This is a genomic window from Haloarcula nitratireducens, from assembly GCF_019599505.1.
The window spans coordinates 1-40,660 of sequence record NZ_RKLT01000026.1; the positions used below are offsets into that span (position 1 = coordinate 1).

36 protein-coding genes and 1 pseudogene are annotated in these 40,660 nt (G+C 63.1%); 19 read left to right on the top strand and 18 right to left on the bottom strand.

Annotated elements, in window-relative coordinates; genetic code table 11:
- The first annotated feature begins 271 nt into the window (after nucleotides 1–271).
- A complete protein-coding gene (locus EGH23_RS22865; protein WP_220582303.1) occupies nucleotides 272–535 on the top strand; it encodes a hypothetical protein in 264 nt (87 codons plus the stop codon).
- 339 nt (nucleotides 536–874) lie between these two features.
- Here EGH23_RS22865 and EGH23_RS22870 read toward each other — a convergent pair.
- Nucleotides 875–1,743 (bottom strand): annotated as a pseudogene (locus EGH23_RS22870) (IS1/IS1595 family N-terminal zinc-binding domain-containing protein).
- A gap of 906 nt (nucleotides 1,744–2,649) precedes the next feature.
- Between EGH23_RS22870 and EGH23_RS22875 the strand changes: the two are divergent.
- The 4 genes from EGH23_RS22875 (at nucleotide 2,650) to EGH23_RS22890 (ending at nucleotide 4,636) form a co-directional block, all read left to right on the top strand.
- On the top strand, nucleotides 2,650–3,060 hold the full coding sequence (locus EGH23_RS22875; protein ID WP_220582304.1) for an LbetaH domain-containing protein: 411 nt from the start codon (nucleotides 2,650–2,652) through the stop codon (nucleotides 3,058–3,060).
- 448 nt (nucleotides 3,061–3,508) lie between these two features.
- On the top strand, nucleotides 3,509–3,898 hold the full coding sequence (locus EGH23_RS22880; protein WP_220582305.1) for a CBS domain-containing protein: 390 nt from the start codon (nucleotides 3,509–3,511) through the stop codon (nucleotides 3,896–3,898).
- A gap of 236 nt (nucleotides 3,899–4,134) precedes the next feature.
- Nucleotides 4,135–4,296 (top strand): DUF1641 domain-containing protein, encoded by a 162-nt coding sequence (locus tag EGH23_RS27340; protein ID WP_425433269.1) that lies wholly within the window; start codon nucleotides 4,135–4,137, stop codon nucleotides 4,294–4,296.
- Between the two features lie 124 nt (nucleotides 4,297–4,420).
- A complete protein-coding gene (locus tag EGH23_RS22890) occupies nucleotides 4,421–4,636 on the top strand; it encodes a hypothetical protein (protein WP_220582307.1) in 216 nt (71 codons plus the stop codon).
- Between the two features lie 75 nt (nucleotides 4,637–4,711).
- Here the strand turns inward: EGH23_RS22890 and EGH23_RS22895 are convergent, their stop codons facing one another.
- On the bottom strand, nucleotides 4,712–5,605 hold the full coding sequence (locus EGH23_RS22895; RefSeq protein ID WP_220582308.1) for a bifunctional methylenetetrahydrofolate dehydrogenase/methenyltetrahydrofolate cyclohydrolase: 894 nt from the start codon (nucleotides 5,603–5,605) through the stop codon (nucleotides 4,712–4,714).
- Between the two features lie 301 nt (nucleotides 5,606–5,906).
- Here EGH23_RS22895 and EGH23_RS22900 point away from each other — a divergent pair, with 301 nt between their 5' ends.
- The 5 genes from EGH23_RS22900 (at nucleotide 5,907) to folE (ending at nucleotide 9,803) form a co-directional block, all read left to right on the top strand.
- Nucleotides 5,907–7,415 carry an anthranilate synthase component I family protein gene (locus EGH23_RS22900; protein WP_220582309.1) on the top strand — a complete coding sequence of 503 codons (1,509 nt, stop codon included), beginning with the start codon at nucleotides 5,907–5,909 and terminating at the stop codon, nucleotides 7,413–7,415.
- The gene (locus EGH23_RS22905; protein WP_220582310.1) at nucleotides 7,412–7,984 is read left to right on the top strand and encodes an anthranilate synthase component II; all 573 of its coding nucleotides are present in this window, start codon (nucleotides 7,412–7,414) and stop codon (nucleotides 7,982–7,984) included. Before EGH23_RS22900 ends, EGH23_RS22905 begins: the two co-directional genes overlap by 4 nt.
- Nucleotides 7,985–8,214: 230 nt before the next feature.
- Nucleotides 8,215–8,628, top strand: a complete 414-nt coding sequence (locus EGH23_RS22910) for an EamA family transporter (RefSeq protein WP_220582311.1) — start codon at nucleotides 8,215–8,217, stop codon at nucleotides 8,626–8,628.
- A 91-nt stretch (nucleotides 8,629–8,719) separates the two neighbouring features.
- A complete protein-coding gene (locus tag EGH23_RS22915; protein ID WP_220582312.1) occupies nucleotides 8,720–9,100 on the top strand; it encodes a Rid family detoxifying hydrolase in 381 nt (126 codons plus the stop codon).
- Nucleotides 9,101–9,161: 61 nt separating this feature from the next.
- Entirely contained in the window at nucleotides 9,162–9,803 is a 642-nt protein-coding gene (folE, locus tag EGH23_RS22920; RefSeq protein ID WP_220582313.1) for a GTP cyclohydrolase I, read from the top strand.
- Between the two features lie 96 nt (nucleotides 9,804–9,899).
- Here the strand turns inward: folE and EGH23_RS22925 are convergent, their stop codons facing one another.
- Together EGH23_RS22925 and EGH23_RS22930 are read right to left on the bottom strand one after the other, a co-directional pair.
- Nucleotides 9,900–11,627 (bottom strand): formate--tetrahydrofolate ligase, encoded by a 1,728-nt coding sequence (locus tag EGH23_RS22925; RefSeq protein WP_220582314.1) that lies wholly within the window; start codon nucleotides 11,625–11,627, stop codon nucleotides 9,900–9,902.
- 144 nt (nucleotides 11,628–11,771) lie between these two features.
- Nucleotides 11,772–12,974, bottom strand: coding sequence for an alanyl-tRNA editing protein (locus tag EGH23_RS22930; RefSeq protein WP_220582315.1), 1,203 nt, complete (start codon nucleotides 12,972–12,974; stop codon nucleotides 11,772–11,774).
- Between the two features lie 78 nt (nucleotides 12,975–13,052).
- On the opposite strand from EGH23_RS22930, the gene folP reads away from it, so the two are divergent.
- Nucleotides 13,053–15,440, top strand: a complete 2,388-nt coding sequence (gene folP / locus EGH23_RS22935; protein WP_220582316.1) for a dihydropteroate synthase — start codon at nucleotides 13,053–13,055, stop codon at nucleotides 15,438–15,440.
- Between the two features lie 49 nt (nucleotides 15,441–15,489).
- Here the strand turns inward: folP and EGH23_RS22940 are convergent, their stop codons facing one another.
- Together EGH23_RS22940 and EGH23_RS22945 are read right to left on the bottom strand one after the other, a co-directional pair.
- Nucleotides 15,490–16,083 (bottom strand): cyclodeaminase/cyclohydrolase family protein, encoded by a 594-nt coding sequence (locus EGH23_RS22940; RefSeq protein ID WP_220582317.1) that lies wholly within the window; start codon nucleotides 16,081–16,083, stop codon nucleotides 15,490–15,492.
- A gap of 57 nt (nucleotides 16,084–16,140) precedes the next feature.
- On the bottom strand, nucleotides 16,141–16,311 hold the full coding sequence (locus EGH23_RS22945; protein WP_162319288.1) for a hypothetical protein: 171 nt from the start codon (nucleotides 16,309–16,311) through the stop codon (nucleotides 16,141–16,143).
- A gap of 253 nt (nucleotides 16,312–16,564) precedes the next feature.
- Here EGH23_RS22945 and EGH23_RS22950 point away from each other — a divergent pair, with 253 nt between their 5' ends.
- Complete coding sequence (locus EGH23_RS22950; protein WP_220582318.1) at nucleotides 16,565–17,164, top strand: hypothetical protein; 600 nt, start codon at nucleotides 16,565–16,567, stop codon at nucleotides 17,162–17,164.
- A gap of 44 nt (nucleotides 17,165–17,208) precedes the next feature.
- Here the strand turns inward: EGH23_RS22950 and EGH23_RS22955 are convergent, their stop codons facing one another.
- The 5 genes from EGH23_RS22955 to EGH23_RS22975 all read right to left on the bottom strand — a co-directional run bounded on the left by EGH23_RS22955 (nucleotide 17,209) and on the right by EGH23_RS22975 (nucleotide 26,488).
- Nucleotides 17,209–18,987 carry a BCCT family transporter gene (locus EGH23_RS22955; RefSeq protein ID WP_220582319.1) on the bottom strand — a complete coding sequence of 593 codons (1,779 nt, stop codon included), beginning with the start codon at nucleotides 18,985–18,987 and terminating at the stop codon, nucleotides 17,209–17,211.
- Between the two features lie 357 nt (nucleotides 18,988–19,344).
- Nucleotides 19,345–19,788 (bottom strand): universal stress protein, encoded by a 444-nt coding sequence (locus tag EGH23_RS22960; RefSeq protein ID WP_220582320.1) that lies wholly within the window; start codon nucleotides 19,786–19,788, stop codon nucleotides 19,345–19,347.
- Between the two features lie 91 nt (nucleotides 19,789–19,879).
- Complete coding sequence (gene ilvA, locus EGH23_RS22965) at nucleotides 19,880–21,127, bottom strand: threonine ammonia-lyase (protein WP_220582321.1); 1,248 nt, start codon at nucleotides 21,125–21,127, stop codon at nucleotides 19,880–19,882.
- A 40-nt stretch (nucleotides 21,128–21,167) separates the two neighbouring features.
- Complete coding sequence (locus EGH23_RS22970) at nucleotides 21,168–23,720, bottom strand: GcvT family protein (protein WP_220582322.1); 2,553 nt, start codon at nucleotides 23,718–23,720, stop codon at nucleotides 21,168–21,170.
- 191 nt (nucleotides 23,721–23,911) lie between these two features.
- Nucleotides 23,912–26,488, bottom strand: coding sequence for a GcvT family protein (locus tag EGH23_RS22975; RefSeq protein WP_220582323.1), 2,577 nt, complete (start codon nucleotides 26,486–26,488; stop codon nucleotides 23,912–23,914).
- A gap of 222 nt (nucleotides 26,489–26,710) precedes the next feature.
- On the opposite strand from EGH23_RS22975, the gene EGH23_RS22980 reads away from it, so the two are divergent.
- On the top strand, nucleotides 26,711–27,130 hold the full coding sequence (locus EGH23_RS22980) for a GlcG/HbpS family heme-binding protein (RefSeq protein WP_220582324.1): 420 nt from the start codon (nucleotides 26,711–26,713) through the stop codon (nucleotides 27,128–27,130).
- Here the strand turns inward: EGH23_RS22980 and EGH23_RS22985 are convergent, their stop codons facing one another.
- On the bottom strand, nucleotides 27,131–27,865 hold the full coding sequence (locus EGH23_RS22985) for a creatininase family protein (RefSeq protein ID WP_220582325.1): 735 nt from the start codon (nucleotides 27,863–27,865) through the stop codon (nucleotides 27,131–27,133).
- A 76-nt stretch (nucleotides 27,866–27,941) separates the two neighbouring features.
- On the opposite strand from EGH23_RS22985, the gene EGH23_RS22990 reads away from it, so the two are divergent.
- The 4 genes from EGH23_RS22990 to glyA all read left to right on the top strand — a co-directional run bounded on the left by EGH23_RS22990 (nucleotide 27,942) and on the right by glyA (nucleotide 32,298).
- Nucleotides 27,942–28,898: a succinylglutamate desuccinylase/aspartoacylase family protein gene (locus tag EGH23_RS22990; protein WP_220582326.1), complete on the top strand. Its 957-nt coding sequence runs from the start codon at nucleotides 27,942–27,944 to the stop codon at nucleotides 28,896–28,898.
- A gap of 111 nt (nucleotides 28,899–29,009) precedes the next feature.
- A complete protein-coding gene (locus tag EGH23_RS22995; protein ID WP_220582327.1) occupies nucleotides 29,010–30,032 on the top strand; it encodes a DUF8073 domain-containing protein in 1,023 nt (340 codons plus the stop codon).
- A gap of 59 nt (nucleotides 30,033–30,091) precedes the next feature.
- Nucleotides 30,092–30,952, top strand: a complete 861-nt coding sequence (locus tag EGH23_RS23000) for a methylenetetrahydrofolate reductase (protein ID WP_220582328.1) — start codon at nucleotides 30,092–30,094, stop codon at nucleotides 30,950–30,952.
- A gap of 83 nt (nucleotides 30,953–31,035) precedes the next feature.
- Nucleotides 31,036–32,298: a serine hydroxymethyltransferase gene (gene glyA, locus EGH23_RS23005; RefSeq protein ID WP_220582329.1), complete on the top strand. Its 1,263-nt coding sequence runs from the start codon at nucleotides 31,036–31,038 to the stop codon at nucleotides 32,296–32,298.
- Between the two features lie 319 nt (nucleotides 32,299–32,617).
- Here glyA and EGH23_RS23010 read toward each other — a convergent pair whose 3' ends face one another.
- The 3 genes from EGH23_RS23010 to EGH23_RS23020 all read right to left on the bottom strand — a co-directional run bounded on the left by EGH23_RS23010 (nucleotide 32,618) and on the right by EGH23_RS23020 (nucleotide 35,084).
- A complete protein-coding gene (locus EGH23_RS23010; protein ID WP_220582330.1) occupies nucleotides 32,618–32,998 on the bottom strand; it encodes a cupin domain-containing protein in 381 nt (126 codons plus the stop codon).
- 107 nt (nucleotides 32,999–33,105) lie between these two features.
- Complete coding sequence (locus EGH23_RS23015; RefSeq protein ID WP_220582331.1) at nucleotides 33,106–34,485, bottom strand: aminomethyltransferase family protein; 1,380 nt, start codon at nucleotides 34,483–34,485, stop codon at nucleotides 33,106–33,108.
- Between the two features lie 110 nt (nucleotides 34,486–34,595).
- A complete protein-coding gene (locus EGH23_RS23020; RefSeq protein ID WP_220582332.1) occupies nucleotides 34,596–35,084 on the bottom strand; it encodes a dihydrofolate reductase in 489 nt (162 codons plus the stop codon).
- Nucleotides 35,085–35,243: 159 nt separating this feature from the next.
- Between EGH23_RS23020 and EGH23_RS23025 the strand changes: the two genes are divergently transcribed.
- Nucleotides 35,244–35,498, top strand: a complete 255-nt coding sequence (locus EGH23_RS23025) for a hypothetical protein (RefSeq protein ID WP_220582333.1) — start codon at nucleotides 35,244–35,246, stop codon at nucleotides 35,496–35,498.
- Nucleotides 35,499–35,500: 2 nt separating this feature from the next.
- Here EGH23_RS23025 and EGH23_RS23030 read toward each other — a convergent pair whose 3' ends face one another.
- Nucleotides 35,501–36,157: a helix-turn-helix domain-containing protein gene (locus EGH23_RS23030; RefSeq protein ID WP_220582334.1), complete on the bottom strand. Its 657-nt coding sequence runs from the start codon at nucleotides 36,155–36,157 to the stop codon at nucleotides 35,501–35,503.
- 579 nt (nucleotides 36,158–36,736) lie between these two features.
- Between EGH23_RS23030 and EGH23_RS23035 the strand changes: the two genes are divergently transcribed.
- Nucleotides 36,737–36,904: a hypothetical protein gene (locus tag EGH23_RS23035; protein WP_220582335.1), complete on the top strand. Its 168-nt coding sequence runs from the start codon at nucleotides 36,737–36,739 to the stop codon at nucleotides 36,902–36,904.
- Nucleotides 36,905–37,805: 901 nt separating this feature from the next.
- Here the strand turns inward: EGH23_RS23035 and EGH23_RS23040 are convergent.
- On the bottom strand, nucleotides 37,806–39,554 hold the full coding sequence (locus tag EGH23_RS23040) for a BCCT family transporter (RefSeq protein WP_220582336.1): 1,749 nt from the start codon (nucleotides 39,552–39,554) through the stop codon (nucleotides 37,806–37,808).
- Nucleotides 39,555–40,328: 774 nt separating this feature from the next.
- Nucleotides 40,329–40,660, bottom strand: a 332-nt coding sequence (locus EGH23_RS23045; protein ID WP_425433268.1) for a toxin-antitoxin system TumE family protein, incomplete at its 5' end; no start/stop codon positions are given.

Here is a 40,660-nt window from a genome sequence, read left to right on the forward strand (position 1 = left end):
AGGGCGGGAGAAACCACGCGCGCCGATGCGGTTCTGTCGGTACTGCGGTGTCGAACTGCCGCCACGCGAGGAGCGGTGAACCGCCTTGGGCACGTGGTTCGAGAGAGCGACACTCTCTCGGAATCACAATATGCCGGGCAGTCTCGGACGACCTCGGCATAAGCATCTGAGCCTGCCTCCTGCTGGTCGAGATACAGAAATCGACGAGATGTGGTACACCTATGAGCCCGCGATGAACAGTCGGCAACTGTTAGGGGAGGAGGTGCGTGACATGGGTTCCCAACAACAGGCGTATCACAACGAGGAGACCTTCGAGTCAGTATCGCAGGGAGATGCTGCTTCAACTATGGAAGTCGTTTGCAGTGATATGTATACAGTATACAGATACAAGATATGCTTCTACCTCGCAAGAATTAGTCTGAAGCCGGTGGCAACGAACCCGCTAGAATCAGTTGCAGATGATGACGCTGTCAGTCGATGGCAAATTCCCACCCTGGCCCACAGCGAACTTTGGATTGTGTGTATACCTTTCTAATTCGTCACGACCTGCAAAAGCACTTCTAGTGCCTATTGGGGTGTTACCCGTAGCTATCACTTGCCGTCAGAACCGTTTCCGAAGTGAATCGAACTCTCGGATATCTTTATTAATACTTAGTACTATAACTATATAATCTGAATTTTTAGTATTATCTAATATGATAAGATATTAAATATTCCTCCTTCTCTCAATTTCCGCTAACTAGACAGTACCAAATTATACCTATATATTAGGCTCAGATAGAGACATAGTTGTAGATTATACGCGCAAATTTTGCAATTAGTAGCATATATTCGGGTTCAATAGAACGCTCTTAGGGATAGAATTCGTTAACTTTCAGAGGACAGCGTCGAGAGTATATTTGTACGCTTCATCGCCTGGTTTTCTGTAGAGTCCGCAGCGGAGCGAAACGTGCTGAGATCCGGCGTTAACTGGTCTTTTGAGACTCCGCCGTGAGGCGGGAGCCACCGTCGCGTCAGCGACGCGTAGTTCTCGTAGGTGTTCACGCGTACATCGCCGCCAGTGTATCCACCATCACCGTGACACATATTTGCGGTTGAACTCGTCGTCGTCCTCTAGCGGCTCATAGGGCCGAAATTCGTCCGTGTAGGCGGTCAGTGACTCTCGATCGTGGTCGCCACTAGGAGTCGAAAGGTCGCTTCGTCTGCGCATTTCGCTGGGATGATGTCTCGATTGCCCAAACTACGCTCGACTAAGGTGAACACCAGTTGTTTATCGCCGTCGTATGAACCCCCGTTCGCGTGTAGACCGCCCAACCGAGTCCGATCAGGAGTCGCGCTCGTGGCCTTTGGGACCGGCAGATACGTACACTTCGCCAATTTCGACCGGCCGGACAGCGTGATCGAAGGCGTGTCAAGCGCTTGACGCGCCGTCTCTCCGTCCTGTAGGAAACGTTGAGTCCCCCCTCAATCTGACAAATACTCGTGTTGAACCGTAAGAAGACGTAGATCGGGGAAGTACCACTCTGTCAGTGTGAACCTCGAGTGGGCGAAAATCGTGCCAGTTTTGTCGCTGAATGTCCAACCACAATTCTTACACAAATACCGCTGGGGCACCTGATAGCTGCCGTTTCTGACTATCAGGGTAGAACGGCTACGGGAGAATGAGACACTACCACACCAGCGAACCTGTTCCAGTAGGTCCGCTACAGCCGATTCCGACACGAACCGACTCATTGGGAACACATCGGGCACTGCACCAGCGGTGCCCTCACCTCTTCGACTTTCAGCCGCTGTTCCCGCTACCAAGAAGCTCCTTTAGAAGAGCCTCATCGAGAGTCGCCGCTGGCTCGTCGCTTTCCTACTTATGATTACTCCGAGAATAGTTAACAGCGCTCTTGACAGTAGCTGGTTGTGACCGGTGCAGTCTCTGAGAGCTCCCGCAATTTTGCGAATTTTATCTACCAAAAGTACATATGTTATTCAATTCTAGTGACAATCTATCTGAGTAATCATATGGTATCTGCCAGTTGTATCTTCGCTAATAAGATTCGACGCCTACCTGCCGACAAACGCACTCGTATAGCGGAGAGAACTAAGAACCGTCAGCAGTGCGCTGGCAGTTGCACTCGGCGATGACCCTCCGTCGGACAAACTGCTAAGCATCGTCAATTTCGTGTAGTCTGTGTTCAAGAACGTTGAGTTCTCACAGAGAAAAACGCGTGCGCTGTTCAAGTCTGGGGCTCGCTGAACCTCGAAAATCGCTTCCTGCCGTCATTCGGTCGATATCCGACTTGATACGAAAAATCGCTGTCATAACGAGTTCGCAATCGGCGACCTGTACGGCCTGTTCATCGATCGAGACAGTCACACCGTTGGTCATTGAGTTGGACAGAGATTCGGTACTGAGAACATCACCGCGAAGTTCGAAATTCTTCCCGGCGTGCTGGAACGCCGTCAACCTGCTCCGGGACGAACTGGCTGTTCTCGACGTGATCGGTGACCTTGGTAGCCTGTTTTATGCTGGTATCCGACCGTACGTTAACGAAAGTCCATCAGACATTGTCGCTGGCATCTTGGAACTGACGGAATACGCCAGGACCGAGACCGCCATCGAATCTATTCGGGCTCTGAATTGGTGAATATTTCATCATGGACTACGACACTGGTGTCGTTATCGGCGAAACCACGGCCATCGACGGCTGGGTCCATATCTATCAAGACGTGACACCCAGCGCCCTCCGCTTTGAAGAGGATGAAAACGACGAGTACATATTGAAAAAGGGTACAGACGCTATCCCATATCGGCGACCACTCAGCATCGGTGCCGACTCGTGGGTTACCGAGGACGTTCCGGACGACACACAGGTGTACGTCAGCGACCACCCGACACAGGAGCGAAGGATCACCGATCGACTCCGGCCGCCGTCCGAGTCAAGTCAGTCCGCGGGGAACTGTTGTACCCAGTTGCAGGAACCGCAGATGCCGGTTCCCGCCCGCTGTTTCAGTTCTGTGCCGCACTTCGGACAACTCGTCGACTGTGCGACGCTCGGTGCTGCTTGACCGGTAGCCGGACGCGTGGAACGCTCCATCGTATCGACGACTCTAGTCCCTTCGCGGTTAAATTCTCACACCGATTTGTACGCGGTATTAAATGGCGGTGAAGCGGCGGTGAACGACGCGTCGACGGGGTGTTACAACCGGCCGAGGCGCGATTCGCTCGACCGATATAAACCCGTTCAGTTCTCCCGACTTGGTTTTATATGGCCTTCGCTCCTCCGTCCATCCGGACCCGCGGCCAGTGAGTGTCGTAGTCCATAACGAATCTAACGGGTCCCATCTGGCATACTATGGTGCCGTGTCTCACTAGGCACCATTCCGGGTCTGTTACAGTAGTACACGCCTCGATACGTGGATGGTGAGCGAAGGTTCTGGGTGTTTCACGCCGTCAGTACCTTGTCACTGCCCCTCGGGAGAAGTTTCAACACAGTTGCGACCGCAAGCCGGGAGTATGGAGACGCACGAACGAACCGTCGTCGCGGACGTCATGACGACACCTCTGGAGACAATCGAACCGGACACCGACCTCGTCGACGCCGCGAAAGCGATGCGAGCGAAGGAAATCGGTGCGCTGCTCGTGACGACCGCACCGCCGTCGATCGTTACGAGCACGGACGTCCTCGACGCCGTCGCTCGGGAGAGAGATACCTCTCGGCTTAACGTCGCTGACGTCATGACCGAATCCATCGAGACGGTGCCGCCCAGCCTCAGTCTGAACGAGACGGCGGCGATGATGGAGACATTTCGCATCGATCACCTCCCAGTCGTCGAGGACGACTACGTGGGTATGATTTCCTCGACAGACGTCACTGCTCACCTCTCCGGAGAGCGCTCGCTGTAACACGACGCGGGGTAACCGCAAGTGCGGACGGCGACTGCCGCGGTTCCGGTCGAGTCACCGCCTCGCGGGGTGCACCGGAGAGCGGAGGCGACCGAACGCCGTCTCCGCACGACGACTGACGATCCGCGGTCGACTACCGTTGCGCTTGAAACACGAGATATCGAACAGCTGATACGATGTGTTCGGGCCTCGATCCCCCCTCGACAGTCGCTGTCGACGAGAACGCCGTCGAGGGGATGAACGGGTCCGTCGGAGCCTTCAGCGCAGCCCAGCGTGACGCAGAATCGATGGGGTTTCTCAGTACTGTTCCCGCGCTCCGAACGAGAGACGTCCGGGCCGGACTGGGTTACCTCGTTACGTTGCTCGAGGCTCTAGGCCGCCGAGTCGGGAATCGATAGCGACGCGGTAGCGAGCGACACCACCGCCCGCGACGATCTGGCCGCTCTGTGCGGTCGGCTCCGCCGCTCGTGCCCAGGTCCGCCCCGGCGTACTTATTTTATCGTGGGTCACGATACCGCGTGTATGGACGGAGAATGCTACTTCTGCCACGGGCTCGTGTTCAGCGGCGAATCGGGCGACCTACTGCTCGACGAGCACGCGGACCACGAAGTGTACATGCACCGTCAGTGTGCTGTGGGACACAACGTCGTGGAGGAATCGAGCGAGACGGCCGGTGAGGTCGAGGTACTGTGCCCCGAGTGCGGGGCGGTCGAAGTGTACCGAACGGGACTGTCGTAGGCCATTTGGTAGTTCGCCGAGACGGTCTCGGCGAATATCGGGAAACCGCTACGAGAGCCCCGACGAGCGGAGCGCCTACGGCAGATCGACGGGCACGTCCGATTGGAGGCTCGCTGCCTCGACCGTGTTGTACATGAGCATCGCGATGGTGAGCGGTCCGACGCCGCCGGGAACCGGCGTGATAGCGCCCGCTCGCTCCTTCGCGCTCTCGAACTCCACGTCACCGACCAACTCGTAGCCCTTGTCGTTGTCGGCGTCCACGCGGTTGATACCCACGTCGACGACCGTCGCGCCCTCCTTTATCATGTCGCCGTCGATCATCTCGGGGACGCCCGCTGCGGCCACGAGAAGGTCTGCCTGTCGGGTCTTCTCGGTGAGGTCCTTCGTTCGGGAGTGACACACCGTCGCCGTCGCGTTCCCGCCCTCGCCGTACTGGATGAGGAGGTTCGCCATCGGCTTGCCGACGATGTCCGAGCGGCCGACGACCACCGCGTCTTTCCCGCTGGTCTCGATGCCTTCGGCGGCCAGGATCTTCTGGACGCCGTGGGGGGTGCAGGGTTTGTACCGGGCGTTCCCCGCGACGAGTCGGCCGACGTTCTCCGGGTGGAAGCCGTCAACGTCTTTCACCGGGTCGATGCGCTCCAGCACCGCTCGCTTCTCGACATGGTCGGGCACGGGCATCTGCACGAGGATGCCGTGGACCGACGGGTCCGCGTTCAGATCGTCGATGCGATCGAACAGCACGTCCGCCGACGCGTCGGGACTGATCTCGTGGTGAGACCCTTCGATGCCAAGCTCCTCACAGGCCCGTTGCTTCATCGAGACGTACGTCTCGCTCGCGCCGTCCTCGCTCATCAGCACGGTCGCCAGTCCCGGCTGGACGCCCGCGTCGGTCAGCGTCTCGACGGACGCCCGCACGTCCGTCTGTATCGAGTCCGCTATCTCGTTACCGTCGATTATCGTGGTCATTGTTTTGTAGTCGACATCTCGGTATCGCACTCCGTTGCGTCGCTCCCGTTGAGTGCTGACGCCAGCGCGATACCGAGCGCTCTGGTGTCCGCCACCGGGCGGGGGAGCATAGGCTCCGACGTGGAATAGTCCACCCGTTGAAACCCCGGTGGGTTTTCGACTCCGATATTCGTGGAATCGTGCCGGAACCGTCGTCATCCGTGAGCGTATGCGACACTCACGCAAGGTTTTTGTCGGCGTCCGTAGTGTATTCACGTAATCGACGCTGGGACCGACAGGTTCCCGCGGAGGAACGCATCCAATGACTGATATCGCGATCGTCACCGACGAGGCATCGTTTACGGAAACGGCGCGGTCAGCCCCGCCCGGGGCGCGCGTCCCCGTCGAAGTCAGAGTCACCGTCGCTGACCCGTTCGAGGCGTACCGCCGCGCCCGCGAACACCGCGCCGACGGCTTTTACTTCGAGACGACCGGCGGGCAGTCCGGCTGGGGGTACTTCGGCATCGACCCGGTCGAACGAGTGCAGGTCGGGCCGCGGGCGTCGCCGCGTGGCGACACGGGTCCCAGCATCGCTGCCATCGACGCCCTGCTCGACCGCGAGCGTCTCGCTCGAGGCGACTGCGAGGTGCCCTACCCCTGCGGTGCATTCGGCTGGCTCTCTTACGACATCGCGCGGGAGCTGGAAGACCTGCCCGACACGACGACTTCGGACGGGCTCCCGCGGCTCCAGTTGGGTGTCTTCGACTGCGTCGCCGCGTGGGAGGAACCCCGAGGGGACGAGACCGAACTCCGCGTCACGGCCTGTCCCATCGTTGAGGAATCGCCGGCCGCGGCGTACGAGGCGGGCGTCGAGCGGGCCGAAACGCTCGCGGCGTCGGCACTTGGCGGCGAGCGCGGCGTCCGGGCGCGGCCGTCGTCCACGCGACAGGCCACATTCGAGAGCGAATGCGGCGAGGCGGCCTACGCCGACCGGGTCGAGCAGATACAGCGGTACGTCCGCGACGGCGATACGTTCCAGACGAACGTCTCCCACCGGCTGGTAGCGCCCGGGTTGGTCCATCCCGTCGAGACGTTCGCCGCGCTCCGTCGGGTCAATCCGGCACCGTACTCGGCGCTGTTGGAGTTCCCGGGCGTCGACCTCGTCAGCGCCAGCCCGGAGCTCCTGTTGGACGTCGACGGCGACCGCCTGCTCACCGAACCCATCGCTGGGACCCGTCCCCGCGGCGATACCTCGGCCGAAGACGCCGACCTCGAACGCGATCTCACTACCGACGAGAAGGAGCGGGCCGAACACGCGATGCTGGTCGACCTCGAACGCAACGACCTCGGGAAGGTCAGCGAGTACGGCACTGTCGACGTGGCCGAGTACCGCCGCGTCGACCGCTACTCGGAGGTGATGCACCTCGTCTCGCTCGTGGAGGGACAGTTACGAGACGACGCGAGCATCGCCGACGCCGTGGCGGCGGTCTTCCCCGGCGGCACCGTCACCGGTGCCCCGAAGCCCCGAACGATGGAGATCATCGACGAGGTCGAGCGGACCCGGCGGGGGCCTTACACCGGGAGCATCGGGGTCTTCGGCTTCGACGGTCGGGCGACGCTGAACATGACTATTCGGACGCTGGTCCGCCACGAGGGGGAGTATCGGCTCCGGGTCGGCGGCGGCGTTGTCCACGATTCTGTGCCCGAACGAGAGTATCAGGAGACGCTGGACAAGGCCCGGGCGCTGGTGACGGCCGTCGACGAGGCGCTCGGCGAGCAGGGCTCGTTCGCCGTCGAGCGCGCCGCCGACCCGATGGGGGAAGTGCGATGATACTCATCGTCGACAACTACGACTCCTTCGCGTACAACCTCGTCCAGTACGTCGGGACCTTCGACGAGGTGGCCGTCCGGCGCAACGACGCCGTCGACGTGTCGGACATCCGCGAACTCGACCCGGACGGCATCGTTGTCTCGCCCGGCCCGGGGACGCCAGCCGACGCCGGCATTTCTATCGACATCTTCGCCGAGACGGAGTATCCGACGCTCGGCGTCTGTCTCGGCCACCAGGCGCTCTGTGCGGCCCACGGGGCGGCCGTCGGTCACGCCCCCGAAATCGTCCACGGCAAACCCTCAGCGGTACGCCACGACGGTACCGCGCTGTACGACGGCGTCGACGATCCGTTCGAAGTGGGCCGGTACCACTCGCTCGCGGTCGAACGCGCGGACCTGCCCGAGGTGTTGACCGAGACCGCCCACACGAACGACGATCAGGGTATCGTGATGGGGGTCCGTCACCTTAACCGACCCCACTTCGGCGTGCAGTTCCATCCGGAGAGCATCCTCACGGACGCCGGGAAGCGCATCGTCGAGAACTTCTGCCGTGACATCGCCGGCGCGTGAACCGCCTCGGGGTCAAGTGGTTCGAGAGAGCGCCGCTCTCTCGTCATCACGAGACGGCAAAGCCGTCTCGAACGACCCCGAGGCACTCGGCCTGCTCCGCCTGTAGAGCCGTGGCGTGACACTCGACACGGATACCGTCGTACTGCCGGACACGCGGCTCGGCTGCGAGCGCGATAGCGGCGACAGGACGTACCAACGGGAATAAGAACGACGGCTGCGATGAGTCGACGATGAACACTTCAGCCGTCCTATTCGGTCTCGGAACGATGATCGCGTGGGGATTCTGGATAATTTCCGGCGACGTGGCCTCGAATAGTATAGACCCGGAGACGGCGGCGTTCATCTCTTACGCCACGGCCGCCGTCGCCACCGGCCTGTTCGTCCTTGTCTCCGACGCCTCGCTGGCGGTCACTAACCGCGGCCTCCTGTCCGCCGGTATCGCCGGTATCGCGGCCGCCGTCGGCGTCGTGTCCACGTTCATCGGCGTGACTGTCGGGCCAACGGCCGTTGTCTCGACCATCGGCGGGATGTACTTCGTCACGGCGGCGCTCATCAGCACCGTCGCGTTCGGCGAACCGCTCTCGGCGAACAAAGTGGCCGGAATCGGGCTGGCCGTCGCCGCGATCGTCGTCATCAACCAGTAACCTTCCGTCCACAATTGATTAGCGACCTGACGGGACGGGGTTCTCGACCCTCCTCCCGGGATTTATGCCGGGTCACGGAGAACGGACGACCGTGAAGCGAACCATCAGTACCGACGATGCGCCGGCGGCGGTCGGCGCGTACAGTCAGGCGACAGTCAACGGCAGTCTCCTCATCACGGCCGGTCAGTTGCCGCTGACGGCAGACGGCGACCTACTCGACGGCGAGTCCGTGGCCGACCAGACCCGACAGTGCATGCGTAACGTCGAGGCGATTCTCCAGTCCGAAGACCTCTCGCTGGACGACGTCCTGAAGACGACGGTGTACCTCGACGATATCGACGACTTCGACGCGTTCAACGAGGCCTACAGCGAGTTCTTCGACGAGGACCCGCCCGCTCGCAGCGCCGTCGGTGCCGGGGCCGTCCCCAAGGGCGCGGCGGTCGAGATCGAAGCCATCGCGACGACGGAGTGAAGCCGCCGATCGGGACGCGCCGACAGCAGTTTTATGCTCTCCGTCCCGCTTGGTTGACGTGATGGATTCGCAGGAACAGCGGGCCGACTACTCGAACAGTAGCGGCGAGACGACCGGTCCGATGGCCGGGTTCGACGAACAGAAAGCACAGCGAGGCGCTCGCCTCCTCCTCGAAGCCGTGGGACGCGACCCCGACGAGACGGGCGTCTACGACACGTGGCACCGACGCGTGCCGGCGATGTTGGAGACGCTCACCGAGGGGATGCGGCCCGAGGAGAAACCGACTATGCGGACGTTCGAGGCGGAGACCGACAGCCTCGTCGTAAAACAGGACATTCCGCTGTACAGCATGTGCGAGCACCACCTGCTGCCGTTCCACGGGGTCGCACACGTCGCGTATCGACCCGGCGAGTCGATGGTCGGTCTCTCGAAGCTCATCCGCTACGTCCGCTGGCAGAGCCGTCGGCTAACGACCCAGGAGGAGTTGACCACCGACATCGCGACGGGATTGGCCGACGAACTGGGAGCCAGCGCTGTCATCGTCAAAGTGACCGCCACGCACATGTGCGAGCAGATGCGCGGCGTCGAAGCGTCGACGGAGACGACGACGACCAAGCGGGTCGGCGACGTCACCGACCGCGACCGCGAACAGTTCCGCCAGGCAGTGCGACGCAGGAGCGCCACGACCGACGGCGGCTACTGAGACGGACCGCTGTAGTTCTGTATCGAATCGAGCGCGCGACGGCGTGCGGTCGGTTGAAGAAATAGCGATAGCGGTTCGTACGACCCGCCTGCGGTGTCAGAACAGGCCGGAAATATCTCCGTCCTCGTCGATGTCCATATCGGCGGCCGCCGGACGGGCTGGCAGACCGGGCATGGTCAGCGCGTCCGCGGTGAGTGCGACGATAAAGCCGGCACCCGCCGAGGGGTACACCTCGCTAATCTCCAGCTCCCAGCCCTCCGGTGCGCCCTTCTTGCTCGCGTCGTCGCTGAACGAGTGGAACGTCTTCGACATGCAGACCGGGTAGTCGCCGAAGCCCAGGTCTTCCATGCGTTCGATGTCGTCCAGCGCGCTCCCGGTGAACTTCACGCCGTCCGCGCCGTAGATCTCGGTCGCGACGGTCTCTATCTTCTCCTTGATGGGGGCCTCGTCGTCGTAGAGGTACTCGAAGTCGTCCTCGTCGCTCTCGTCGACGGCGCTGATGACGTGTTCGCCGAGGGCTTCGCCGCCCTCGCTGCCCTTCTCGAAGACCTCGGACTCGGCCACGCGCACGCCGAGGTCGTCCCGACAGTGGTCGAGTACCGCCTGGACCTCGTCGTCGGTGTCGTCCGGGAAGCGGTTGAGCGCCACGACGACCGGGACGCCGAACTGCCGGAGGTTCGAGACGTGGCGGTCGAGGTTCTCGAAGCCGGCCTCGACGGCATCGACGCCAGACTCCTCGATTTCGTCGAAATCGACCGGCCACTGATCGAGGCCGTGGTACTGCAGCGCCCGGATTGAGGAGACCAGTACGACCGCGTTGGGCGTCATGTCTCCCAGCCGGCAGACGATGTTCATGAACTTCTCGGCGCCCAGGTCCGACCCGAATCCCGCTTCCGTGACGAGATAATCGCCCATGCCGAAGGCGGCCTTGTCGGCGATGAGCGAGTTCGTCCCGTGGGCGATGTTCGCGAAGGGGCCACCGTGGACGAACGCGGGCGTCCCCTCCACAGTCTGGACAATGTTCGGCTTCAGGGCGTCCTTCAGCAGCATCGCCGCGGGCCCAGTGGCTTCGATGTCGTCGACGGTTATCGGCTCGCCGTCGGTATCGTAGGCGACGATGATGCGCGCGATGCGCTCTTTCAAGTCGCCGAGGTCCTCCGCGAGACAGAGGACGGCCATCAGCTCGGAGGCTGCGGTCAGTTTGAAGCCGTCTTCTCGCGGCGTCCCGCCGGACTCACCGCCCAGCCCTACGACCGTCTCGCGCAGCGCTCGGTCGTTCATGTCCAGCGAGCGCTTCCAGGCCACGTCGTTGACGTTGATATCGAGATCGTTGCCCTGGGAGAGCCGCGCGTCGAGCATCGCCGCGATGAGATTGTGCGCCGACGTGAGCGCGTGCAGGTCGCCGGTGAAATGGAGGTTGATCTCCTCCATCGGCAGTACCTGCGAGCGGCCGCCGCCGGCCGCGCCGCCTTTCACGCCGAACACCGGTCCGAGGGATGGTTCGCGGATGGCTATCATCGCGTCCTCGCCGAGGTGGTTGAGCGTCTGCCCGAGACCGACTGTCGTGACGGTTTTCCCCTCGCCTTTCGGCGTCGGGGTCATCCCAGTCACGAGGACGAGGTTCCCCTTGTTGTCAGTGGCCTGCTCCCGGAGTCGGTCGATGGCGTGGTGTTTGACTTTCGCCGTGTATTCGCCGTAGTACTGGAGGTCATCGAGGCCGAGTCCCCACGGTTCGACGAGTTCCCATATCGGTTCCATGTCCGTTGACTGGGCGATGTCGTAGTCCGTCGGAATCGGCTCGTGACTCTCATCGGGTGAAGACATTTCACATGGTGATTCCCCGTCCCACCCAAAGAATGTTCGCGTAGGTGACAGTTGCAATATACGATAAGTTTCCCGAAGCCGCCGCCGAGAGCGGCCCTCGTCGTGTCGGATTCGAAATACGAAGAGCTTTCGCGAGCCGACCCCTCACTCCGCGTCCGACCGGAGGAAGTCGACGACAGTCCGCGGTTCGGCGTCGAGGCCGCCGCCCTGTGCGAGCGTCGGCTGGCCGCCGCCACCGCCGCCGAACTCCTCGGTCACCTCGTCGATCACCTCGTTGGCGTCCGTCTCGCCGCCCGTCCCGACGACGATGAACGTGGCTCCGTCGCGGCCGACGAGGGCGACCACGTCGGCGGGCAGATCGCGCGCTCGCAGGCGGTCCGACACCGCGTTCGGACCGACGCTCTCGACGGTGCCGACGACCCACTCCTCGCCATCGCGGGCTACCGAGTCCGCCGAGAGGCTCGCTATCCGCGCGTCGAGTACTCGTTCCCGCAGTTCGTCCCGTTCATCTCGTAGCGCCTCGTTCTCCGACAGCAGACCCTCGGCGCGTTCCGGGAGGTCCCCGACGCTCGTGTCCAGCGTCTCGGCGGCGCGGGCCGCGTTCCGGCGCGTCTCGACCCCCCGACGGATGGCCGTGGGGCCGACGGCGAACTCGACCCGCAGGAGGTCAGCGCCCGGATTCGAGACCCCGAGCACCGATACCGGACCGATCTCGCTCGTCGTCCCGACGTGCGTACCGCCGCAGGCGGAGACGTCCCAGCCGTCGATCTCGACGATACGGACCGTCTCTGCCGCGTCGGCGTCGTCGCGAAGGTTGAAGACGATATCGTCGTTGGCCCTGGCTTCGTCGGCGTCCATCTCGTACCAGCCGACCGCTCGGTCGTCCCAGACGGCCTCGTTGGCTCGTCGTTGGAAGTCGAGCGCGTCCACGTCGTCGGCGTCGCCCTCGACGTCGAAGTCTAGTCGCACGGTGTCTTCGCCGATGTCGAACCCGCCGTATCCGTGGCCGTCAATGAGTCGTCGACCGACGCCGTAGACGACGTGGCTCGCCGTGTGTGCCCGCATACTGTACGTCCGGAACGCCTCGTCGAGTTCGCCTTCGACGGTGTCACCGGCCTCGAACGACGGGTCGGCCGCGAGCGTGTGGACGGTCGCGTCGTCCCGCTTCTGCACGTCGGCGACCTCAACGCCGCCGAGGGTACCGTGGTCGGCCGGTTGGCCGCCGCCCTCGGGGTAGAAGTACGTCTGGTCGAGCGTCACGTCTCGGCCGTCGACGCCGGTGACCGCCGCCTCGAACGCCGTCACGTACGGCCGCTCGGCCGCGAGGTTCCCTGTGTCGTCGGTCATGTGTGAGGTGTCGGTTCGCCCGGGCATAAATGGCCCGCTGGCAACAGCTTAATCAAGGTCCGCCCAACGATATGTGGTATGCAGTACCACGAGGCGGCTGACCGTCTCCAGTCCCTACAGCGCCGGCGGCCGAAGCTGGGGACCGAGACGACGGCGCGGATGCTCTCCCACCTTGGAGACCCGCAAGCGGGAATCGATTGCGTGCAGATAGCCGGATCGAACGGGAAGGGAAGCACGTGCCGGATGCTCGAATCGGTGCTTCGGACGGCGGGCCTCGATGTCGGCGTGTTCACCTCTCCTGCCCTCAACGGTTTCCGCGAGCAGGTCCGCGTCAACGGTCATCCGGTGCCGAAATCCCGCGTCGTCTCGTTCGTCGACCGTATCGAACCGTGTCTCGACCGACTCCGGGCCGACGACGACGCCCCCACTCACTTCGAGGTGGTGACGGCGCTAGCCCTCGACCACTTCGGCCGCGAGGGCGTCGACGTCGCGATTCTGGAAGTGGGTATCGGAGGGCGATACGATGCGACCAGCGCTGTCGACCCGGTCGCCAGCGCCGTCACGAGCGTCAGCTTAGAGCACACGGACCTCCTCGGGGACACCGTCGAGGAGATCGCCCGCGACAAGGCACAGGTCGCACCGACCGACACGCCGCTGGTGACCGGCGCGACCGGCGACGCGCTTGATGCGGTCCGCACACAGACGGAGGTGGTCACCGTCGGGCCGAGCGAGGCGGACGTAGTGGCAGTCGAGAACGGGATGCGCTCGGACGTCGAGAACGAGGTGTCTATCACCGGTTCCGACTGGGCATTGGAGACGCACCTGCAGCTGCTCGGCGAACACCAGGCGACCAACGCCGGCGTCGCCGCGGCGCTCGCCCGACAGGTCGCCGACATCGACGCCGGACAGATCGCGGCCGGGCTCCGGAAGGCGACGATTCCCGGCCGGTTCGAGATCGTCGATACCAACCCGTTAACCGTCCTCGACGGCTCCCACAACCCCGGTGCGATGGCGACGCTCCGCGACGTACTCGACCGTTTCGAGTACGACGACCTGCGGCTAGTGTTCGGGGCGATGTCGGACAAGAACCACGACGAGATGGCCGCCGCGCTGCCGCCGATAGAGACGGTCTACCTCTCCCGACCCGGGGTCGACCGGGCCGCGGATGTCGAGACGCTCGCCACCGCCTTCGACGGTCACGCGGCGACTACCGAGCGGATCGCGTCCGTCCCGGAAGCCGTCCAGCGCGCGCTCTCGGACGCCAGCGAGAACGACGCGGTCCTCGTCGCCGGCTCGCTGTACGCCGTCGCCGAGGCGCGGGACCGATGGACGCGTCTCCTCGTCTCGAAGGACCACGGTCGACCACCCAGCGAACGGGGTGCGCTCGGCGGCGCGACGTTCGCCGAGACGACCGCCGGCGACGTAGACCACCACGTCCTGACGACGTACCTCCGGCCCGAGCAGGCCGAGCGGGTCGCCGAACGTCTGAGGGCTCTCGGCGGCGACTGCCATCGGTCGGCAACGGGCGCGCCCGGGAAGTTCGTGGCGACGGTCCTCTCGGGGACGGTGGCGCAGTTGCGGGGACTCGCCGACGCCATCGAAGCGGACGGTCTGGGCCTGGAACACGTGGCCGACCGTCTCCGGGACACGTTCGATGAGTCGCCGGGGCCCTTCGACACTGATGGGACGGCCGTGATGGGCATCCTGAACGTCACACCCGACAGCTTCCACGACGGCGGCGAGTACGACGGCTTCGACGCGGCCGTCCGACGAGCGGAGGAGATGGTTACGAACGGGGCCGACATCGTCGACGTGGGCGGCGAGAGCACCCGCCCGGGAGCCGAACCGGTGTCGGCGGAGCGGGAAATCGAGCGGGTCGTCCCCGTCGTCGAAGCGCTCGCCGAACTCGACGTGCCGATCTCTGTTGACACGCGGAAGGCCGCCGTCGCGGACGCGGCGTTAGCGGCCGGTGCCGACATCGTCAACGACGTGTCCGGCCTCTCGGACCCGGAGATGCGGTTCGTCGTCGCCGATCACGACGCCTCGCTCGTGTTAATGCACAGTCTCTCCGCGCCGGTCGACCCCGACCGCTCGCGGATGTACGACGACGTGGTAGACGACGTGATACGGGACCTCTGCGAGCAGGTCCTGCTGGCCCGGCGGGCCGGCATCAACCGGGAACAGATAATCGTCGACCCCGGTTGCGGATTCGGGAAGGACGCCGACGAATCGTTTGAACTGGTCGACCGGCTTCCGGAATTCGCCGCGCTGGGCTGTTCCGTGATGGTCGGCCACTCCCGGAAGTCGATGTTCGAACGCGTCGACTGTGCGGACGGCGACGGCCTCTCGCCGACGCTCGCGGTGACGGCGATGGCGGCCGAGCGCGGGGCCGACGTGATCCGCGTCCACGACGTAGCGGAGAACGCGGCGGCGGTCCGGGCCGTCGGTGCGACCACCGATACGTAGGCGAATTCACATTTTGTGTTTCCCGCACGGACGGCCACGCGTGTACTCGCTATCCTTGGACGCCGGTGCCCGCCGCGACCGCCTCGAGTGCCGCGTCGGCCGCTTCTTCCGCGTCGTCGAGCCGTCGCCGCGCGTCCGTGACGAACGAGTCGCTGTCGACGAGGTCGAGGTTCTCCCGGACGATAGTCGCGGCCGACGACAGCGCGGTCCGCGCGATCCGCGCCCCCACGGCCACGTCGACCACCGCGTTCCGAGTCCCCTCCTCGGCGACGGCGACGGCGTGTTCGACGACGGTCGCACAGGCTTCCGCGATTCGTAACGGTACCGCCGTGGCTCGCTGGAGCGCCGCCTGCGGGTGGTCCGCATCGGACCCGTCTTCGAAAGCTGTCTGGACGGTATCGACGGCGGCGGCGTCCTCGTCGGCCAGATCGAGTAGGCGCTCCCGATCGGCTGCGAGGCCGTGGCGAGCGTCCGCCAGCGACGCTGTGGGATCGCTCGTGTGGATGGCGACCATCTCACAGAGGGCAGCGCCCATCGAGCCGGTCACGGCGGCGACAGCGCCAGCGCTCGGAGCGACCGCCGAAGCGGCGACTCCTGAGAGGAACGAGTCGATGGTTCGGTCGGCGATGCGGTCGTCGGGCATGTCCGTGGCTGGTCGCGCCGCCGAGTAAGCCTTTTCGCCACCGCCGACGCGAGCACCCTATTTCGCGGCCGGCTGGCGGTAGCGGGTCTCCCGGAGGTAGATGACCAGACTGGCGCTCAGGAAGCTGAACCCGGCCGCCCGCAGGTTCCCGACAGTCATGGCGACGAGCCCGGCGAGCATCAGTCCGGCGGCCAGCAGCGCCAGCCCCGTCGGAATCAGTTCGACCATCGTCTCGGCCTGATAAACGGGTCCTACAGTGAATAGTTTGTGGATTTCACCGGCTCCGGTAGAAATGCGCGGGTTCTCGGTGGTATCGACACCGCGTGCGGGCCGCCCCTGAGAGGCGTTAGACGCGGGGCGTCGCTAGCCCTACGTCATCCGGTTCCGAGAGACGGGAATGGTCATATACGAGCCGTCTGCGGCGCACAGACGCCACAGCGCCGGCGATAGTTTTTCCCCGTATCGACCGAAACACCGGGACGTGATATTAAGTGTCAGCCGTCGTCTGACCGCGGGACTGTCGCTGCTGGCCATCGTCCCGGGGGTGGTCGCCGGACAGTCGTCGGGGCTCCCGGTCGTCACCGGCACGTCGGGGGTGGTTCGGGCAGTCGGTTCGTTCGCGCTCGTGTTACTGTTCGGCGGGGCCGTCCTCTATCGACACGAGGGGTTCGTCGACCGATCGCTGGACGCGCTCGTGGACCGCCCGGGAGTAGCCGTCTTCTACGGGCTGATGGCGTATCTCGTCGTGCTCGCCGTCGGTCTCTACGGGATCAGCCAACTGGGTCGCGTCGGCGTCGCGGACACGCTGCTCGGCCGGTTCGCTGTCGTCTGTATACTCGCCGCGATTATGCTGTTGACCGGCTTCGGGTTCCTCGTGGTCGGCACGCTCGTCACCGACTTGGGGGGCCATCACAGACCGACTCACGGACTCGTCGTCGGGGCGGGGCTCAGCGCTATCAGCTGGCTGGTCCTCCCGGCGATCGGTGGGCTCGCCGTCTGGGTCGTCCTCGCGGCGTTCGGCATCGGCGGGGCGACGCGCCTGTGGTACCACGCCGAGCGCTCGGTGGACGTCGAGCGGTAGCCGTCGGCGGGCGACCAGAGAAAAAGACCGTGCTCCCGCGTCAGTCAATCGGTCCCGCTGGCCGATTCGTCCCGCTCGTTGATATTTGTCACCATCTCGTCACCGGACGTGACGACGTCGACGTCTCCCTTGTCCGAGAGGTCCTGGATGGTCTCTGCGAACTCCTCGGATTCGAGTATCTGGTACTCGTTGCTGAGCCCCAGATAGGTTGTATAACACATCAGACACAGGATCGCCGCGAACGGGAGTCCGGTGGTGATGGCGGCTGTCTGGAGCGCAGTCAGTCCACCGCCGATGAGCAGTAGCGAGGCGACTATCCCCTCCACGAGCGCCCAGAAGATGCGCTGTATCTTCGGCACATCATGTTTGCCACCCGAGGTCAGGTGGTCGACGACCAGCGATCCGGAGTCGGAGGAAGTGACGAAGAAGGTGATGACGAGCAGCGTCGCGAGCAGCCCCGAGATGGCTCCGAGTGGGTACTGATTCAGCATGATGAACATCCCGAGGGTCTCGAAGGCAGCGTAGCTCAACTCGGTGTACTGCGCCTGTACAGCACCGCCACCTAAGGCGCTGCTCAGTGCACTGCCGCCGAAAGTGGACAGCCAAATAGTCGAGAACAGCGACGGGAGGAACAACACGCCCAGCACGAACTCCCGGATAGACCGCCCCTTCGAGATGCGCGCGATGAACATCCCGACGAACGGCGACCACGCGATCCACCAGCCCCAGTAGAACACCGTCCAGGCCGTCGGCGTCCCGTTCGCCGCCGGGGCGAGCGTGCCCGTGAAGAGACTGAGACCGAGGATATTCTGGAAGTAGAGGCCGAGTCCCTCAACCCACGTCCCGAGGATGAATACGGTCGGGCCCACCAGCAGCAGGAACCCGAGCAGCGCGAACATCAGGTACAGATTAAGCGTACTCAATCGCTTGATTCCGCCCTGGAGGCCGGCCGCCACTGACGCCGTGGCGATGAGGGTGATACCGGCGATGAGTAGTACCCGCGAGAATTGGGTATTCGGAATGGCTGCAACGCCGAGCATCTCGCTGCCGAACACGTAGTTGAGGCCGCTGTTGACCTGCGCGACGCCCAGTCCCAGCGAAGTCGATAGACCGAACAGCGTCGCGAACACGGTCACGAGGTCGATTACGTGGCCCGGCCAGCCGTATATTCGCTCGCCCAGCAGGGGCCAGAATATCGACCGGAACGTGAGCGGTAGACCGCGGTTGAACGAGAAGAACGCGAGGCCGAGGCCGACGAGACCGTAGGTGGCCCACGGGTGGAACCCCCAGTGGAAGAACGTCTGCGCCATCGCAGCGGCGGCCGCTGACCCAGTTCCGGCTTCGACACCGAAGTAGCTCGGTGGCGTGTTGAAGTAGAACATCGGCTCCGTGACGCTGAAGAACATGAGACCGATGCCCATACCGGCGCTGAACAGCATCGCCATCCACGAGAAGTCGCTGAACTCCTTCTCGGCTTTGACGCCGCCGATCTTGATCTTGCCGTACTTGCTGAACGCGAAGAACAGCAAGACGACGATGAAGACATTCACCGCCAGCAGGTAGAACCAACCGAAGGTGTTTCCGATGGTTTCGAACAGCCAGGTGTACGCCCCCGAGACGTCGAGGCCGACCGCCGGTCCCAACAGCGTCAGGGCGATGAACGCCGCGATGAGGAGCAGCGCCACCGGGAACACGACCGGATGCACGTCGAATCCCAACCGCTGAATGTTCGTATCGCCCGGCTCTCGGTCGGACTCGGGGTGGAACAGCTCCACCTGCAGTCCGTCCGACATCTCGCCGGTAGTGTCATCACTTCTTGACATACGGTACCCCCTTAGTTCGAACTTCCGCTGAGTGGCCGCGTTGTATCATATGATCGTTGTTGGCAGCTCGTGATTCGTCCGATGCATCGGAGCGTGTGTCCGTCGTTCCTGTTTGGTTGAACCCTACTCGGTGGCCCATACACCCCGTCTGGCGGGTCAGCGCTCTCGTCGCCGCGGATGAGTGATGAATCGAATATTGCGTGTTACACAACCTCATACACATGATTTGATTGGACTATAATAAAACTTCACTCTATAGTCACGTCAGAGCCGAATCGACTCATCTCGATAGCGATTCTGAAAATCTGCTGATACGTTGTGGTTCTAGAACAGACCGTTCGGATGCTCGTACCACGATTACACTTCGTCCATTGCCATTCGCTCAGTGATAACAGGGACGGTTGCGCTCCGAACGACTTTATCGGTAGTCCCACCGAGCAGGTTCCCGAGTTTGCCGCGGTAGGCCGACCCCAGTACGATCACGTCCATCCCCTCTTCGTCGGCGTAGTCGACGATTTCCTCGCTCGGCGTCCCGCTCCGTATCGTCCACTCGTACTCCACGTCGTGGTCCGCCGCGATATCGCCCAGTTCCGACAGTACCTCCTCGCCGTAGGTCCGATACTCCTCCCGAAGGTCCTCTTCGTCATCTCGAAGTGACATGGCCCGAGGAACTCCGGGTAAATCGATGATGTAGAGGCCGTGAGCCGTCGAGCCGAGTTCGGCCGCCAGTTCGATACCGTGTCGTGCCCCCTTCTGTGCCTCGTCGCTCCCGTCGAAGGGTATCAAGATATGCTCGTACATTGTGAACACCCAACACTGGCTTCGGCAACTTCTGTCAAATAATTTTCCCTCGGAGCGTACAGACGAATCGGTCGTCTGCGACCGGGCCGTATCAGACCTTCTGAGCGATATTGTCGACCGGGTAGTCGGCGTCTCGGATCGCGGCGACGATAGCTTCGGCGTGTTCGGCCCCGCTGGTCTCGACGTTGAACACGAGATACGCCTCGCCGATATCTAGGTCGTCGACGGAGCGCTCGTGGCGTACGTCGTGGATATTCGCTCCCAAATCCGCGATGATGCCGGAGATCTCCTTCATCACGCCGACGCGGTCGTCGATACGGACCCGCAGTCGAAGGAGTTGTTGGCGCTCGGTCATCGCGTGGATGAGCACCTCCTGTAACTGGGTCATATCGAGGTTCCCGCCACAGAGCAGCGGCATCACCGTCTCGCCGCTGACGTCCACGTCGTCACTGAGGACGGCTGCGACAGAGGCGGCACCAGCGCCCTCGACGACCTGTTTCGCTCGCTCCATCAGGACGAGAATTGCCTGTGCGATTTCGGTGTCCGTAACGGTCACCACTTCGTCGACGTTCGCTTCGATGACCCGGAGGGTAGTCTCGGAGATGCCACCGGTGGCGATACCGTCGGCGATGGTCTCGACTTCGTCCAGCGTCACCGGCATTCCCTTATCGAGGCTCTCGTGGACGGTCTCGGCACCGGTCGCCTGCACGCCGATAATGCGGGTCTCCGGCGAGAGGTGTTTGATGGCCGTCGAGATACCGCTGATGAGGCCGCCGCCGCCGATGGGGACGATCACCGTGTCCATGTCCGGGAGGTCGTGATACATCTCCGTGCCCAGCGTCCCCTGTCCGGCGATGATATCGACGTCGTCGTAGGCGTGGACGAACTCGGCGTCGGTGCCCTCGACGGCCTCCTGTGCGCGGGCCATCGTCTCCTGGAAGTCCCGACCGACGAGCTCGACAGTCGCGCCGTAGCCTCGGGTCGCGTCGACCTTCGTCTGCGGGGCGTTCTCCGGCATGAAGATCGTCGAGTCGGCCCCGCATTTCGTGGCGGCCAGCGCGACGCCCTGGGCGTGGTTGCCCGCGCTGGCGGCGACGAACTCCTCGACGCCGTCGGCCACGTCCTGCCGTATCTTGTTGTACGCGCCTCTGGTCTTGAACGACCCGGTCCACTGGAGGTGTTCCATCTTGAGGTACACCTCGCCGCCGACGAACGTATCGAGCGACGAGCTCCGCTCGACCGGCGTCTGCTTGACGACGGTGTCGTCGTCGAGGCGTTCGCGGGCGCGTTCGATGGCGGCGTAGGTGACCGGGAGTTCGTCTGATTCAGTCGTTGTCATTGGTTGGTGGGGGATGGTGATCGTGGTTCGATGACGACGGTCAGCGGATGATCTTGTCTCGGCCCGGGTCGAACAGCGGCTCGTCCCGAATCGTCGCGTCGTACGTCTCGCCCTCACACTGGACCTGGACCGACGTCCCGGCTTCTGCGTACTCGTCCGGGACGTACGTGTAGGCGATAGACTCGCCGATGGTATAGCCGAAGTTGGCGGCCTGCACGTAGCCGATGGCGTCGCCGTCCTTGAGGACGGGGCGACCGCTCAGCAGGATGTCCGTCGAGTCGTCCAGCGTCAGGGGCGTGATGCGGTTGTCGATGCCGTCCGCCTTGGCGGCTTCGAGCGCCTCCTTCCCGATGAAGTCGGTATCCATGTCCAGAGCGAACGGCAGGCCGGCTTCGAGCGGGTTCGAATCCGTGTCGATGTCGGTCCCCCAGAGGCGATACCCCTTCTCCAGGCGCATCGAACTCAGCGCGCCGCCGCCCATCGGCCGCACGTCGAGGTCCTGGCCTTCCTCCCAAAGGGTCTCCCAGAGCTTCTGGCCGTACTCCGTGGGCGCCCACAGCTCCCAGCCGAGTTCGCCGACGTAGGACACCCGCAGGGCGATGACCGGCACTTCGCCGACGTAGATCTGCTTGGCCCGGAAATACGGGAAGCCGCTGTTGGTAACGTCGGCGTCGGTACAGCGCTGGAGCAGGAGCCGCGATTTCGGCCCCCAGAGCCCGATGGTCGTCTTGCCGCCCTCCTCGACGGTGACCGAGACGGTCTCGGGGGCGTGTTCCTTCAACCAGTTGCCGTGAATCTGCGGGGAGTTGCCGCCGCCGGTAGTGACCATGTACTCGTCGTCGTCCAATCGGACGACGGTGACGTCCGCGAGGATGCCGCCGCCCTCGTTCAGCAGGAGCGAGTACCGCACCTGCCCGACGTCGATCTCCACGTCGTTGCTACAGACCCGCTGGAGGAACGACTCGGCGTCGCTCCCCTCGATCATGATAGAGCTGAACGTGGTCATGTCGAACATCGACACGTTCTCGCGGGTGTGCAGGTGTTCGGCGGCCTCGATCGGCGAGCGGTTGATGTCCTGCCAGCCGTCCTGTTCGGGTATCTGGTCCTCGTACCGCTCCACAAGGTCGGCGTTGGACTCGTAGTACTGCGGCGACTCCCAGCCGCCGCTCTGGTAGAACTCCGCGCCGAGTTCCTTCTGCTGGTGATAGAACGGACTGGTCCGGAGTTTGCGGTGGTCGTCGGGTTGCCAGCGCGGTTCGACGATGCTGTACACCTGCTCGTAGCGCTTGGCCCCGCGGTCGACGAAGAACTCCTTCTCGCCGGCGTGTGGCTCGAACCGCCGGACGTGGATACCGCCGGTGTCGACCGGTCCAGAGGGGAGTCGCGGGACGCCGTTCTCCATCCACTCCGCGAGGATGCGGCCGTAGCCGCCGGAGTGGGTCCACCAGATCGCGAGCCCGGTCCAGAGGCCGTCGACCGCCGCGGTTGGGCCGACGGCGGGCATCCCGTCGGGCGTGAACACGAAGATACCGTTCTCTGTGACGGCGTACTCCTGATCCTCGGTGGCCGGCAACAGTTCGTCGAAGGCCTGTTTCGCCGACTTGTCGCGGTTGCGGTGCGTCGGCGTTTCCCAGTGTTCCTCGGTGAAGCCCCGTACCGACGCCTGCCGCTCCTCGCTGTTCGTGCCCATCGCGTCGGGGTCGACCGAGAGCGTCTCGTGGTTGTACGACCCCATGCCCATCGCGTCGCCGTGGTTCCGGAAGTACAGCGAGTGGTCCTGGTCGCGGCCGACGGGGATGGTCGGACCCTCGCTCATGTACTCCGCGATGTCGCGGTCGCCGGGCACGTCCAGACCCGTCGTGTTGTCACCGACGGCGCTCTCCTCGTCGGCGAGTTCGTCCATCGGCTCGGTGACGACGTACTGGTGTTCGACGGGCGCGATCGGGAGATCCAGTCCCGCCAGCTGTCCGGTCTTGTATCCCCAGTTGTTCGTCGCCAGCACGCAGCGGTCGCACTCGATGCGCCCCCGGTCCGTGACGACGGCCTGTATCTCCCCGCCCTCGACGTCGAGGTCGGTCACTTCGGTGTCGCCGTAGAAGTCCGCGGTGGAGTTGTCCATATACCACTGGAGGGCACCGATGCCGTCGACGCGGCCGTCGGTCGGCGAGTAGTAGCCGCCGAGTATCTCGTCTTCGTCGACCATCGGGAGGTGGTCGGTCACCTCTTCCGGCGTGAGTAACTGCGGCTCGGGGAGGCCGTAGGAGGTGGCCCACTCCTTACGCCGTCGGAGGAAATCCATCCGCTCCTCGCTGCGCGCGAGTTCGATCCCGCCCACTTCGTCGTAGACGCCGGCGTCCGACAGGAGTCGACTCGTGTAGTGGGCCGCCTTCGTCTGTATCTTCGACGGCGACGTCTGGAACATGATTCCCGGCGCGTGGACCGACGACCCGCCGGTCACCGGGAGGGGGCCCTGGTCGATGACGGTCACGTCCTCGGCTCCGAGTTCGGTTAGATGGTAGGCGACGCTACAGCCGACGGCCCCCGCGCCGATGACGACGGTGTCGGTCCGTGCTGGTGGCTCGTTCGCACTCATATCTCTCACTCCGAACTGCTTCTGTCACAATCTTAAATACACCGGTGAGGTGAGCGAGCGTAACGAAAGATCGACCGTACACGGCCGACAGCGGCAATAAATTGGGAAAATGGGTCATTCCTCGAAGCGACGTCGCCGCCATCACAGCGAACCTCAGAGTGACAGGGGAGAGATACGAACGCCCGCTCGGCTCAGACGAGCGGTTCCTCGCGGACGGTCGCGGCGTACCGGTCGCCCTCGAAGAGGACTTCCAGGTCGGTCCCGGGGTCGGCGTACTCCGGCGGGAGATAGGTGTAGGCGACGCAGGCTCCGGTGGCGTAGCCGTACTCGGCGCTGTGGACGTAGCCCAGCGCCTCGTCCGAGCCCGGAGCGAAGACCGGCCGGTCGTCAAGGATGGCGGCGTCCTCGTCGTCCAACGTGAGACAGGCGACCTCGTGAGCGACGTTGTCGCCCTCCGCGGCGGCCGCGACGGCCTCCTTGCCGATGAACTCCGTGTCGAGGTCGACGGCCCAGCCGAGGCCGCTCTCGTAGGGGTTGTGCTCCGTGTGGAGGTCTTCGCCCCACAGCCGGAATCCCTTCTCGATGCGCAGAGCATCCAGTGCACCGTTGCCGTAGGGCCGGATATCGTACTCCTCGCCTGCCTCGAGGACGATCTCCCAGAGCCGCTCGCCGTACTCGGAGGGCGTGTACAGCTCCCAGCCGAGTTCGCCGGCGTAGGAGAGCCGCATCGCCCGGACGGGGACGTTCTCAGCGAAGCACTCCTGACTCGTGTAGAACGGGAAGGCCTCGTCCGAGAGGTCCGTGTCCAGCACCTTCGAGAGCACCTTTCGGGAGTCGGGGCCGGTACAGACCATCGCCGCCATACTGGAGGTCACGTCGTTGACCACGACGCTCTCGGGTGACTGCTCGCGCACCCACGCGACGTGGTTGTTCCCGACCTCGCGGCCGGTCGTCAGCAGGAGGTAGCGGTCCTCGTCGGTCCGCGTGACGGTGACGTCCGCGCGGACGCCGCCGCCCTCGTTGCACAGCAGCGTGTAGCGGATGCCGCCCACGTCGAGGTCGATGTCGTTCGTACAGAGGTACTGGAGGAACTCGCCCGCGTCCTGACCGATGACCTCTATCTTGTTGAACGAGGTCATGTCATGGAGCCCGACCTTCTCGCGGACGTGCAGGGCCTCGGCTCCCTCGATGGGTGACCAGTAGACGCCCTCCCAGCCGTCGCGGTCGGGGATCCGGTCGCCGTACTCCTCTACGAGGTCGGCATTGGACTCGAACCACTGCGGTTCCTCCCACCCGGCTTCGGCCCACAGTTCCGCGCCGTACTCCTGGTGGGTGTGGTACATCGGCGTCCGGCGGATATCCCGCTGATTGTCCGTCCACACCCACTTGGGGTGCATGATGTTGTAGACGATGCGGTACTCCTCCGCGCCGATGTCGCGGGCGAAGTCCCAGCTCCCCTCGTGCTCGTCGAAGCGGTTGACGTTACACTGCGAGAGGTCGATAGGACCGTCGTCGAGCTGCGGGACGCCGTTCTCCATCCACTCAGCCATGGCCTTCATCGCACCGCCGGCGTGGGTGACCCAGATAGCCGCCGCGGTCCACAGTCCCTCGCACGACTGGACCGGTCCCATGATCGGGAGGCCGTTGGGCGACTCCGAGAACATCCCGTTGTACTTGTGTTCCAGTTCCGCGCCCTCGGTCGCCGGCAGCAGTTCGTCGCTGGCCTGTCGGGGGGCCTTGTGCGGGCGGTCCGGGTGGGTCGCGGTGTCCATGTGGACGTCGGTGAACTCGTGGACCGACCCCTGCTCGCCGTCGGGATCGTTGCCGCCGAGTTCCTCCGGGTCCGGAACGATGGATTCGTGATTGTATGAGCCGATGCCGTAGGAATCCCCGTGCGTCCGGTAGTACATCGCGTTGTCCTGATCCCGGAGGATGGGGCGATCGGGGCCGACGAGCAGTCGCTTTGCCTTCTCGCCGGAGACGTTCTCGTAGTTCTCGAACAGCGGGTGGTCGGTGATGTCGACCGCGCTCTCTTCCATCTCCGAGAGGGATTCGGTCATCGTGTACTGGTGTTCGACCGGCGTCACCGGCAGGTGTACGCCGATTTTCTCGCCCAGTTGCCGGGCCCAGATGTTCGTCGCCACCACCACCTCCTCGCACTCGATGGCGCCGTCTTCGGTGACGACGCGCTCGACCGAGTCGCCCTCGATCTCGATGTCTTCCGTGCGCGTGTGCGGGACGAACTCCGCGCCCCGGTCCATCGCCTCTCGGGCCAGGGCGTCGCAGGCGACGACTCCCGAGACCTGTCCGTCCGTCGGCGAGTAGTAGCCACCGAGGATTTGGCTCTCGTCGACCAGGGGGAGATGGTCGGTGACCTCCGACGGGGAGAGTAGCTGCGGGTCCTCGATGCCCCACGCCTTCGCGTGCTCGACGCGGCGCTGGAGGAACGCCATCCGCTCCTCGCTGCGGGCCACCTCGATGCCCCCGGCCTCGTTGTACGCCTGCTGGCCGTCGGCCCCCTCCAGCTCCGAATAGAGCTTCCGGCTGTAGTTCGCGAACTGGCTGAGTTCCTTCGCTTCAGCCGTCTGGAACATGATGCCCGGTGCGTGCGTCGACGACCCGCCCGTGGTCGGCATCGGGCCCTGGTCCACGACGACGACGTCGTCGCGCCCGAGTTCCGTCAACTGGTACGCCAGATTGCAGCCGACGATGCCGGCCCCGACGATGACCGTGTCGGCCCGGTTCGGCACGCTGTCGGTCGTATCCATGATCTGTTTCGAACGTGCCGTTGGCGCGCAAATATAGTTGTCGCCGGTGCCTCTCCCTTTTTCAAAAGGTACCTGAGCTGTTACTTCGAGGTTGAGAATAACAGAGTTGCCCCTGTGAGACAACTGACACGGGCGTGTTCCGGGCGCTGCGGCGGGCTCACGGGTCGCTCCGAGCGCGTCGGCACAAAGACATTTACGACGGACGCGAGTCGGGTGACACGCATGGTTCAGTCCATCCCACTCGAGACCGCGACAGAACTCATCGAAGCGGCCGAGGCGAAAGCCGAGGACATCGACAATCCGATGGTCGTCACCGTCGCCAACAGCGAGGGGAACCTCGTCGCGCAGCACCGCATGGACGGCGCGTGGTTGGCCTCCGTCAGCATCTCCCGGAACAAGGCCTATACCGCGGCCGCCCTCGAAACGCCGACCCACGAACTCGCGGAGCCGTCGGAGCCGGGCAACTCGCTGTACGGATTGCAGACCACCGACGAAGGGCGAATCGTCATCTTCGGCGGCGGCTACCCGCTCGAACGGGACGGGGACATCGTCGGCACGATCGGCGTCTCCGGCGGGGCCGTCTCGCAGGACCGAGAGGTCGCGGAGGCCGGCGTGGAGCGCTGGCAGGAACTCTCGGAGTAGTTATTCGGCGGTGGGGTGGGGGTCCCGCTCGGCCACGGCGTCGAGCAGGTCGACGAGCGCCCGACTGGCCGTCTCCAACAGCTCCTCACCCAGTTCGGCGCTCCCCTCTCGCGGGTCGCCGACGACGCCGTTGTCGGTGAACTCGTCGGAGTCGAACGCGAGGTTGACCCGGCCCTGCCAGTCGCCCCAGCGGTCGCTGCCGCCCTCGGCGGCCTCGTCCAATCGCTCTTCGCGGACCGTCTCGGGGTTGGCGTGCCGGAGAAGCGCCGTCTCCAGCGGTCCGCCGTGACCCATGTCCGAACTGCGGTCGCCGACCTCCTCGAACCACGTGAACGGGACCGCGTACGCGTCGTCGTGGCGAACTATCCGTCCGGCGACCTCCCGGAGCGCCGGAACGTTACCGCCGTGACCGTTGACGAGGACGACGCGGTCCCAGCCGTGGGACGCGAGGCTGCCGACGATGTCCCGGACGTACGACCGGAACGTCGACTCGGACGTCCACAGGGTCCCGGCGAAGCGTCTGTGTTCCTCGGCGATGGCGACTGGAACCGGGGGCGCGACGACGACCGGGTCAGGGTACCGCTCGGCCGCCCGCTCGGCGAGCGTCTCGGCGTTGAGCGTGTCCGTCGAGAGCGGCGCGTGCGGGCCGTGCTGCTCCGTGCTACCGACGGGCAACAGCGCGAGGTCCGTCTCGGCGTCGTCCATCTCCGTCCACGTCGCGGTTGTCAGGTCCATACGCGTTTGCTCGCCGGGGACACCGATAAAACTCCGCCGCCCGGTGCTTTTTGCATCCAGCGGACGGCCACTCCGTATGGAGTACCAACCGGTCTCGCACGCGGCGACCCAGCGCCGCCTCGGACGCCTCCCGTCGGGTGCCGACATCACCGTCACCGTCCACCGGTACGACGGCGGCGCGGGGCCGACGGTGTACGTCCAGGCCGCACAGCACGGCATCGAACTGAACGGGCCGGCGGCGCTGCGTCGCTTACACGACCGACTGTTAGCGACCGAGGTCGCCGGCACCGTCGTCATCGTGCCGGTGGTGAACTCGCTCGCGTTCGACCACCGCTCGTACGCGACTCCCTCGGCGTACGACGTGATGAATCCGAACATGAACCGCGTCTGGCCGGGCGACAGCGACGGAACGTTGCAGGAGCGCCTCGCCGACCGGCTCTGGGACCTCGTGAGCGACGCGGACGCGGCCATCGACTTGCACACCGGAACCGCCGACATGCTGGAACACGTCCGGTTTCAGGCCGACCGACCGGCCGCCCGGACGCTCGCGACGGCGTTCGGCACGAAGCACCTACTGAGCGACGAGGACGACGCGTCCGACGACGACGAGTTCAGCGGGAAGTTCCGAACGGCGGCCGCCCGCGAGGACATCCCGGCCATCACCGCCGAACTCCGCAACAGCCGACAGGTGACCCGTTCGGCGATCGAATCGGGCGTCGAGGGCGTCCTGAATGTCCTCAGAGCGGTCGACGTCCTCGAACCGGTGGTCGCCGAGCCGCCCGAACAACATCTACTCCGAGACGACGCGACCGCCGCGGTCGCCGCCGAATCGGGACTGTTCGAGGCTCGGCCGGACGTGGCAGTCGGGGACCGAGTCGGCGCTGGCGACGAGTTGGGGACCGTCTACTGCCCGTCGTCGTTCGACCGACTCCAGACCGTGACCGCCGAGGACGGCGGCGTCGCGTATTCGCTGACTCGGGAAGCGGTCGTCGTCGCGGGCGAGCGACTCGCCGGTATCGGGACGCCGGTCTGAGCCCGCTGGCCGCCGTCCTCGTCGCTCGGCCACGGGAACTCGCCATTTGAATGGGTTGTGTATTCCCCACATACGATTATGTTCTATAATGTGTCATAGTATGGCAATATCATGGGACTCCAACACTCGTTCGATATCCTCTCGCAAATAGTCGAACAGTACGAATCGCACGGTCGGTCGATCCGGGGCGTCGAGGCGAGGACCGATTCCGGTGACGCGGGAACGCTACACGTCAGCGTAGACGCCCCGGTGTCGCTGTGCGCGGAATCCGAGAGCGGGCTGAACTCGGGAATCAGTCTGGAGTCGGCGTCGCTCTCCGACGGCGGCCTCACGGCCGAGTTCTCAGTGTCGGAACTGTTCGGCGTCCCGTCGATGGACGGCGTGACTGTCTCGGCCAACGAAGACGCCGTGCGAGTCGTCGACGGCATCCTCGTCGTGACAGCTGAACTCACAATCGAGCCCACGTGCGAGGAGTCACAGGAGTCTGTGTCGGCCGACGCGTCACACCCGGATGACGACGGAGCCGACGACCGCGCCGAGCCCAGGAGTCCCTCCGAATCAGATGACCTGCCGAGCCGGCTCGCAGCGGTCCGAGACGAGTCCGTTCCCGCCTACGAGGACACCGAGTACCTCGCTGCCCTCTACGAGGCCTGTGACACCTTCACCGAGATGAGCGAGCACATCTCGATGGACGTGGCGGCCGAGACAGTCCGACGGTACATGATAGAGGCGGGCGTCCACGACCCGACCTCCTACGACACCGCCGGCGACGCCGAATCCGTCGAAGCGGAGGCGGACGGACCATCGTCAGAATCCACTACTCACCACCCAAACCAGGCCGCTGTCACGCCCGACCCCATCCCGGAAGAGCAGCTCGTCACGGACGGTATCGGGCTTCCCGAAGACGTCCAGGTCGAGGACATCGTCGACGCCGTTGTGGAGTCGGCGGCCGTCTACGAGGTCGAACGCCGGCTCGGTCTTGACCAACAGCGCACGCGCGAACTCTTGGGTCAGCTCAACGTTCTCGACCTCGTGCTGTGCCGACTCGACGACGGAGACCAGACAGCTTCTCGGGACGACGTCGTCCGGCGGATCCGGCAGTGTACCGCCAGTGAGGTGTCCGGCGCCACTTAAATGGGTTGGCAACAGCACCCACAGAGAAAAGGGGCACCGCCCCTATCTCTCGCCAAGAGATGTCACTGAACTCGCTCGCCGCTTCGGAGGCTCCGGGCGTCGAGACGCTCCTCGAGAACGTCCGGTTCGAACTGATGCCGTTCGACAGCTTCGACGACGAACTACAGCACCTGCCCGAGGGCGCGACGGTCGCGATCACCACCTCACCCCAGTTAGGCGTCGACAGAACCATCGAGAAGAGCGAAGTAGCGGCCGAGAAGGGGTTCGACGTGGTCCCGCACTTGGCGGCGCGGTACGTCGAGGACCGCGAGCACCTCGAAGAGATCGCTCGTCGGCTCACCGAGGCGGGGGTCACGGACATCTTCGTCCCCGGCGGCGACCGAGAGGAACCGGCCGGCGAGTTCGAGTCGGCGTACGACCTCCTCTCGACCCTCGAGAAGACCGAGTACTCCTTCGAGGAGGTCGGTATCACCGGCTACCCGGAGGGCCACGAGTTCTTAGACGAGGAGACGCTGGCCGAAGCGATGCAGAAGAAGGAGCCGTACGCGACGTACATCGTCACGCAGCTCTGTTACGACCCCGAAGCCGTCCTCGAGTGGATTCGGGACGTCCGTGACCGCGGCGTCGAGTTACCCGTCGAGATCGGCATCCCCGGCGTGATGAACTACAAGCGCCTGACACAGATCTCACAGAAGGTCGGCGTCGGCGATTCCATCAAGTTCCTTAAGAAGACGACCGGCATCCTCGGTTTCGTCCGCCAGCTCATCGGCTCGCGGGGGACCTACAAGCCGGACTCGCTCGTCGACGGCCTCGGGCCGCACGCGGACGACGAGTCCTACAACATCCGCGGCCTCCACATCTACACGTTCAACCAGACACCCGACACCGAGTCGTGGCGGAACGGTCGGCTCTCGGCCTGAGTCGAGCATCGACCACAACCAGTCAATCTCGCTGCAGGTTCTGTCGAGGCTAGATTATTCAGTTGCCGGTCCCTGTATCGAATGTGACGTACGACACCGTCCGCGAGGTCGACCAGGCGATAGCCGACGCGCTCGAAGGCGAGCGCGCGCGCCAGAACGACACGCTCGCGATGATCGCCAGTGAGAACCACGTCTCTGAGGCCGTCATGGAGGCCCAGAGCTCGGAACTGACTAACAAGTACGCCGAGGGCTACCCCGGCGAGCGCTACTACGGCGGCTGTGAGTACGCCGACGCGGTCGAGGAACTGGCGATCGAACGCGCTGAGGAACTGTGGGGCGCGGAGCATATCAACGTCCAACCGCACTCGGGCTCGCAGGCCAACATGGGCGTCTATCTCGCGGTTCTAGACCCGGGCGACAAGATTCTCTCCCTGGACCTGACCCACGGCGGCCACCTCTCGCACGGCCACCCCGCGAACTTCGCCGGGCAGGTCTACGAGGTCGAACAGTACGAGGTCGACGCCGAGACGGGCTACATCGACTACGAGGGGCTGGCCGACCACGCCGAGGAATTCGACCCTGACGTCATCGTCTCGGGCTACTCGGCGTATCCCCGTGAAGTGGACTTCGAGCGGATCCAGGAGACCGCCGACGCCGTTTCTGCCTACCACCTCGCCGACATTGCACACATCACTGGCCTCGTCGCCGCGGGCGTCCACGAGTCGCCCGTCGGCGTCGCCGACTTCGTCACCGGTTCGACGCACAAGACCATCCGCGCGGGGCGGGGCGGCATCATCATGTGCGACGAGGAGCACGCCGACGACGTCGACGCGGCCGTCTTTCCCGGTTCGCAGGGCGGCCCGCTGATGCACAACGTCGCCGGCAAGGCCGTCGGCTTCGGCGAGGCGCTCGATCCCGAGTTCGAGGAATACGCCGAACAGACCGTCGCCAACGCGAAGGCGCTCGGCGACCGCCTGCAGGAGCACGGTTTGGACCTCGTCTCGGACGGCACGGACAACCACCTCGTTCTCGTGGACCTGCGGCCCTCCCATCCCGACACGACCGGTAAAGAGGTCGAAGAAGCCCTCGAAGAAGCGGGTGTGGTGCTGAACGCGAACACGGTGCCGGGTGAGACCCGGTCGGCGTTCAACCCCTCGGGCATCCGCGCCGGCACGCCCGGACTTACCACCCGCGGCTTCGACGAAGAGGCCTGCCGTGAGGTCGCCGATCTCATCTACGACGTCGTCGAGGCACCACACGACGAGACGATCATCGCGGCGGTGAGCGAGCACGTCGACGAACTCACCGACGAGTACGTGCTGTACGAGTCAGCTCCCCACCGCTGAAGCGGTGGGCTTGTCGGTGGACTCACGAGTTTCGCGCTCCACAGTGGAACGCCCCACGCCCCCTCCTTTCTAAGACGGGGCTTTCTCAGGTAGCTTCCCGAACCGGGAGTCGGAGGGACTCGTTCAGCGTCCCCGACTTCGGGGCTGGCTGACGGACAGCCCGTCCCACCGGCCACTTCTGGGTCTGTGGGACGTGTTTCTATATTCGTCTCGAAGTCACTTCAGCTTCCGCGCTTCCTCCCACGGCTGAAGCCGTGGACTTCCGCGCTGCTACCGCTGTGAATGTGATGTAGTCGGTCTGACGTCGGGGCCCCGACAGTCACTCCTCGACGACGTACGCCCCGAAGTTCTCGACGGAGCCGACGGGCGGGGCACCGAACGCCAGCCAGACGTGGCGCTCCTCGGTGTGGTTACAGAGGTTCCGGACCGTGTCGGGGTGGACGCGGACGAGGGCACCGGCCGGTACGTCATGGACGTCCCCGTCGACGGCGATCTGGCCGTCCGTCACGGCCGAGAACACTTCTTCCTGGCCGTCGTGGGTGTGCGGCGTCGTCACCTCGCCGGGTTCGACCAGCACCTGGTTCACGCGCAACTCGGTACAGCCCAGCCGCTCGGTCAGTTTCCGGACGGCCGTCTCGCAGGTCTGGAACGATTCCGGCGGCACCGTCTCCGGATCGACGATGGCAAAGTCGTCGGACATATGCGACAGTCCCGGTCGAGCAACTTGAGTCTGGGGAGAAAATGGCAGAGAGGAATCGTTACGGCCGCCGAGCGGCCGGACGCGACGCCATCAGGGAGTTGCGCCGATCAGTCGCTACTGCTTTCGGCTTCCTTCCGGGCGTTGAGCTTCGCCTGTTCGCGGGCGCTCGGGTTGACCGACTCCTTGAACGGCACCTTGGCGACCGTGGCGAACACCGGTTCACCCTCCTCTTCGGCGTACTCGTCGGGGAGGTGGACTTCGAACTCCAGGTCGAGCGTCTCGTCGTAGATGTCGTCGTTGAGCGGCGTGTCCGTGACCTCCTGTATCTTGTCGGCGGGGACGAAGCCCATGCCGATGTTGGTTTCCAGGTCCGGGTTCCACCACGGCGACGTGAGGTAGCCACACTCCTCGCCGGTGTCCGGATCGGAGATGATCCAGAAGTCCGGCGCGTAGTCGCGGATCGGCTCGCCGGCCATCTTCAGGCCAATGAGTTTGTGCTCGAACGGGTAGTCGCCGTTCTCGATCTGCTCCTTTTGCTTTTCGAGTTCCTCTTTGCCGATGTAGTCGGCCTCCTTGTCGTCGGGCACCTGATAGCCGAGGTTGACCTGGAACGGGGAGGTCTCGTGGTCCATGTCCTGTCCCCACGACATGATGCCGGCGGCGATCCGGCGGTGGTGGCCCGGCGCGATCTGGCGGCCGCCGTGGTCCTTGACGCTCGCCATGACGGGGTCCCAGACGCGCTCGGCGTACTTCTGGGCGTCTTTGACGTAGATCTCGAAGCCTTTCTCGCCGGAGAAGCCGGTCTGGCTGATCAGCACGTCGACACCGTCGATCTCGGCGTCCATCAGGCCGTAGTACGGGATGTCGCTGACCTTCTCGCCGACGACGTCGATCATCACGTCCTCGGACTTGGGACCCTGAATCTGCATCGGTGCGACGTCAATCTCGTCGATCTCGACGTCGAAGTCGGTGTCGACGTTGACGCCCTGGAGCCACTGCATCAGCGTCGAGTCGGAGATGGAGAACCAGAACTCGTCTTCTTCGGGCCGGAGGAGAACGGGATCGTTGAGGACGCCGCCGTCCTCGTTACAGAGGATGACGTACTTCCCGTCCATGGCGTCCATCCCGGTGACGTCGCGGGTGACGACGTAGTTCGTGAGTTCCTCGGCGTCGGGGCCCTTGACACGGATCTGACGCTCGACGGCCACGTCCCAGAGCGTCACATCGTTGGTCAGCGCGTCGTACTCCTTCATCACGCCGCCGTCCTCGGGCTCGATGAGGCCTCGCGGGTGGTAGAGGCGATTGTAGACGGTGGCCCGCCAGGCGCCCTCCTCGTTGAAGGACTTGTGGAAGAAGGGTGATTTCCGAACGCGAGTCGAGACGAGCATCTCGATGTCGGGGTCGCCGGTCTGACGGAGGTTCCGTGGGACTGTTCGATCGGATTGGTCGATACTCGGGTGGTTTGGGTGTTCCTCGTTCCCGCTCATGCTTGTAGAGCATGTCCGCAATCGCTAATAAAAGATAGCCCGGATAACACCCACCCTTTTTGTGTGGGTGTCGCACACCACCGTCAGCGACCGGGCCGAGACGGGGTGGTTCACCGCGTCCTGCGAGCGTAGGTGACTATTTCGAAGGCATCGCGCCTGTCCCGGTCGACCGCGCGCCACTGGCTCCAATCGACCGACGGGAAGGTCGTATCTCCCTCGTAAGCGGCGTCTAATTCAGTCAATACCAGTTCGTCGGCGTCAGAGAGGAACTGTCGATACACCGACCCACCGCCGACGACGTAGGCCGTCGCCGCGCCGGTGGACCGAGCCGCGGCGAGTGCGTCCGACCGTGACTCGACGCCGACAACTGAGTCGGGGAGGCTCTCAGGTCGATGGGTTAGGACGACGTTATGTCGTTCCGGGAGCGGGCCACCTAACTCTCGGGCGATAGTTTCGAACGTCTGGCGACCCACGATAACGGGGTGGCCCACTGTCGTCCGCTTGAAGTGTTCGAGGTCTTCGGGGTAGTGCCACGGCACCGACCCGCCGGCTCCGATGACGCCGTTCGCGGCGACCGCGGCGACGAGCGAGAGTTCCATCCAGTCCGTTGGTGAGGCCGAGACAAGCATAATCTTTCGCCCGTATCCCGTCGACAATTGCGAAGATATGGCTGCAGTAGATAGACGTAAATGTGGGAATTATAATTAGAATTGTCCGGATTTCGCGGCATTTATCGGTTCTTGGGTCCAAATTCTCGCATGAAACCGGTACGAATCTCCCCCGGCCCGGCCGCGGCCCACGCGTTCCGCCTCGGTGTGGGCGCTGGTGCTCTCGTCGGTCTCGGCGGTATCGGACTCCTCTACTGGGTCGGCAGCCTCACTCCAGCGTTCGTTGCGTACGCGCTCGTCTACCTGTTTCCCGTATATCTCGTCTTCGTCGCGGCCGCGTTGAGCGTTTGGCTGGGGTACGACAAGGACGAGACGGCGCTCCGACCAGTGGTTCGGGAACGGTAGCGTCACTCCTCGTCGCCGTCCGCGATAGTCGCGGCGACCAGGTTGCGCATCCCGCGGCGGAGTCGCCCGCTCATCGCCGTCGATGAGAGTTCCAGCTCGCTGGCGACTTCGTCGAGCGAGATGTCGCGCGGTTCACCGAAATACCCCTTCTCGTAGGCAGTTTTCAGCGCGGCGGTCTGCTCGTCGGTCAGACCGTAGGACGTGTCGGTTCCCGCGTCGTCTGTCCCGTATATCTCGATAATCGTGAACGTGATATCGTGCTCGGTAGCGAACTCCCAGATCGTGTTGAGCGCCTCTTTATTGGGGAGGAGTAGGCGAACGAGCCACCCGCCTCCCTTCGTTTCGGTGTGGACGAGAAATCCGTTCACCTCGGTCACGACGTTGCTGATGAGGACCGTCTCGGGCGTGTGTTCGATGTAATAGATACCGGTATCGTCGGTCCAGTCGACCAGTTCGTAGCTTTCGACCGTCGGGTCGTCGTCGAGCATCGCTTCGAGCTCTACCCGGTCATCGTATTTGACGAGAAAAGGAAAATTGGTCGCGCCGGGAGCAGTCGTTCCCTGTGTGACGACCCTGATTTCCACCTCACCGAGGCTCTGCAACGTGGGGACGAGTGCGAGTCGTTCGTGTTCGATGTGTATCTTCGCTGTAACAGACATATCGGGTGGATCGTTTCGTTCGGAGAGTCACGTTCGAAAGTCGATGGAACCAATTCGTTGTCTGGACTCTTATACCGGGTATATATTAGTGTTTCTCCTCCCGACGACGCGGCCGTGCCTATTCGGCGGAGACGCTCAAGCGACCGCCTCTAACGCGGCTACCCGTTTTGTGCGCAAATCAACACACATGGGACTTTTAACGCGATCAAATACAACAGAAAGATCATAAGTACAGAGGAGATAGATCTATATTTCTTACTATAGTCGCTATCTTTGTCTTTATCGAAGAATTCTGGCTGAATCGGCGATTAGTGCCTCTCGATAAGTAATTTCAGACTTGTTTTGTGGTACTCGCCGAGTTCACTAGCCTCGCTGAGGCGTTCGTTCTGAACGTTGCTTACTGTTGGATATCAATAGCTGGTAAGCGAGGTTGCTACGGGATGGTCGCCAACACGGAAAAAGGAATGTCCCGACGCACTCGGCAAGTATAACAAAATATCATTCATGTTTTCCCTACATAAAGACGGGTAATTATACGCGCTGGGACTAATGCGTACGTGGCTACAAGGTATAGATACAATGAGCGAAAGAGAACTCACAGACGAGACACGTGATGAGACACCGACTGAGAAGTTCTATCTCCCTGCAGTTGCGTTTACACCGACTTTCGATTGCATCGAGAACTTCGTTGAGGACGCTTTTGACTTTCACGGCGTCGTACTGATCCCGGAAAGCTACAACAAGTAGCGGATTCCGATTTTCTCTGGTCATTTAAACGTCTCGCGCTTGCGTTCAGTTATATAGCATTTCCGAGAGTGTTCCAGTAGATTGTGAGCAAGCCTGTGACGGCAGTCTACACCAGCTGCGCAACGGCAGTCGGGTCGGCAACACCCCTCGTCTTCAGTGAAGTCGCGAACAGACACACACCTCGTTTTCAGTGAAAGCAGAAGACGACGATAACTTTTCGAGTTGGGCGAAGTACCAGCTCTAGACGCCTCATCTTCAGTGAAAGCGGCACCTGAACTTCGACTCTAGACGACTACTACACACTAGAGATATCGGCAAATAGGGTTTAACGAATAGTGTCGTTACATGGTCTCAACATCCTATTTTCAGTGGAAACCATGGGTCTACTGGCGATCTTTCCTTGCCATTTAACACAGAACCATTCCAAGCTGACTCCGTAGCTTCTAGCAGTGACACAGGATTCACGGAAAATCAGGGGTGGGTCCTGAACCGAAATTTGATTTGATTATGGCAAAAGAGAGGATAATTATCGCGAGCATTCCTTGCTGCGGGGCCCGGAAATGGTGTTGGACGCAGTATTCGACGAGCCAGCGAAGCGAGACATCGTGGATTACCCTCCAGTCTGATTCTTAACGGATGAGAACCCCATACCAGTGCTACTGCCATGGGGACGCGTAGGTTTTTCTATAATGAGAATATTGGGTGCCACCCCTGTACGCTTCGCCTTGTACAGTGACACGTGTCGAGGTTATGGGGCCCCTCCGACTCACAGCGCTGATTCGACGCTTGTGAGCGACAGTGATGGTTTTCTATGGGCCATTAGTGCAATGTTCAGATAGCAAAAATAAGCGGGTTGCCGCGAGATACTGGCCCCTCGACCGATCGCATCTCGGAACGACTGTTAGTCATCGCCGGCTGAGGCTTCGCCGTCGTCGGCACTGGTTACGACGATACTGTCGTCCTCAACCACGACGGAACCATGGTCGCCAAGCCGGTCCATCCACTCGGCGAACGCATCGGACTCCATGATTCGGAGTTCGTTCGCCAGTCCTACGTAGACCGTGTAACACATCAACAGCAGGACGATGGTAAAGGGAAGCCCGGCGGTGATCGATGCAGTCTGGAGTGCCTCCAGTCCCCCACCGATTAACAGGACAGCGGCGATAACACCCTCGATGACCGCCCAGAATATCCGCTGAGCGGCCGGCACGTCGTGTTTCCCTCCGGATGTCAGATGGTCGATTACGAGCGACCCTGAATCCGAGGACGTGACGAAGAAGGTGACCACGAGGACAACCGCCAGTAGCGACAACGGGACCGCCAGCTGATAGAACGAGAACATCTCGTAGATGGCGGTCGCGACGTCGGCGTCCACCGCGGCAACGAGCGATCCGCCCGTCTCCAGTTCGACGAACAGCGCCGACCCGCCGAACGTGGCCATCCAGAAGAAGGAAAACAGCGTCGGCACCAGGAGGACGCCGAGCACGAACTCCCGGACGGTCCTGCCCTTGGAGATGCGCGCGATGAACATCCCGACGAACGGCGACCAGGAGATCCACCATCCCCAGTAGAAGATCGTCCAACCGCTCTGCCAGGTGGTCCCGCCGCCGGTCTGGCTCCAGAACGACAACTCCGGTAGAACGCCGACATAGGTACCAAGACTCGTAACGAAATTGGCGAGAACGTACAGTGTCGGGCCGACGATGAGCATCGCTCCCAGGAGTGTCAGCATGAGATAGACGTTGAGCTCGCTGAGTCGCCGCACGCCACCGTCGAGCCCAGCGGCCACCGACAGCGTTGCAATGGCCGTTATTATCCCGATCAGCACCACCTGAATCCATATCGATTGCGGGACGGTCGTCGAGAGGAACTGCCCGGAGAGTGTTGTGAGGCCGGCGTTGATCTGCTGGACACCGATACCGAGCGATGTGGACAACCCGAACAGCGTCGCGATGACCGAAAGAATGTCGATGACGTCACCCGGCCAGCCGTAAATGCGCTCGCCCAGCAGGGGCCAGAATATCGACCGGAACGTGAGCGGCAGGCCGCGGTTGAACGAGAAGAACGCAAGGCCGAGGCCGACGAGTGCGTAAATCGCCCACGGGTGGATGCCCCAGTGGAAGAACGTGGTCGCCATCGCGGCTCCGGCAGCCACGGCGCTCCCATCCTGAACGCCGTCGAAGAAGGGCGGCACGGCTCCGAAATGAAAGATCGGTTCCGCCACGCTGAAGAACATGAGCCCGATGCCCATGCCGGCGCTAAACAGCATCGCGACCCATGAGAAGTCAGTGAACTCCTTCTCGGCCTCGACGCCCCCGATTCGGATCGATCCGTACTTACCGAGGGCAAAGTACAGGACGACGACGATGAAGACGTTCACCGAGAGGATGTAGAACCAGCCTGCCACCGCGGAAATCCCGGTCTGAACCGCTGTGAACATCCCCGCAGCCTGCGACCGAAAGACCAGCGTGAGCCCGATGAAGAGCGCAATTACCAGACAGGAGATAGGGAACACCCGCGAATGGACGTCAACGCCGAAGGCCTGGACGTTCCTGTCCCCGGTTTCCCGGTCGGTATTTGGATGGAAGAGTTCGACTTGGAGTCCCTCCGACGTCTCTCCGACGACGTCCTCGTCGTTACCCTGGGACATCGACCCGTTCCTCCGTCACAAATCGCCGCTGAGCACACTCCCGGCTACCTGTGTCGGGTCGACCGAGGATGCCGTTCTCGATACCCCGTGGCGGCGACGGGCCTAGATAGCTTCCCGCGCTAGCCAGGTGTAGCAGGAGGAGTTTGATAACAGTTGACACGCCAAATATAGTTGGCATGCTGATAATAGTCTTTTCCTGAGTGGTAGTTGTAACTGGCTCTATTCGAATCGTCGGTGACTCGCATGTCGAGGTAAATCCACCAAACCGGCCGAAAAGTCGATTATAAGATATCGAATATACGGAATCACCCCGCTGAATACATACTCTGTATCTTGCACGTAACCTCTAACAAGAATTTGTTATACTGGGATTTGCGCCGGTATATGAGTATCGTACTGACCGATACAAGCAACCAGCTCTGTTGAGATCCTATTCTTTAGTCTGAAGTCGGCGACGACGAACCCGCTAGAATCAGTTGCAGATGATGGCGCTGTCAGTCGATGGCAACTTCTCACCTTGGCCCACAGCGAACTTTGGATCGGGTGCATGCCTTTCTAATTGGCTTTGTTGAAACCCTCTCGCTGTCTTACGATTTGCTGAGGGGCCGGTTTCGTAGCGGATCCGTCCCAGCCGGTTGGAAGAGTCGCTCTCTCAATATCAACTTTGAAGGATTCCAACAAGGCCAATCAGGCATAGTTGAGTCACGCCGCGCACGTTGTCACGCGCTGTACGCTTTCTGGCGTGGACAAACACCTCACGCGAAACCGCGGTCCCTACTCGCTCCAGAGGGCCGTGATCCGGTTTTCGAGCTCGTCGAGGACGAGCGCAACGACATCACGGTGGTCGTCCGGCCACGATGCGTCCTCGCCAGGTGTCGGGACGGTGGGCTGGGGATGGAAGTGGTCTCGTGTATTATGCGGATTCGGGTGCCGGTCCCACCGGCACTCCCAGGCGTGGTCTGAGTGCTGCTCTCGATAATGAAGTTTGAAGTCGTCGTTCATGTACCAACGGACCGTCAACTGCGCCTCGTCGACGGCTGCTGGGTAGTACGACGGGGCAAAGACGACGTGGAGTTCCAGATGGCCGCTGGCGTCCGTGACGGTCG

Coding starts and splice junctions, on each gene's coding strand:
- EGH23_RS22865 (WP_220582303.1), top strand. CDS start 272: ATGGGTTCCCAACAACAGGCGTATCACAACGAGGAGACCTTCGAGTCA.
- EGH23_RS22875 (WP_220582304.1), top strand. CDS start 2,650: ATGGACTACGACACTGGTGTCGTTATCGGCGAAACCACGGCCATCGAC.
- EGH23_RS22880 (WP_220582305.1), top strand. CDS start 3,509: ATGGAGACGCACGAACGAACCGTCGTCGCGGACGTCATGACGACACCT.
- EGH23_RS27340 (WP_425433269.1), top strand. CDS start 4,135: ATGAACGGGTCCGTCGGAGCCTTCAGCGCAGCCCAGCGTGACGCAGAA.
- EGH23_RS22890 (WP_220582307.1), top strand. CDS start 4,421: ATGGACGGAGAATGCTACTTCTGCCACGGGCTCGTGTTCAGCGGCGAA.
- EGH23_RS22895 (WP_220582308.1), bottom strand. CDS start 5,605: ATGACCACGATAATCGACGGTAACGAGATAGCGGACTCGATACAGACG.
- EGH23_RS22900 (WP_220582309.1), top strand. CDS start 5,907: ATGACTGATATCGCGATCGTCACCGACGAGGCATCGTTTACGGAAACG.
- EGH23_RS22905 (WP_220582310.1), top strand. CDS start 7,412: ATGATACTCATCGTCGACAACTACGACTCCTTCGCGTACAACCTCGTC.
- EGH23_RS22910 (WP_220582311.1), top strand. CDS start 8,215: ATGAACACTTCAGCCGTCCTATTCGGTCTCGGAACGATGATCGCGTGG.
- folE (WP_220582313.1), top strand. CDS start 9,162: ATGGATTCGCAGGAACAGCGGGCCGACTACTCGAACAGTAGCGGCGAG.
- EGH23_RS22925 (WP_220582314.1), bottom strand. CDS start 11,627: ATGTCTTCACCCGATGAGAGTCACGAGCCGATTCCGACGGACTACGAC.
- EGH23_RS22930 (WP_220582315.1), bottom strand. CDS start 12,974: ATGACCGACGACACAGGGAACCTCGCGGCCGAGCGGCCGTACGTGACG.
- folP (WP_220582316.1), top strand. CDS start 13,053: ATGCAGTACCACGAGGCGGCTGACCGTCTCCAGTCCCTACAGCGCCGG.
- EGH23_RS22940 (WP_220582317.1), bottom strand. CDS start 16,083: ATGCCCGACGACCGCATCGCCGACCGAACCATCGACTCGTTCCTCTCA.
- EGH23_RS22945 (WP_162319288.1), bottom strand. CDS start 16,311: ATGGTCGAACTGATTCCGACGGGGCTGGCGCTGCTGGCCGCCGGACTG.
- EGH23_RS22955 (WP_220582319.1), bottom strand. CDS start 18,987: ATGTCAAGAAGTGATGACACTACCGGCGAGATGTCGGACGGACTGCAG.
- EGH23_RS22960 (WP_220582320.1), bottom strand. CDS start 19,788: ATGTACGAGCATATCTTGATACCCTTCGACGGGAGCGACGAGGCACAG.
- ilvA (WP_220582321.1), bottom strand. CDS start 21,127: ATGACAACGACTGAATCAGACGAACTCCCGGTCACCTACGCCGCCATC.
- EGH23_RS22970 (WP_220582322.1), bottom strand. CDS start 23,720: ATGAGTGCGAACGAGCCACCAGCACGGACCGACACCGTCGTCATCGGC.
- EGH23_RS22975 (WP_220582323.1), bottom strand. CDS start 26,488: ATGGATACGACCGACAGCGTGCCGAACCGGGCCGACACGGTCATCGTC.
- EGH23_RS22980 (WP_220582324.1), top strand. CDS start 26,711: ATGGTTCAGTCCATCCCACTCGAGACCGCGACAGAACTCATCGAAGCG.
- EGH23_RS22985 (WP_220582325.1), bottom strand. CDS start 27,865: ATGGACCTGACAACCGCGACGTGGACGGAGATGGACGACGCCGAGACG.
- EGH23_RS22990 (WP_220582326.1), top strand. CDS start 27,942: ATGGAGTACCAACCGGTCTCGCACGCGGCGACCCAGCGCCGCCTCGGA.
- EGH23_RS22995 (WP_220582327.1), top strand. CDS start 29,010: ATGGGACTCCAACACTCGTTCGATATCCTCTCGCAAATAGTCGAACAG.
- EGH23_RS23000 (WP_220582328.1), top strand. CDS start 30,092: ATGTCACTGAACTCGCTCGCCGCTTCGGAGGCTCCGGGCGTCGAGACG.
- EGH23_RS23010 (WP_220582330.1), bottom strand. CDS start 32,998: ATGTCCGACGACTTTGCCATCGTCGATCCGGAGACGGTGCCGCCGGAA.
- EGH23_RS23015 (WP_220582331.1), bottom strand. CDS start 34,485: ATGAGCGGGAACGAGGAACACCCAAACCACCCGAGTATCGACCAATCC.
- EGH23_RS23020 (WP_220582332.1), bottom strand. CDS start 35,084: ATGGAACTCTCGCTCGTCGCCGCGGTCGCCGCGAACGGCGTCATCGGA.
- EGH23_RS23025 (WP_220582333.1), top strand. CDS start 35,244: ATGAAACCGGTACGAATCTCCCCCGGCCCGGCCGCGGCCCACGCGTTC.
- EGH23_RS23030 (WP_220582334.1), bottom strand. CDS start 36,157: ATGTCTGTTACAGCGAAGATACACATCGAACACGAACGACTCGCACTC.
- EGH23_RS23035 (WP_220582335.1), top strand. CDS start 36,737: ATGAGCGAAAGAGAACTCACAGACGAGACACGTGATGAGACACCGACT.
- EGH23_RS23040 (WP_220582336.1), bottom strand. CDS start 39,554: ATGTCCCAGGGTAACGACGAGGACGTCGTCGGAGAGACGTCGGAGGGA.